Source organism: Acinetobacter sp. YH12039, from assembly GCF_013420015.1.
Taxonomy (GTDB): domain Bacteria; phylum Pseudomonadota; class Gammaproteobacteria; order Pseudomonadales; family Moraxellaceae; genus Acinetobacter; species Acinetobacter amyesii.
Genome location: NZ_VOZA01000011.1, coordinates 1 through 57671 on the forward strand (window position 1 = coordinate 1; position 57671 = coordinate 57671).

At 42.5% G+C, this 57671-nt stretch carries 52 protein-coding genes (1 of these 52 running past the window's edge); 30 read left to right on the plus strand and 22 right to left on the minus strand.

Going from position 1 to position 57671, the window contains the following annotated elements:
* The first annotated feature begins 144 nt into the window (after positions 1-144).
* The 4 genes from FTT98_RS06715 (at position 145) to FTT98_RS06725 (ending at position 4592) form a co-directional block, all read left to right on the plus strand.
* Positions 145-747, plus strand: coding sequence for a M48 family metalloprotease (locus tag FTT98_RS06715; RefSeq protein WP_257220659.1), 603 nt, complete (start codon positions 145-147; stop codon positions 745-747).
* Positions 747-974, plus strand: a complete 228-nt coding sequence (locus tag FTT98_RS18105; RefSeq protein ID WP_257220660.1) for a hypothetical protein — start codon at positions 747-749, stop codon at positions 972-974. The genes FTT98_RS06715 and FTT98_RS18105 overlap by 1 nt, the downstream gene beginning before the upstream one ends.
* 229 nt (positions 975-1203) lie before the next feature.
* Positions 1204-3615 (plus strand): YgiQ family radical SAM protein, encoded by a 2412-nt coding sequence (locus tag FTT98_RS06720; RefSeq protein ID WP_078189552.1) that lies wholly within the window; start codon positions 1204-1206, stop codon positions 3613-3615.
* A 434-nt stretch (positions 3616-4049) separates the two neighbouring features.
* Positions 4050-4592: a DUF2726 domain-containing protein gene (locus FTT98_RS06725; protein ID WP_078189487.1), complete on the plus strand. Its 543-nt coding sequence runs from the start codon at positions 4050-4052 to the stop codon at positions 4590-4592.
* A gap of 77 nt (positions 4593-4669) precedes the next feature.
* Here the strand turns inward: FTT98_RS06725 and FTT98_RS06730 are convergent, their stop codons facing one another.
* The 6 genes from FTT98_RS06730 to mdtD form a co-directional block, all read right to left on the minus strand.
* Positions 4670-5026, minus strand: coding sequence for a RidA family protein (locus FTT98_RS06730; protein WP_180039898.1), 357 nt, complete (start codon positions 5024-5026; stop codon positions 4670-4672).
* Positions 5027-5055: 29 nt separating this feature from the next.
* A complete protein-coding gene (gene shiA / locus FTT98_RS06735) occupies positions 5056-6372 on the minus strand; it encodes a shikimate transporter (protein ID WP_180039980.1) in 1317 nt (438 codons plus the stop codon).
* A 235-nt stretch (positions 6373-6607) separates the two neighbouring features.
* Positions 6608-7663: a DNA polymerase IV gene (gene dinB, locus FTT98_RS06740; protein ID WP_180039900.1), complete on the minus strand. Its 1056-nt coding sequence runs from the start codon at positions 7661-7663 to the stop codon at positions 6608-6610.
* 63 nt (positions 7664-7726) lie between these two features.
* Complete coding sequence (locus FTT98_RS06745) at positions 7727-8740, minus strand: MBL fold metallo-hydrolase (protein ID WP_180039902.1); 1014 nt, start codon at positions 8738-8740, stop codon at positions 7727-7729.
* 59 nt (positions 8741-8799) lie between these two features.
* Entirely contained in the window at positions 8800-9585 is a 786-nt protein-coding gene (locus FTT98_RS06750; protein WP_180039904.1) for a GH25 family lysozyme, read from the minus strand.
* Positions 9586-9662: 77 nt separating this feature from the next.
* Positions 9663-11054, minus strand: coding sequence for a multidrug transporter subunit MdtD (mdtD, locus tag FTT98_RS06755; protein WP_180039906.1), 1392 nt, complete (start codon positions 11052-11054; stop codon positions 9663-9665).
* Between the two features lie 174 nt (positions 11055-11228).
* On the opposite strand from mdtD, the gene FTT98_RS06760 reads away from it, so the two are divergent.
* Complete coding sequence (locus FTT98_RS06760) at positions 11229-13133, plus strand: choice-of-anchor I family protein (protein WP_180039908.1); 1905 nt, start codon at positions 11229-11231, stop codon at positions 13131-13133.
* 157 nt (positions 13134-13290) lie between these two features.
* On the plus strand, positions 13291-14256 hold the full coding sequence (locus tag FTT98_RS06765) for a hypothetical protein (protein ID WP_078189479.1): 966 nt from the start codon (positions 13291-13293) through the stop codon (positions 14254-14256).
* A gap of 86 nt (positions 14257-14342) precedes the next feature.
* Here the strand turns inward: FTT98_RS06765 and FTT98_RS06770 are convergent, their stop codons facing one another.
* Positions 14343-14963, minus strand: coding sequence for a TIGR00730 family Rossman fold protein (locus tag FTT98_RS06770; protein ID WP_078189478.1), 621 nt, complete (start codon positions 14961-14963; stop codon positions 14343-14345).
* A gap of 320 nt (positions 14964-15283) precedes the next feature.
* Here FTT98_RS06770 and FTT98_RS06775 point away from each other — a divergent pair, with 320 nt between their 5' ends.
* From FTT98_RS06775 to FTT98_RS06800, 6 genes are all read left to right on the plus strand, one after another.
* The gene (locus tag FTT98_RS06775) at positions 15284-16855 is read left to right on the plus strand and encodes a TerC family protein (protein ID WP_180005207.1); all 1572 of its coding nucleotides are present in this window, start codon (positions 15284-15286) and stop codon (positions 16853-16855) included.
* Positions 16856-17244: 389 nt separating this feature from the next.
* The gene (locus FTT98_RS06780) at positions 17245-17712 is read left to right on the plus strand and encodes a YchJ family protein (RefSeq protein WP_180022084.1); all 468 of its coding nucleotides are present in this window, start codon (positions 17245-17247) and stop codon (positions 17710-17712) included.
* A 59-nt stretch (positions 17713-17771) separates the two neighbouring features.
* Positions 17772-18416, plus strand: a complete 645-nt coding sequence (locus FTT98_RS06785) for a trimeric intracellular cation channel family protein (RefSeq protein WP_078189475.1) — start codon at positions 17772-17774, stop codon at positions 18414-18416.
* Between the two features lie 144 nt (positions 18417-18560).
* A complete protein-coding gene (locus tag FTT98_RS06790) occupies positions 18561-19880 on the plus strand; it encodes an MFS transporter (protein WP_180116066.1) in 1320 nt (439 codons plus the stop codon).
* 163 nt (positions 19881-20043) lie between these two features.
* Positions 20044-22263, plus strand: coding sequence for a DNA topoisomerase IV subunit A (gene parC / locus FTT98_RS06795; protein ID WP_180005204.1), 2220 nt, complete (start codon positions 20044-20046; stop codon positions 22261-22263).
* Between the two features lie 149 nt (positions 22264-22412).
* Positions 22413-24092 (plus strand): long-chain-fatty-acid--CoA ligase, encoded by a 1680-nt coding sequence (locus FTT98_RS06800; protein WP_168378241.1) that lies wholly within the window; start codon positions 22413-22415, stop codon positions 24090-24092.
* A 57-nt stretch (positions 24093-24149) separates the two neighbouring features.
* Here FTT98_RS06800 and FTT98_RS06805 read toward each other — a convergent pair whose 3' ends face one another.
* Positions 24150-24539, minus strand: coding sequence for a hypothetical protein (locus tag FTT98_RS06805; RefSeq protein WP_078189471.1), 390 nt, complete (start codon positions 24537-24539; stop codon positions 24150-24152).
* Between the two features lie 108 nt (positions 24540-24647).
* Between FTT98_RS06805 and FTT98_RS06810 the strand changes: the two genes are divergently transcribed.
* On the plus strand, positions 24648-25046 hold the full coding sequence (locus tag FTT98_RS06810) for an MAPEG family protein (RefSeq protein ID WP_078189470.1): 399 nt from the start codon (positions 24648-24650) through the stop codon (positions 25044-25046).
* Positions 25047-25161: 115 nt separating this feature from the next.
* Positions 25162-25698 carry an inorganic diphosphatase gene (gene ppa / locus FTT98_RS06815; RefSeq protein ID WP_078189469.1) on the plus strand — a complete coding sequence of 179 codons (537 nt, stop codon included), beginning with the start codon at positions 25162-25164 and terminating at the stop codon, positions 25696-25698.
* 103 nt (positions 25699-25801) lie between these two features.
* On the opposite strand, the gene FTT98_RS06820 is transcribed toward ppa, so the two are convergent.
* On the minus strand, positions 25802-27136 hold the full coding sequence (locus FTT98_RS06820) for an OprD family outer membrane porin (RefSeq protein WP_180039912.1): 1335 nt from the start codon (positions 27134-27136) through the stop codon (positions 25802-25804).
* A 716-nt stretch (positions 27137-27852) separates the two neighbouring features.
* Between FTT98_RS06820 and FTT98_RS06825 the strand changes: the two genes are divergently transcribed.
* A complete protein-coding gene (locus tag FTT98_RS06825) occupies positions 27853-28629 on the plus strand; it encodes a TorF family putative porin (RefSeq protein WP_180039913.1) in 777 nt (258 codons plus the stop codon).
* A gap of 396 nt (positions 28630-29025) precedes the next feature.
* Positions 29026-29763, plus strand: coding sequence for a TorF family putative porin (locus FTT98_RS06830; protein WP_180008086.1), 738 nt, complete (start codon positions 29026-29028; stop codon positions 29761-29763).
* 43 nt (positions 29764-29806) lie between these two features.
* Here the strand turns inward: FTT98_RS06830 and FTT98_RS06835 are convergent, their stop codons facing one another.
* Together FTT98_RS06835 and FTT98_RS06840 are read right to left on the minus strand one after the other, a co-directional pair.
* Positions 29807-31297, minus strand: a complete 1491-nt coding sequence (locus FTT98_RS06835) for a YifB family Mg chelatase-like AAA ATPase (protein ID WP_180039915.1) — start codon at positions 31295-31297, stop codon at positions 29807-29809.
* Between the two features lie 66 nt (positions 31298-31363).
* Positions 31364-31591, minus strand: coding sequence for an accessory factor UbiK family protein (locus tag FTT98_RS06840; RefSeq protein ID WP_078189551.1), 228 nt, complete (start codon positions 31589-31591; stop codon positions 31364-31366).
* Between the two features lie 278 nt (positions 31592-31869).
* On the opposite strand from FTT98_RS06840, the gene glnK reads away from it, so the two are divergent.
* From glnK to FTT98_RS06875, 7 genes are all read left to right on the plus strand, one after another.
* The gene (gene glnK, locus FTT98_RS06845; protein ID WP_067763174.1) at positions 31870-32208 is read left to right on the plus strand and encodes a P-II family nitrogen regulator; all 339 of its coding nucleotides are present in this window, start codon (positions 31870-31872) and stop codon (positions 32206-32208) included.
* A gap of 61 nt (positions 32209-32269) precedes the next feature.
* Positions 32270-33661: an ammonium transporter gene (locus FTT98_RS06850; protein ID WP_180039917.1), complete on the plus strand. Its 1392-nt coding sequence runs from the start codon at positions 32270-32272 to the stop codon at positions 33659-33661.
* Positions 33662-33799: 138 nt separating this feature from the next.
* Entirely contained in the window at positions 33800-34258 is a 459-nt protein-coding gene (nrdR, locus tag FTT98_RS06855) for a transcriptional regulator NrdR (protein ID WP_067763170.1), read from the plus strand.
* A 36-nt stretch (positions 34259-34294) separates the two neighbouring features.
* On the plus strand, positions 34295-35398 hold the full coding sequence (gene ribD / locus FTT98_RS06860; RefSeq protein WP_180039919.1) for a bifunctional diaminohydroxyphosphoribosylaminopyrimidine deaminase/5-amino-6-(5-phosphoribosylamino)uracil reductase RibD: 1104 nt from the start codon (positions 34295-34297) through the stop codon (positions 35396-35398).
* On the plus strand, positions 35395-36687 hold the full coding sequence (locus FTT98_RS06865; protein ID WP_078189462.1) for a DNA adenine methylase: 1293 nt from the start codon (positions 35395-35397) through the stop codon (positions 36685-36687). The genes ribD and FTT98_RS06865 overlap by 4 nt, the downstream gene beginning before the upstream one ends.
* Positions 36688-36720: 33 nt before the next feature.
* Positions 36721-37380: a riboflavin synthase gene (locus FTT98_RS06870; protein ID WP_078192598.1), complete on the plus strand. Its 660-nt coding sequence runs from the start codon at positions 36721-36723 to the stop codon at positions 37378-37380.
* 112 nt (positions 37381-37492) lie between these two features.
* A complete protein-coding gene (locus FTT98_RS06875; RefSeq protein ID WP_078189460.1) occupies positions 37493-38038 on the plus strand; it encodes a VTT domain-containing protein in 546 nt (181 codons plus the stop codon).
* A 62-nt stretch (positions 38039-38100) separates the two neighbouring features.
* Here the strand turns inward: FTT98_RS06875 and FTT98_RS06880 are convergent, their stop codons facing one another.
* The 4 genes from FTT98_RS06880 to FTT98_RS06895 all read right to left on the minus strand — a co-directional run bounded on the left by FTT98_RS06880 (position 38101) and on the right by FTT98_RS06895 (position 40988).
* Complete coding sequence (locus tag FTT98_RS06880) at positions 38101-38319, minus strand: hypothetical protein (protein WP_180039921.1); 219 nt, start codon at positions 38317-38319, stop codon at positions 38101-38103.
* A 142-nt stretch (positions 38320-38461) separates the two neighbouring features.
* Positions 38462-39100, minus strand: coding sequence for a hypothetical protein (locus FTT98_RS06885; protein ID WP_180039923.1), 639 nt, complete (start codon positions 39098-39100; stop codon positions 38462-38464).
* A 39-nt stretch (positions 39101-39139) separates the two neighbouring features.
* Positions 39140-39547: a DNA polymerase III subunit chi gene (locus FTT98_RS06890; RefSeq protein WP_078189457.1), complete on the minus strand. Its 408-nt coding sequence runs from the start codon at positions 39545-39547 to the stop codon at positions 39140-39142.
* Positions 39540-40988, minus strand: coding sequence for a leucyl aminopeptidase (locus tag FTT98_RS06895; protein ID WP_180039925.1), 1449 nt, complete (start codon positions 40986-40988; stop codon positions 39540-39542). The genes FTT98_RS06890 and FTT98_RS06895 overlap by 8 nt, the downstream gene beginning before the upstream one ends.
* Before the next feature lie 159 nt (positions 40989-41147).
* Here FTT98_RS06895 and lptF point away from each other — a divergent pair, with 159 nt between their 5' ends.
* The 4 genes from lptF (at position 41148) to FTT98_RS06915 (ending at position 46183) form a co-directional block, all read left to right on the plus strand.
* Complete coding sequence (gene lptF / locus FTT98_RS06900) at positions 41148-42248, plus strand: LPS export ABC transporter permease LptF (RefSeq protein WP_180039927.1); 1101 nt, start codon at positions 41148-41150, stop codon at positions 42246-42248.
* Position 42249: 1 nt separating this feature from the next.
* Positions 42250-43320 carry an LPS export ABC transporter permease LptG gene (gene lptG / locus FTT98_RS06905; protein ID WP_180039929.1) on the plus strand — a complete coding sequence of 357 codons (1071 nt, stop codon included), beginning with the start codon at positions 42250-42252 and terminating at the stop codon, positions 43318-43320.
* Positions 43321-43442: 122 nt separating this feature from the next.
* The gene (gene gpmI, locus FTT98_RS06910) at positions 43443-44990 is read left to right on the plus strand and encodes a 2,3-bisphosphoglycerate-independent phosphoglycerate mutase (protein ID WP_180039931.1); all 1548 of its coding nucleotides are present in this window, start codon (positions 43443-43445) and stop codon (positions 44988-44990) included.
* 17 nt (positions 44991-45007) lie between these two features.
* On the plus strand, positions 45008-46183 hold the full coding sequence (locus tag FTT98_RS06915) for a S41 family peptidase (RefSeq protein ID WP_180039933.1): 1176 nt from the start codon (positions 45008-45010) through the stop codon (positions 46181-46183).
* A gap of 22 nt (positions 46184-46205) precedes the next feature.
* Here FTT98_RS06915 and FTT98_RS06920 read toward each other — a convergent pair whose 3' ends face one another.
* Genes FTT98_RS06920 through FTT98_RS06930 form a run of 3 tightly spaced genes read right to left on the minus strand, consistent with a single transcriptional unit; the run spans position 46206 to position 49876 of the window.
* Positions 46206-47633 carry a sigma-54 dependent transcriptional regulator gene (locus tag FTT98_RS06920; RefSeq protein ID WP_180039935.1) on the minus strand — a complete coding sequence of 476 codons (1428 nt, stop codon included), beginning with the start codon at positions 47631-47633 and terminating at the stop codon, positions 46206-46208.
* A gap of 19 nt (positions 47634-47652) precedes the next feature.
* Entirely contained in the window at positions 47653-49218 is a 1566-nt protein-coding gene (locus FTT98_RS06925) for a PAS domain-containing sensor histidine kinase (protein WP_180039937.1), read from the minus strand.
* Positions 49219-49240: 22 nt separating this feature from the next.
* Positions 49241-49876, minus strand: a complete 636-nt coding sequence (locus tag FTT98_RS06930; protein ID WP_078189449.1) for a response regulator — start codon at positions 49874-49876, stop codon at positions 49241-49243.
* Between the two features lie 212 nt (positions 49877-50088).
* On the opposite strand from FTT98_RS06930, the gene FTT98_RS06935 reads away from it, so the two are divergent.
* Positions 50089-51138: a serine hydrolase gene (locus FTT98_RS06935; RefSeq protein ID WP_180039982.1), complete on the plus strand. Its 1050-nt coding sequence runs from the start codon at positions 50089-50091 to the stop codon at positions 51136-51138.
* A gap of 126 nt (positions 51139-51264) precedes the next feature.
* Here the strand turns inward: FTT98_RS06935 and thrC are convergent, their stop codons facing one another.
* From thrC to xerD, 4 genes are all read right to left on the minus strand, one after another.
* A complete protein-coding gene (gene thrC / locus FTT98_RS06940) occupies positions 51265-52404 on the minus strand; it encodes a threonine synthase (protein WP_078189447.1) in 1140 nt (379 codons plus the stop codon).
* 62 nt (positions 52405-52466) lie between these two features.
* A complete protein-coding gene (locus FTT98_RS06945; RefSeq protein WP_180008061.1) occupies positions 52467-53771 on the minus strand; it encodes a homoserine dehydrogenase in 1305 nt (434 codons plus the stop codon).
* A gap of 130 nt (positions 53772-53901) precedes the next feature.
* Positions 53902-54714 (minus strand): DsbC family protein, encoded by an 813-nt coding sequence (locus FTT98_RS06950; protein ID WP_180010679.1) that lies wholly within the window; start codon positions 54712-54714, stop codon positions 53902-53904.
* Positions 54715-54810: 96 nt separating this feature from the next.
* Positions 54811-55728: a site-specific tyrosine recombinase XerD gene (gene xerD, locus FTT98_RS06955; RefSeq protein ID WP_180039940.1), complete on the minus strand. Its 918-nt coding sequence runs from the start codon at positions 55726-55728 to the stop codon at positions 54811-54813.
* Between the two features lie 172 nt (positions 55729-55900).
* Between xerD and FTT98_RS06960 the strand changes: the two genes are divergently transcribed.
* Both FTT98_RS06960 and FTT98_RS06965 read left to right on the plus strand, forming a co-directional pair.
* The gene (locus tag FTT98_RS06960) at positions 55901-56164 is read left to right on the plus strand and encodes a FeoA family protein (protein WP_111884859.1); all 264 of its coding nucleotides are present in this window, start codon (positions 55901-55903) and stop codon (positions 56162-56164) included.
* On the plus strand, positions 56161-57671 hold the 5' portion of the coding sequence (locus tag FTT98_RS06965) for a ferrous iron transporter B (RefSeq protein ID WP_180039942.1). It continues 352 nt past the right edge of the window; the window shows 1511 of its 1863 coding nt (coding positions 1-1511); the start codon lies at positions 56161-56163; its stop codon lies off the right edge, out of view. Before FTT98_RS06960 ends, FTT98_RS06965 begins: the two co-directional genes overlap by 4 nt.

The window sequence follows — 57671 nt, forward strand, 5'->3', positions numbered from 1 at the left end:
AATTCATGCACGTGTAGCAGTCCTCAACAGATTTACGGAATTAGGTCGACCACTTACCCAAGTTACGCCTTAAATTTGGCTCAATTAGGGGGCTTTGTATTTCAAATCTTTGTGCAACAAAGCCGTTTTAAACTGAAGGTGTTTATGAAAAATATAACTATTTTAATGATGGCTTTGGTTTTTATCTTAATCTCAGCTTGTGCAAGTACCACGAATTTAGGGACAGCAGGCGCAGAGCGTAAACAGTTTTTTATCGTTCCTCAAAAGTTATTAACTAAACAGGCAGATAGAACCTATCAACAATTTATTCATCAGGCGAAAGACAAGCAACTTTTGATCATAGATCCGAAATTTGATCAAATTTTAAATAAACTTAAGCAAAATGCGGAGTTTTACCGTCAAGGTTCGAGTCAATGGGATTGGCAAGTCAGTGGGAATTTAAATAAAGATTTAAATGCACATGGTTTTCCAAGTGGGAAAATTGTCATTAACACGGGTTTGTATTGGAGTTTAAAGCTGACTGAAGATGAATTGGCATTTGTGATGGCGCATGAAATGGCACATGCATTACGTGATCATCATCGTGAGAAGATTTCCTTGCTGTTTGCTAGTCAGGTGGCGATGATTTCTTCAACTGCGGGTATCGGCGCGCTTGCTACTGCGGCCAGTAGTGTGACTGGGCAAGCTGTTTTTTGCCTAAAGTTTCAAAATTTGAACTGGAAGCAGATGTCCTTGCACTTGATCTGATGTCGAAAGCGGGCTTTGACCCAAATGCAGCATTGAGTTTTTGGCAAAAATATCAGCAGGAAATGACACGCCGTCAAATGCTTGATGTAAAACCATTGATGAATCAAGACAGTATAGATAAGCGTAAGATTTATATTGAAAAATATTTACCTGAAATGCATATTCAATTTCAACAGGCGCAGGCTTTAATGTTGAATAAAAATGCGATAACTCATGGCACATTCTAGATTGATTTAAACTAAAGCAAAGTTACAAATGATTTATTTAAATCTTGTTTTATAGTTGTGCTACAGCACGATTACATCTGATGTCTATATAAAACAATTCAATGATTCTGTAGCTATTGTATAAATTATAATCAAGCATGATGAATGGAATTCATGGTAAAATGATCGGCTTTCATCTTCTTTGATCTTTTTTCAGATCATTCCATCTGCCAGCCGAGAATTGCTAGCCATGTCTACTGCTTATACTATGCAGACTGCGCCAAAAGCGTTGTTTGATTACGACAAATATTGGGCGTCTTGTTTTGACCCTGCGCCATTTTTGCCGATGTCACGCGAAGAAATGGATCAACTCGGTTGGGACAGCTGCGACTTTATTTTGGTTTGTGGTGATGCGTATATCGATCATCCGTCATTCTGTTCAGGCATTATCGGCCGTACCCTTGAAGCACAAGGTTTCCGTGTCGGGATTATTGCTCAGCCAGACTGGACCAATGTAGAAGCCTTCCGTGTATTGGGTAAACCAAATATTGCTTGGGGCGTGACTGCCGGCAACATGGATTCGATGATCAACCGTTATACGGCAGACCGTAAAATCCGTTCGGATGATGCATATTCTCCGGATAATCAACCGAATAAACGTCCAGACCGTGCAGCAACGGTATATTGCCAACGTGTGCGTGAAGCTTATCCAGATGTGCCTGTATTATTGGGCGGTATTGAAGCCTCACTGCGCCGTATTGCACATTATGATTATTGGTCAGACAAAGTCCGCCGTTCAGTATTGATGGACTCGAAAGCCGATCTATTGATGTATGGTAATGGTGAACGTTCAATCACGGAAATCATGCATCGTTTGGCCCGCGGTGAAAAAATCCAAGAGATTACGGATGTCCGCGGTACGGCATTTATTGTGAATAAAAATAACCGGGCTTCAAAAGCGAAGTTTGTTGAAATTGCATCGAATGATGTCGATGCGATTGGCCGTGTCGATCCGATCATTAACCCTTATGTGATGACCGAAGACCTTGAAGGCTGTGAAATCGAAAAAGGCAAAGACAGCGTTACGCAATATCAAGGCTTCCAAAAAGAAGCGGTAGCAAATCCGATTGTTCGTGAAGGTGATAACTTAGACGCCGACACGCAAATCGTGCAGCTGCAGCCTGCATCAAAAGCCATTAAGCATAAATTGCCGCCGCGTGAATTGGCGGTGATTCGTTTGCCTGCCTATGAAGATGTGGCGAATGATCCTGTGCTGTATGCACATGCCAACCGTATTTTGCATTTGGAAACCAATCCGGGCAATGCGCGCGCGATGGTGCAAAAGCATGGTGAACGTGATGTTTGGCTGAATGCGCCGCCGATTCCCTTGACTACAGAAGAAATGGATTATGTGTTTGACTTGCCGTATGCACGTCTGCCACATCCTGCGTATGGTGAAGCGCGTTTTCCTGCCTTTGACATGATTAAGTTCTCTGTGAACATTATGCGTGGCTGTTTTGGCGGCTGTACCTTCTGCTCAATTACAGAGCATGAAGGGCGTATCATTCAAAACCGTTCTGAAGAATCGATTTTGCGTGAAGTTGAAAAAATTCGTGATACCGCACCGGGTTTTACTGGGATCATTTCTGACTTAGGCGGTCCAACGGCCAATATGTACCGTTTGGCATGTAAAGATCCTGAGATTGAAAAGAACTGCCGTAAGCCGTCGTGTGTATTCCCGGGTGTATGTCAAAACTTACATACCGATCATGCGCCTTTAACCCAGTTATACCGTAAAGCGCGTTCATTGCCGGGGATTAAAAAGATTCTGATCGGTTCCGGTTTACGCTATGACCTTGCGGTGTTAAACCCAGAATATGTCAAAGAATTGGTGACACATCACGTTGGCGGTTACCTGAAGATTGCGCCAGAACATACCGAAAAAGGTCCATTATCGAAGATGATGAAACCGGGGATCGGGACCTATGACCGTTTCAAACAAATGTTTGATCGTTTCAGTAAGGAAGCAGGGAAAGAGCAGTATCTCATTCCTTACTTTATTGCAGCGCATCCGGGTACGACTGACTATGACATGATGAACTTGGCAATTTGGCTGAAGAAGAATGGTTTCCGTGCCGATCAGGTGCAAACCTTTTATCCATCACCAATGGCGACTGCAACGACCATGTATTACACCGGTAAAAACCCGCTGGCTAAAGTGGCGCGTTATACTGAAAATGTCGATATCGTGAAAGGTGAAAAACGCCGCCGTTTGCATAAAGCCTTCTTACGTTATCATGATCCAAACAACTGGCCATTGCTGCGTGAAGCGCTCAAAGAAATGGGGCGTCAGGATCTGATTGGTAACTCAAAACAGCATTTGATTCCGACGTATCAGCCTGCGGGTAGTGCTGAGGGCCAATACCAATCTGCACGTAAAAAGAACTCAAGCATTGCGGGTGATTCACAAAAACGTACAGGCGAACAAGGTAATCGGACTAAGGCTGCTCAATCGCGTCCTTCAAATACCAAGAAGCGTCCTGAGCGCGGTCAAATCTTGACGCAGCATACTGGTCTGCCGCCGCGTGAAACGGGTGATGCGAAAAAACCTTTTGGCGGTCCGAAACCCAAAGGAAAATCGAAGCCTAAATCACGCGCTTAAAATGATTAAATAAAAAAAGACACTTCGGTGTCTTTTTTTATGGGTGTTATGCTCGGCAGCATAAGACAGTTTGCATTTTTATATGCTGTTACAAGCTCAATGCCATATGTGTGTCGGTTATCTCAATGAAATACGAGCAAAATTTGACAGCTTATCGGAATTGTCTGACAGTGAGAGGAAATGCACTTGCTGTCGTTTTAGCGAATGATCTAAAGTATCTGTATATAGCAATGGATGCTATTACTCTGAACGAAGTGGCATGTGATGTTTGACGCTTTAAGTTTGCAACTTTTTGTCAGTTTAAATACGTATTGTGTGAAAGTTAGAGTTATTTTTTTTAATAGGAAATTAAAAAAATAATACTGGTTGTATACTTCGTCTTCAAAAGAAGTATGTCAAAAACCAAAAATATAAGAAATATAAAGGATTATGAGATGACTATATACATAGTAATAGGGAGTATTTTACTCTTCTGTGTGCTCATAATGGCTTGGAAAAGTTTAGAAGGTGATTCTAAGCAACAAGATAGCGCATTGAAACAACGTGCTATTTTCAACATTAATGAGCAATTAACCTACACGCGTTTAAAAGAAATTTTGCCTAAGCATACGATCCTTGCGCACGTGTCTTTTGATGCACTGTTGACCACGAAATACTATCGTACGCGGAATAAGTATCGAAATATGGTGGCGGACTTTGTCGTCCTAGATGAACAGCATCAGATCTTGGCGATCGTCGCTTTAGATGATCCAATGGTGCTAAAACGGATGCAGCAGTCGCAATATCAAGATGCTTTGCTCGCTTTGGCAGGCTATCGGGTCATTCGTTATGATGATGTGCCTGAGTACGTTCAATTACGCGAAGATTTCTTGAATGAGCAGCGTGTACAAGCGCCATTTGTGCCGGTTAATGATCTGAAAAAATATCATTTATATTCAGATTTGGAACGTAAAAAGATCAAAATTATTGGATCTTAGGGATTCAAAGAGCAAAATCTTTTACAAAAAAAAGCATGTCTTTAGACATGCTTTTTTTTGTAATTCAGGCTTAATGGTTATTCAGGCTTAATGGCTACGACCGTTAATTCTACCCGTACACGCGGGTCGTATAATTTGGCTTCAACACAAGTTCTGGGTAATGCTTCAATGTCTGACACCCACGCATCCCATACCTCATTGAATGCGGCATAATCCTGTTCAATATCTTTAAGATAAATGGTCACTGACATAATGTGGCTTTTATCTGTACCGGCATCTGCAAGAAATTGATCAATGATCTCAAATGTTTGCTGTGTTTGTCCTTTGATGTCTAAATCAAGGTCTGTTGCCAATTGACCTGCCAAATGAACCAATTGACCAGAAATAGCGATTTCGGAAAAGCGTTTTGAAACATGCAGGCGTTGGATGGTCATGCGGAATATCCTGAAAGCAAAAAGGTCACTTAATCTTGAGTTTTAGGCATCGTAGCTGCAACTAAGGCCGTCAATAAACAGCCGACAGCAAGGTAGATTGCCACATAATGCCATGAACCATCACCCCAAATCACCAAAGCTGCTGCAATCATTGGGGTAAAGCCACCACCGATAATACTAGCCACTTGATAACCGACACCTGCGCCACTGTAGCGATAGGCGGTACCAAACAGGGAGGTAAAAATCGGTTGGTGTACACTCACCACCATATCATGGGCAATATTGGCAAGGAAAATTGCACCGACAATAATCAGCCAAGTATTTTGTGCATCAAGGGCCATAAAGAAAGGAAAGGCCGAAAGCGCACCAATTAAGCCACCCAATACACACATCTTACGATGATCAAATCGATCTGCTAGCCACGCAAAGAGGGGAATGCTGAAGCAGCTAATGGCACCAACCATTAAGGTGATATTGAGGAAGAACTGTTTGTCCATGCCCAATTGAGCGGTGGAATAATTCAGTGCAAAGTTCGTCACCAAATACATGGTGAGTAACTCGGTCAAGCGCAGCGCAATAATGTAGAAAAAGGCTTTGGGGTGTTGGCTAATCGCTTGCAGAATCGGTAATTTTTGCGGCGTTTGCTGAGCTTTGACCACATGGTCGACAAATTCTTGTGATTCGTCTTGATCACGTCGAATCCACATTGCGATAGCCAGCAAGACAATACTGGCAATAAAGGGAATTCGCCACGCCCAATCAGCAAAAGCATCTTCACCCAAAGTGGCAATAATCAAAGACACAGCGCCTGTTGCCAGAACGAGTCCGACGCCATAGCCAATTTGTACACCACTACTGTAAAAGGCTTTTTTGCCTTTCGGGGCATTTTCTACAGCCATCAGGGCAGCGCCGCCCCATTCACCACCGACAGCAAAACCCTGTATTGCCCGAAGTGTTACGAGTAGGATCGGGGCCCACCAACCGATGGCCGCAAAATTGGGTAATAAACCGATACCGACCGTCGAAATCCCCATCAGGATGACGGTGAGCACCAACATTTTTTTCCGACCCAGCTTGTCACCAAAATGTCCAAACACAATGCCGCCTAAGGGGCGGAACAGGAAGCCGACGCCAAAGGTCGCCAAGGCTGCCAAGGTTCCCATATTGTTGCCAATAATGGGGAAAAACTGATCTTTGAAAATGAGTGCGGCAACAATGCCATAAAGTAAAAAATCGTACCAATCGACTACGGCACCAATGAAGCTACTTAATGCGGCTTTACGCGCACGTTGTTCTTGATTTTGTGAAATATTTTGAGGATTTGGAGCAGATTTTGCAGAAGGCATACAGCGGGGTATTCCATGATTGACAACAGAGTTGCCCTGTAATATTCGGATTTGATCGTCACGCCAATCACAGGACAGCATGCTGAAAGTAAAGGTGATTTTCAGCATCTCAGCGCATACACGGATAATGTAGTGCGCTGATAGAGTACTCTAATTTTAGGCTTTGTGAATAGCAAATTGCTTTAATTTTGTTCTTCTGCCTAAATCTTAAGCAAATACGATCTTCTTGAAGTTTTTAGAGCAGCGAAAGTTGTGCTTCTTGGTTTTGCGCACTTAATTGATAGACCCCTATGCCAATCAGGCGAAATTGATCTTCCTCAGAAATATGCATTTCATGCAGTAATTGCTGTAACACCTGCGCAAGGTCTTCACGATTATTCAGCGATGTTTTAAAACTCTTACTGTGCTGTAGCACTTGGAAATTTTTGAGTTTTAATTTGGCCGATACACCGCGCGCGCTTAACTGCTTTTTTTCTAAACTAGACCAGACTTGGTCAATCAGTTTGGGCCAATAGGGCTGACATTGGCTCAATGTGAGATCATCATCAAAAGTGGTTTCTTTGGAAATCTGTTGACGTTCACGGCTAGATTGGACCGGTCGTTCATCAATGCCTTGTGCATACAGATAGAGTTGTCGTCCATATTTACCGAAATGATGAATCAGAACGGCTTCTTCAATTTGTTGTAAATCACCTAATGTATTGAGTTGCATGGCTTTTAATTTTTCTTGAGTCACTTTTCCCACACCAGGAATTTTTTTCAGTGCCAAGTCATGGATGAAATGCAGAACTTGTGATGGTTTGATAATATAAATGCCATTGGGTTTGTTCCAATCAGAAGCGACTTTAGCCAAAAATTTATTGGGCGCGACACCTGCAGAGGCAGTTAAACCAGTGCTTTGTAAAATCTCTGCCTGAATTCGTATAGCGACTTCGGTGGCGCTCGGAATGTGTTGTAAATTTACTGTGACGTCCAAATAAGCTTCGTCTAAGGATAGTGGCTCAATCAGCGACGTATAGCGTTGAAAAATGGTATGAATTTGCGCCGAAACGGCACGATATTTTTCAAAATTCGGTTCAATCACCACGACCTGTGGGCAGAGTTTACGGGCCTGTGCCATCGACATCGCAGAACGTAAACCAAATTCACGTGCAGGATAGGACGCGGCACAGATGACCGCACGAGGGTGATGTGAAGACACAACAACAGGAAGCTGTTTGAGTTCGGGGCGTTCCCGCAGCTCTACTGATGCAAAGAATGCATCCATGTCGATATGTATGATTTTCCTCATGCCTAGATAAATCAGTGCCTAAAAATTGAATTTCAGTATCGCACAGTCAATCCAGCGCTTTCCTCAATTTTTTAACTCGAACGACACAGGTTGACTGAGTAAAACCACCTTGGTGTTTTGAGCTGCTGCCGACTGTATCAATAGATTTAGGCTTTGAGGAGTGTCATCGGCAAAGCGAGGTAAAAATTCGAGCTCTGGATTCAGTGGTTTGAAAAAATTATCCCAGTGAATTGGAATCACGGTGCTGGGTTGAAGAGTCGCTAAGGTTTCTTTGAAATATTGCTGTTGAAATGCTGCCGTTTGCTTGGAAAGCTGAGCGATGCCTAAAAATAAAGTATCGACTTTTAGTTTTTGCAACTGTTTGGGCACAGCACCTGTACTGGCTTTGACTAAACTGTAATGCGGCCCATGTTGGATGAGATAGTCATATGATCCACCTTCTTTAAACTGACTAAAATGTGCAGGGAGTTGCAGTGGCTGCGAAATTTCTTCCCCCAAATCATCATTAACGGCCGTTGGCGGAGTATGTTGCGAGGGGATGGCAGTAATGGTGAATTTACCGATTTGTATCGGTTGCCAAGCTTGAACTTCGTGTAATTGTGATTCAGCGATTGGCATTGCCTGTGCGATATTTAAGGTGCTTTTAGAGCCGACAATCATGGCCTTGGGGAGCTGGTGGGCCAACATTGGAATATCAAGCGCATGATCATAATGTGAATGAGTCACGAAAATAGCACGAGTGCGTTTTAAGTCGTATTGGTCGATATAGCTGTGTAATAAAGGCTGATCACTTTGGATTTGAGTGAATATGGTTCGACTGAGCGATGGCCGACTAAAGAAGCCATCGATTAGGATTTGCTCTTGGCCATCGTCAAAAAGTAAGGTCGAAACACCAAAGAATTTTACGTGATAGGGTGCCGCTGAGTGAGTATCTGTAGTGCTTTGTGTGGGAAGTTGATAATGCCACGTTTTAAACGCTGCCAAGGTCCCTGAAGGTTGGATCAAATATGCCAATATCCCGATGGCGAGGATCATAAAAACTGAAAATATAATAAGAAAAATTTTTAAAATACGCATCCTGCGACTCAGTTTTCACGGATTATTTTGTTCGATGTTGTCCTGAGTCGGTGAATAAATCAACGAGGTTTGATCGGGGAAACGCCATTTTTGTCTAAAAAATCAGTCCAAGCCTTAGCATCACCTGAAAATACATTTAAATCGACGGTGGTCGAGATGCCTTGAATTTTTCCTTGATTAGTATGTTGCCAAATCAGCCATTTCGGATTGTTTTTTAGATCGGGTGGGCCTTTATATTCGCGGACCCACAGCGGCGTCTGTTTAAACTCGCCAGCTAAGACAATATTATAAAAAGACTTCGAGGTATAAAAAATCGGTTGTTTGCCATAATGGCGGTGCAAGCGATCATGCATATAGCTGATTTCTTTGAGTAACTGCTCTTTGCTGTAGGTGTTAATGCAGTTGGTGTCATATTCCAAATCAATCACGGGAGGAAGGGCATCGGCTTTTTTCGGCACGGAAGCAATAAAATTTTCAGCCTGAATCTTGCCATCACGGCACAGACGGTAAAAATGATAGGCCCCAACTAAAAAGCCGTTTTCCCGTGCTTGTAACCAGTTGTCTTGAAATTTTCGATCTTTAAAATCACCACCTTCTGTGGCTTTGAGATAAACGAATTGGTATTTTTTAGGTGAAATTTTTGACCATTGAATATCTTTTTGATGATGAGAAACATCAAAACCTTTGACGGGATATTCTTCTGCAGATGCAGGGCGATGCGGCATCACGGCTAAATAACCTAATCCAGCCACCACTATGACGCCGCTGATAGCGCTGAGTGCAATAATCGGGCTGTATTTTTTGAGTGAGCTTTTAGAGGTACGTGATTTGGCTTTTTTAGGCATGAAAATGTATCCAAGTATCCCTTTTATCATAACCCTTTAAAGGTTGAGCTGTCATAGATTTGCCCGATGACACAGGTTTAGACATCCACATGTTTAGGAATCTGCCAAAAAATCGCTGCGGTAATCAGGTTAATGCAGCCGAGTAAAATCAAGGTGCTATGGAATGCTGTTTCGATTTGTGCAGGACCATAATAGGCCGTAAACACGTTGACTAAAGTCCCTGCCAAAGCCACACCGATACTCATCGAAACCATCATAATCATAGACAAGAAACTGTTGCCACTGCTGGCATCTTGTTGGGGTAAATCTTTGAGGGTTAAGGTATTCATCGAAACGAATTGCAGCGAGTTTAAAATACCAAAAATAAAAAAGTGTAAGGCACGTAACCAAGTGGGGGTTTCAGCCGTAGAGAGTGCAAAACTGCAAATACAGGCACCGACCAAGAAAGTATTTACCAATAACACTTTACGATAGCCAAAGCGTTGAATGATTTGACGAATAATCGGTTTTGATGCCAATGAACCGAGTACCGTCGGTATCATCAATAAACCTGTGATAAAAGGCTCAAAGCCAAAAGCCACTTGTAGCATTAAGGGAATCAAAAATGGCATGGCATTGCCGCCAAGGCGGGCAAAGAAGTTGCCGATAATACCGATGGCATAGATCCGATTTTGAAATAATTTACTGCGAAACAGCGCATTGGCGTGGGTATGTGCATGAAAGGCATAGATCAAACTGGCGATGATGCCTGCTGCGACTAAAAGCAGGCTCCACCATAGCGGCAGATGCGGGCTGGCAAAGTTTTCAATGCCTAACGATAACCCCACCATGGCGACGACCAATAAGACAAAACCCATAAAGTCGAAGCGTTGTACGCTCGGTTCGGTCACATTGGGCATGGCTTTAAAGGTAATAAGTACTCCTAACAGTCCCATTGGAATGTTTATTAAAAAGATCCAATGCCATGTTGCGACTTCCACCAGCCAACCGCCAAGGGTAGGACCAATTAAGGGGCCCATTAAACCAGCAAGGCTCATCAGACTCATAGCCGATAAAAACTGTGTCCGAGGAATCACTTTGAGCATCGCCAAACGCCCAACAGGCAGCAGTAATGCGCCACCTATACCTTGAATTACCCGATAAACCAGCAGCTCATTCAGGCTATTGGCCATGCCGCAGCCTAGCGATGCTAACGTAAAAATAATAATGGCTGTGAAATACGTATTTCGTACACCAAAACGATCGGCCAACCAACCACTTAAAGGAATACACGCCGCAACGGACAAGACATAGGCCACGACCACACTATGCATTTGTAGCGGGTCTTCGCCCAAACTTCTTGCCATCGCTGGGATTGCTGTATTGACGATGGTCGTATCCAGCCCTTGCATAAAAAAGCCAATAGAGACCAATAGCACAAGAAGTCTAAATTCGGGTTGTAAAGCCTGATGCGTTGGCGTGCTATTCATAAGTCAATAAAGCTGAGATTTTTAAACAGTTTAAATGAATATTGCCATTCGGATGTAGTAAAAGCTTTGCATAATTGAGCCAAAAAATTGCAAGAAAAATGCAATGAAAGTTTCATCTCTATGCAACCTAATGTTTATAAATTGGTCATATTTTAATAAAAGACGAATGAAAACATGAAACTACAAATTTCGGCGCTGATGTGTGCCATGTTGTCTGTGGGGCTAGTGGCGTGTAATGACAGCAATGATGATGCGCAAGTGCAAACACCTCCTCCAGTGGTCGAAGAAGTCACGCCAAACACTATCGCGTTGGAACAGATTGGGCGTTATGAATCGGGTATTTTTGGCGCGAGTGCAGCAGAAATTCCTGCTTATGATGCTCAAAGTCAGCGCGTATTTGTGGTCAATGCCAAAGCTGGTGTGGTTGATGTACTGGATTTAAAACAACCAGCACAGCCTACATATTTACAATCTTTAGATGCTAAAAAATATTTGGCCGATTCTGAAGTGAATAGCGTTGCTGTACACAATGGCATCGTGGCACTCGCGGTGCAAGCGGCCGATAAAACGCAGCCGGGCATCGTGGCCTTTTTTAAAGCACAAGATTTAAGTTTTATCAGTCAGGTCGAAGTTGGGGCTTTGCCAGACATGCTGACCTTTAGCCCAGATGGCAAAAAAGTATTGGTCGCTAATGAAGGCGAACCAAATGAAGGTTATGCAGTCGACCCTGAAGGTTCAGTCAGTATTATTGATCTAACTCAGATTGAAAAGCCAACGGCGAAATTGGTGGATTTCCGTGCGTGGAATACACGAAAACAAGAGCTAATTGATGCGGGCGTTCGCATTTTTGGACCCGACACCGCACAATATGCCGATGTGAAGACGCAAGGTGTACAAACCACGAGTGTGGCTCAAGACCTAGAACCTGAGTACATTGCGGTGAGCCAAGATGGTCAAACGGCATGGGTGAGCTTACAAGAGAACAATGCGATTGCCGTGCTCGATCTAGTGAAAGCAGAATTTATCGATATTTTTCCGATGGGTTATAAAGATCACAGCTTGCCTGAAAATGCACTTGATGGCAGTGATCGTGATTGTGTGATTGGTGCGACAGACAGCTTAGGTCGTCAGGTCGAGAGCTGTGCCAAAGATGCTGGGATGATCAATATTCAGGCATGGCCTGGGCTGTATGGTATGTATATGCCTGATGCCATTGCACATTATCAAGCGGATGGAAAAAGTTATTTGGTCACCGCCAATGAAGGCGATGCCCGAGAATGGCTAAAAGACGAAACACAGTATTTTACGGGCGAAGATTTAAGCCAAGGCTATGCCGAAGAAATTCGAGTTAAGCATCTGTTTAAAAAAGCTGGCTTTGATGCAAAAGGGGATTATGCAGCACATTTACGTCATCTGGTGCCTGGTGTCGTTGGTGCAAAACTCGACCCGAGCGTCTTTAAAGCTTGTACCACCACAGCGCCGACAGAAATTTGTGCAGATAACCTGATCAAAGATGCACAGATTGGCCGTTTAACCATCAGTTGGACACAAGGTTTTAAACGTGATGCTGCCGGAAAACCTGTATTGGACGACGGTAAGTTGGTTTATGACAAACTTTATACCTATGGTGGGCGCTCGTTCAGTATCGTCGATCCCATCAGTCGAAAAATTGTTTGGGATTCTGGCAGTGAGTTTGAACGCAAAATTGCTGAATTGTTCCCAGCCCAATTTAATAGTAATCATGAAGCCTTTAAATTTGATGATCGTAGTGACAATAAAGGCCCTGAACCTGAAGGTATCACACTGGGTAAAATTGGTCAAAAAACCTATGCCTTTATCGGGCTAGAGCGGGCTAGCGGGATCATGGTGTATGACATCACACAGCCGCAACAGGCGAAATTTGTTCAGTATTTTAATACACGAGATATAGCGCAAACCGATATAACTAAGCAGGGCGATTTAGGGCCCGAAGGTCTGATTTTTATTGCGGCCAAAGATTCGCCCAATGCTCAACCTTTATTGGTGGTTGGAAATGAAGTGAGCGGTAGCACTGCGGTTTATCAGATTAAATTGAAATAATTAAACTTTAAAGCATTTGTTTTATTTGAGGTTTTTATTTTAGTATCGAGAAATGCACGGCGCGAAATTGTATGAACGCCAGATAAACTGTCATAATGCGCTCAAGTCCTTCATTTATTGGAGGGCTTTTTCTTTATGGCAAAGGTGTTTTGTTTTCATGACAATCGAAATTCTGATGGTCATAGGCTTCTGTCTCGCGGCCTATTCTATTGTCGGTAATGATGTGCCACAGACATTGGGAACCTTTATTTCATCCAATGCGCATCGCCCTTGGTGGCTGTTGTGGATCTATGTCAGCAGTATTTTAGCCATTGTATTGGTTTATGGTTGGTACAGTTCTGGCGTGGGGGATGCATCTTATGGTCGTTTAGAAACGATTCCATTTCCCGCAGAAGGGGTCACGTGGCTCTATATTGTGCCACCGATCTTACTGATCATTTTGACTCGCTACGGAATTCCGGTCAGCACCACATTCTTAGTGTTAACGATTTTCTCTCCGAGTAGTCTTGGGTCGATGTTAACCAAGTCGATGATGGGTTATGCGGTAGCTTTTGTTGTTGCGATTATTGTTTATCGATTTGTGATTAAAGGCATCTCGGTTTATTTCAGTAAAACACGTGATGAAACACCCTCGAATATTTGGGTGGGACTACAGTGGGTTTCGACGGCATTTTTATGGAGTCAGTGGCTGATTCAGGATTTGGCCAATATTTTTGTCTACGTCCCTCGTCAGGTGCCGCTGGAGTTCCTGATTTTTGCAATTGTGGTGTTTATCGTACTGCTTGGGATCATTTTGTACCAACGTGGCGGGGCGATTCAGGGCATTATCGACACCAAAACGGGTGTGGCTGATATCCGCTCGGCAACCATTATCGACTTTATGTATGCTTTGATTTTATTGGTGTTCAAAGAGTGGAGTAATATTCCAATGAGTACCACTTGGGTGTTCTTGGGCTTACTCGCAGGACGTGAATTTGCTATGTCCATGCATTTACATGAAGTGAATAAATATCGAACTTCACGAAATGTCAGCAAAGATGCGATGAAATTGATGCTTGGTTTGTTGATGAGTATTTTCTTAGCGACAACATTGCCATGGTTCTATCGTGTGGTGTCGGGTTAAGTCGGCACGATCTCGATTTGAATTAGGACATCGAGCAATAAAAAAAGGGGAATAATTTATTCCCCTTTTTGACATCTAAAATACAGTTAAACCACGAAATTTTTCGGGCAATCTAAATTTTTCAGTGCACTAAAGATCTGCTTCGAAGAATTACATACGATCAGTTTGGCACGATGCTGCGGCGGCAAGAAACCTTCAGCGACCGCATGGTCTAATTGTGCAATCAGTGCATCATAGAAGCCATTGACGTTATAAAGCATCATCGGCTTTTGGTGTTGATTCAACTGTCCCCAAGTGGCGATTTCTAAAATTTCTTCAAATGTGCCAAGACCACCGGGCAGGGCAACAAAGGCACTTGCACGTTCTGCCATCATGGCTTTACGCTCATGCATACTGCGCACGACATGTAATTCAGTCAAATGATTATGTGCAATTTCATAATCCAACATAAACTCAGGAATCACACCCACGGCTTCGCCGCCATGTTCGACCACAGCGTCAGCAACTTGACCCATCAGGCCAATACTGGCACCACCATAGACCAGACCAAAACCATGTTCAGCCAAGCCTTGCGCTAATGCGATGGCTTTTTCTTGATAAATTGGATTGTTACCAGAGCGGGAGCCGCAATACAGTGCGATTAAAGGTTGTGTTGTAGCAGGAGAAGGATTACCACGTTTTTCTGTCATTTTTAATCCGCTATTCATTACGTTTTAATTTTACCTTAGCATGTTATTTTTTATGACACTACATTGGCAGCTAAATATGACAATTTAATGTCATCACTGGGTTTAAATTCTTCCATACAGAGATTGTACTTTGGTAAAAAAGGGTGAATTTTTACCTTAACTTGCTATACTTAAAACTTCATTTTAAGCTAAAGAACCGTCATGGGTAGTGGTTGTTGTCACTCAGCACACATCAAAATATTAGAAAGAACGCCATTAAAAGCGTTTGCGCATGTCCAATGCATTTCATCTTCAAATCAGCATGATCCACGTGTGAATAACATTCAGGAGATACAATTATGATCTTTGAATGGATGTCCGACCCATCTGCATGGGTGGGTTTATTGACACTGGTGGTGCTTGAGATTGTTTTAGGTATCGATAACCTGGTTTTTATTGCGATTCTTGCGGAAAAATTACCGCCAGAACAGCGTAATACCGCACGGATTGTCGGCTTATTGCTTGCACTGTGTATGCGATTGGTCTTACTGGCCTCGATTGCATGGGTGGTGACTCTAACCAACCCACTGTTCCATATTTTCGACCATCCATTTTCCGGTCGAGATCTAATTTTACTGTTTGGTGGGGTGTTCTTACTGTTTAAAGGCACCATGGAACTGCGTGAACGTCTTGAAAACAAGCCGATGCTAAAGGAAGAAAATCCTGTGCATGCGACGTTTTGGATGGTGATTGTGCAGATTGTGGTGCTTGATGCCGTGTTCTCGCTCGACAGCGTGATTACCGCTGTCGGGATGGTGAAACACCTTTCTGTCATGATGATTGCGGTCATTATTGCTGTCGGCATTATGCTGTGGGCATCTAAACCACTGATGAACTTCGTGAACCGTCACCCAACGGTGGTGATTCTGTGTCTGTGTTTCTTGATGATGATCGGTTTCTCGCTCTTAGTCGAAGGCTTTGGTTTCCATATTCCAAAAGGTTACTTATACGCGGCCATTGGTTTCTCTGTCATGATTGAGTTCTTGAACCAAACCATGCGTCATAATCAAGAAAAAATGGTGACAACCACAGACTTACGTTATCGCACAGCCTCAGCTGTGATGCGTATGCTCGGTGGGAAAAATGTTGCAGACAATCAAAATGAAAATGAAGATGTGCTTGCAACACGTGCTTTTGCTGATGAAGTCTTTGATGAAGACAACGGGGTTTACCACAGTGTCATGGTACAAGGGGTACTGGGTTTATCTGAGCGTCCAGTAAAGTCCGTGATGACACCTCGTCCTGAACTGGAATGGATTGATTTAGATGAAGAACCTGAGGCGATTCGTGCTCAATTACTCAGTACCACGCATTCACGTTTAATTGTGGCACATGGTGAGCTTGACAATATTGCGGGTGCGGTACTGACTCATAAAGTCATGAATGACTATATTGAAACGGGCGTACTCGATTTCGAAAAACATCTCCGTGAGCCAGTGGTGGTGCATGAAAATGCACAAGTCTTGATGGTGATGGAACAATTGCGTCAAGCGCCGTTGCAAATGGCTTTGGTGTTGAACGAATACGGTTCAATTGAAGGGATTGCAACACCGATTGATGTCTTAGAAGCGATTGCAGGTGAGTTCCCCGATGAAGATGAACCAGAGACGGCAGCAGAAAGTCTCGATGATGGTTCATTGTTACTCGATGGCTCAACCGATATTCGCCACGTGTCTTTATTGTTGGGTCGTGACTTGGTGGATGATGCTGAACAGTATTCGACATTGTCCGGATATATCTTATTTCATTTGGGCCGTTTACCAGCCAATGGTGAAAAATTCAAAGCGGATGAACACATCTTTGAAGTGGTCACAATGGATGGTCATAAGATCGAAAAAGTGCATGTCATTCCCATGCCAACTGAAGATTAAGTTGCGTATCGGGGGGTAATCTATATAGATCACTGATGTTACGCACGTAAAAGTAATTACGCATTTTTAAAATGATTTTTAAGTCTATTCGACGGAGTCTTACATCTAGGGTTTAAATAAAGGGATTAGCCTTCGGCTGGAGGTACTTTTGTTTCGGCAAAAGTACCCAAAACCATTGTCATCCGCAAAACTCGTTCACTACCGTCAAATTATTCAAAGCATTGCAAAAACATTTTTGATTAGAAGTAGTCCTGTCTCAAACACTTGCGGATGACCTTACCGTGTATCATTCTTTTATTTGAATCGATACGGATCTACTGATGAAAATTGTGTGGAAAGATCCGTTAAAATAGCCTGCATTGTCAGGCTATTTTTTTATGGAAACAAACATGTCACAAGTCCAGTGTCCGTGTGGCAAAGGTGAATATGGTAGCTGTTGTCAGCCCTTACATACGGGGCGTGAAAATGCACAGACTGCAGAGCAGTTGATGCGTTCACGTTATAGTGCTTTTGCACTGCATAAGATTGATTATATTGTACAAACAACTGCGTTTGGACAGCAGCAAGCCTTGGATGTCAGTGCCATTGCAGCGTGGAGTCAGGCCAATCAGTGGTTAAAACTTGAGGTGGTACAGGCTCAAGAAAAACTCGATAAAAACCATGCTCAAGTTGAATTTAAAGCCCATTATCACGATGGGCAGCAAGCGCAGGTACATCATGAAATTTCACACTTTGTGAAGTTCGAGCAGCGCTGGTATTTCCTTGATCCGACCACAGAGATGCAAATCACCATGAAGCAGCCCTGTATTTGTGGTTCTGGACGAAAATTTAAACAATGTTGTGCGCAATTTTTATAACATTTGAGCAGATTTAGCTTAGAATAGCGCGCATCTCAACCCTCAGTGGAAGAAGGGCGATGTTACTTACCGTTATTTATATTATCGCAATCACGGCAGAAGCAATGACAGGTGCATTGTCTGCGGGTCGGCGGAGTATGGACTGGTTTGGGGTAACATTGATTGCCTGTGTCACGGCACTGGGGGGCGGTTCGGTTCGTGATGTGCTACTTGGGCACTATCCACTGACATGGGTTAAGCATCCCGAATACCTCATGCTGACCTGCTTTGCTGCATTTGTCACCATCCTGATTGCAAAGTGGATGCGTCATCTTCGTAATATCTTCTTAGTTCTCGATGCCCTTGGTCTCATTGGCTTTACCATTATTGGCTGTCAAATCGCTTTAGAAATGGGACATGGTTTTGTGGTTTCTGCGGTAGCAGGGGTACTAACGGGCGTCTCTGGCGGTATTTTACGAGACATCCTTTGTAACGATGTCCCGCTGGTGTTCCGTCGTGAACTTTATGCCAGTATTTCTTTTGTGTCCGTGATTTGTTATTGGCTCTGCATTGAGATTGGCTTATCGCTAGAATTGACCGTCATTGCGACGCTCATTTTCGGTTTCACCTTACGTCTGATCGCCATTTACTTTGGCTTAGAAATGCCTAAATTTATTTATAAAGATGATGATGATCAGTCGGTATCTTCAAAAGATTTGTCATAGCCGCGTTGCTATAACATCACATTAAAATGCTGAAAAGACGGATCAATGGTCGGTCTTTTGCATGGATCTATACTAAAAAACGCAAAATCATACATCCTGTTGGGAAAGCAGTGTTCATCCTTCCACCAGTTCAGAGATCTTGTTATGGACTTAGTCTCACGTATACAACGCTTACCCATCGGTAAGTTTCACTACACTTTACTTTGGGTTATTGGCCTTGGCTGGATGTTTGATGCCATGGATACGGGGCTCATTTCTTTTATCTTAGCGAAAATGGCTGAAGATTGGGCCATGACGCCAAATGATAAAAGTTGGGTGGTCTCGATTGGTTTTGTTGGGATGGCGATTGGCGCGGTGTTTTCTGGAGGACTGGCAGATCGCTTTGGCCGAAAAACAGTCTTTGCATGGACATTGGTGATTTATAGCTTAGCCACCGCTGCATGTGCGTTTGCACCTAATCTAACTTGGTTGTTGGTGTTTCGTTTTATTGTCGGCTTAGGTTTAGGGGGGCAACTCCCAGTCGCGGTGACTTTGGTCAGTGAATATATTCCGGCGCATGTGCGTGGTCGTTTTATTGTCTTACTAGAAAGTTTTTGGGGACTGGGCTGGTTGGTTGCAGCGTTGGTCTCACGCTTTATTATTCCTGATTTTGGTTGGCATGCAGCGTTCCTGATTGGCGGTATTCCTGCGTTATATGCGATCGTGATTTGGAAAATGGTGCCCGAATCGGTGCCTTATTTAATCAACCGTGGACGTTTTGATGAAGCGCATGCATTGGTGAAAAAGATTGAAGCCAAATGTGGTGTAGAAGTTGTTGAAATTTTTGAGGTCAAACCGGTTGCTGAAAAACATGACATCAGTTTTTCACAGTTGTGGTCAGGCATTTTTGCACGTCGTACTTTAATGCTGTGGCTCATTTGGTTCGGTATCGTCTTTTCTTATTACGGTATTTTTACATGGTTACCAAGCTTATTGGTCAAAGAAGGCTACACCATTGTTCAATCCTTTGAATATGTTTTGGTCATGATTTTGGCACAATTACCGGGTTATATTGCAGCTGCATGGTTGGTCGAAAAATTAGGTCGTAAAGCTACGTTGGCGGGCTTCATTGGGATGTGTGCCATTTCGGCATATTTCTTCGGTCAGTCTGGCAGTGTGACAGAGATTGTGATTTGGGGCTGTTTAATGTCCTTCTTTAATCTCGGTGCTTGGGGCGTACTTTATACCTATACACCAGAACAATATCCGGCCAATATTCGTGCCTTTGGTTCGGGCTGGGCGGGTGCCATTGGTCGGATTGGGGGCATTGCAGCACCTTTTGCCGTGACACATATGATGGATATGGATCATGGTTTTAGCTATGTCTTTATGATGTTTACAGCAGTCTTAATTGCAGTTGCCGTGGTGATTCTGGTTTTAGGTGAAGAAACTAAGGGCAAAACTTTAGAATCCATCGGTCTATAAAGACTGTTGAATTTTTAGTTGATCATGGTGAATAAAATGGATATTTTTACGCCATAAGACACAATTTGTCGCAGAGTGTTAGATCATCCCCTTGTATAGGGGACACCTGCGACATAGCATAAGAACCCAATAAAGAACGAACAATTTAGGATTACAGGTTGTTATGACAAGCCTTGCGCATCATGCGACAGAAAACCGTTCCGTAGCAGAATTTACCGAACAAGCATATCTCAACTACGCCATGTACGTGATTATGGATCGTGCATTGCCACATATCAGTGATGGTTTAAAACCCGTTCAGCGTCGTATCGTTTATGCGATGAGCGAGCTCGGGTTAAAGCCAACGGGTAAGCCAAAAAAATCTGCACGTACGGTTGGTGATGTACTGGGTAAATACCATCCTCACGGTGACTTAGCTTGTTATGAAGCCATGGTCCTCATGGCGCAGCCGTTTAGTTATCGCTATCCATTTATTGAAGGTCAGGGAAACTGGGGCTCACCAGATGATCCGAAATCCTTCGCAGCGATGCGTTATACCGAAGCAAAACTGTCTGCGTATAGTGATTTATTATTGTCTGAGTTAGGACAAGGAACCTGTGATTGGCAGGATAACTTTGATGGTTCGATGAAAGAGCCAGTGAATTTACCGGCACGTGTTCCGAATATTTTACTCAACGGCACAACGGGTATTGCTGTGGGTATGGCAACGGATATTCCACCGCATAACTTACGTGAAGTGGTGAAGGGCACCATCGCCTTAATTCGCAATCCAAACTTAACCGATGAGAAAGTCGCAGAATATATTCCTGCACCTGATTTGCCGACACGTGCGGAAATTATTACTTCTCCAGAAGAATTACTCAAAATTCAAACCACGGGTCGCGGTAGTTATCGAACTCGTGCAGTGTACAGCATTGAGAAAAATGAAATCGTGATTACGGAGCTGCCGTATCAGGTTTCAGGCTCAAAAGTGATCACGCAGATTGCAGATCAAATGCAGGCGAAGAAGTTGCCATTGGTCACGGACTTACGTGATGAGTCAGATCATAAAAACCCAACACGTTTAGTGATTGTCCTGCGCTCAAACCGTATTGATGCTGAATCGGTGATGAGTCATCTATTTGCAACCACTGACTTAGAGTCGAGCTATCGTGTCAATATGAACATGATTGGCGCTGACGGTCGTCCGCAAGTGAAATCGATCCGCCGTATTTTGTTGGAATGGATCGAAATCCGTAAAAATACCGTAACACGTCGTTTGACTTATCATCTGAATAAAATTGAAAAACGATTACATATACTTGCAGGCTTGATCATTGCCTATCTGAATATTGATGAAGTGATTCGAATTATTCGTGAAGAAGATCAGCCTAAACCGGTGTTGATGACGCATTTTAATATCGATGAAATTCAAGCCGAAGCGATTTTAGAACTTAAGTTACGTCATTTGGCAAAACTTGAAGAAATGGAAATGCGCCGTGAACAAGAAGAATTGGAAGCCAAAGCAGCCATTATTCGTGAACAATTGGCGAACCCTGAATCATTAAAAGCATTGATCATTAATGAACTGAAAGAAGATGCGAAGAAATTTGGTGATGACCGCCGTTCTCCAATTGTGAAACGTGCAGAAGCCCATGCGATTAATGAACAGGATATGCTTCCTGCAGATCCTGTAACTGTCGTTTTGTCTGAAGCGGGTTGGATTCGCTCGGCGAAAGGTCATGAAGTCGATGCTGAGAACTTAAATTTCCGTGCAGGTGACCAATATCTCAGCCATGCGCAAGGTAAATCGAATCAACGCGTTTATGTATTGGATGATGCCGGTCGAAGCTATGCTTTGGGCATCAATACCTTGCCATCTGCGCGTGGTTTAGGTGAGCCTCTGAGTTCTAAACTTGCACCTGCAAGTGGTGTCGGCTTTAAACAAGTGTTTATTGCTGAAGATGAAACAGAAGTCTTGGCGATGAGTAGTAAAGGCTATGGCTTTAAAACCCAAGCCAAAAACCTCGATACCAATGCAAAAGCGGGTAAAGCCTTCCTTAGTTTATCTGAAGGCGCGGCGGTCATGAATTTAACGGCAATTGAGAATGCAACACACCTTGCACTCCTCAGTTCTGCGGGTCGTTTGCTGTTGGTTGAACTTGATGAATTACCAGTATTGAATAAGGGTAAAGGTAATAAATTGATACAACTTGAGGCAAAAGATCAAATTGTATCCATGACAACTTTGAATTTAGATGAAATAATTCAAGTGCTTGCAGGAAATCAACAATTAAAGCTTAAAGGCGACGATCTGCAAAAATATGTGGGCAAACGTGCATCGAAAGGTGTGTTGTTACCACGTGGATATCAAAAAGCAAATAAACTGTTCATTCAAAGATAATACTAGCATCCATGGAACGAAATACGTTATATATGCTGTTATTCGTGAAATGGATGCAATATTAAGCACAAACAAGTTAAATAATGACCGCTTAATATTGAAAAAAAACAGTTGGATTATTAAGGATTACGACAGGAGAATTGGGCGTTATGGAAAAGATTTGGTTCGCTGAATACCAAAAGACAGGGATTCCAGAAACTGTAGAATTACCCGCAGAAAATACCTCATTGGTCGATATTTTTGAGCGTAATTTCCAGAAGTTTGGCTCAAGAGATGCCTTTATCTTTATGGATAAAGTCTTAACTTTTAAAGAACTTGATGAAGCTAGCCGTAAATTTGCAACTTATTTGCAAAGTTTAGGTTTGGCCAAAGGTTCACGCGTTGCAGTCATGATGCCGAACGTTCTTCAATATCCTGTTGTCGCATTGGGTGTATTCCGTGCTGGCCTGGTATTGGTCAACGTGAATCCACTGTATACCTCTCGTGAACTTGAGCATCAATTGAATGACTCTGGAACAGAAGCTCTTGTTATTATTGAAAACTTTGCATCTGTTTACCAAGCGATTATTGGTAAAACCCCAGTAAAACACGTGATCGTGGCATCTGTGGGTGACATGCTTGGTACGCTGAAAGGTACATTGGTTAACTTTGTATTACGTTCAGTACGTAAACAAATTCCAGCTTGGAACATTCCAGGTCATATTCGCTTTAATGCAGCAATGTCTAAAGTGAGTGCAAACAATTACAAACGTCCAAACTTAACTTTAAGTGATACTGCTGTACTTCAGTATACCGGTGGTACAACTGGCGTATCTAAAGGCGCAGAATTGACCCATCGTAACCTTGTGTCAAACATGTTGCAGTGTGATGGTATTTTCCAAAGTAAATTTGGTCAGAAAGATGGTCAGCCAGATGATCGTATCTTCTGTGCATTACCGCTGTATCACATCTTTGCATTTATGGTGTGTGCACTTTACGGTATGTACAAAGGTCAGGCAAACGTATTGATTCCTAACCCGCGTGACCTACCTGCGGTAATGAAAGAATTACGTAAATACCAACCTTCATTCTTCCCAGCAGTGAACACATTGTTCAATGCTTTGGTGAACAATGAAGAGTTCAAGCAACTTGACCACAGTAAGCTAAAAATGGCGATGGGTGGTGGTATGGCAGTGCTTCCTTCGACTGCAGAAGCGTGGAAGAAAGTTACAGGTACCAATATTATCGAAGGTTATGGTTTATCAGAAACTTCACCTGTTGCAACCGCAAACCCTCCAGCATCAATGGAATTCAGCGGTACGATTGGTATTCCATTGCCACTGACTGAAGTTGCTATTTTAGATGATGATGGCAATGAAGTTGCTCAAGGTGAGCAAGGTGAAATTTCGATTCGTGGTCCTCAAGTCATGAAAGGCTATTGGAACCGTCCAGATGAAACTGCCAAAGTAATGACGGCGGACGGCTTCTTCCGTACAGGTGACATTGGTGTCATGGATCCACGCGGTTATGTGAAGATTGTAGACCGTAAAAAAGACATGATTTTGGTGTCTGGCTTCAACGTTTATCCTTCTGAAATTGAAGAAGTTGTTGCAAAACATCCAAAAGTACTAGAAGTTGCTGCGATTGGTGTTCCTGATGAAAAATCAGGTGAAGTACCTAAATTATTCGTTGTGAAAAAAGATCCATCTTTAACAACTGAAGAAGTTTTGGCATTCGCAAAAGAAAACTTAACTGGCTATAAACGCCCACGTTATGTTGAATTTATGGATGAATTACCAAAATCGAACGTCGGTAAAATTCTACGTAAAGATTTGCGTAAAACAGCATAATACGATGCATAAAAAAGCGCCTTCGGGCGCTTTTTTTATCGCTTTAAATTTAGTTCATTAAAGCTTGCCTTTATTCATCGACCAGCGATCAAAGTAGCGACGTCCTACACCAAAAACACCTAAGAAAATAAACATCGCGCCGAACTGACGACTAAAGCCAGATTGGTTATAGCTGCCATAGGTTAAAATATTGTCGACTAAACAATATAGTGCAATGACAATGACCCAATGCCAAAGGGGAAGTTGCTTGATGGAAACTGCATAGAATGCAATCCACATGATGACAAAGCTGAAAACAGTCGACCAGACATTTAAGTTGGCGCAGATCACAGCAAGTAAAAATGCAGTCACTGGAATGACAATTTTTAAGACACGATCGACGCGAAGCTGATGGCGTTTTTGCTCTTCAAGAACTTCAAATAATTGATCTTGATCAGAAGTACTCATAGAGGATCCTTTCATCTGCCGATTATAAAAACACTATATTTAACAAAAATTATTCACGAAATGCCATGGTATTATAGCAGCCATAAAAATCTTCCTGAGAAAAAACACATGCACAGCATCAGTGGGATCATCTATCTCATTTTGGCCGCTTGTTTATTGCCATATGTATTTACATTTATTGCGAAGCGAGCTGCAGGTTTTAAGTCGAGTGATAATCAAAATCCACGTGAAGTTTTAGCGCGCTCTACAGGATTGGCGAGCCGCGCACATGCAGTGCAGCAAAATAGTTTTGAAAGTTTACCTTTATTTATTGCGGCTATTCTAATGGCCGAATACATGGTGATTCATCAGCAATACATCATGACCTTTGGGATTGCCTATCTCGTTTTACGCGTCATTTATGGGTTATGTTATTTAGCCAATTGGGCAACTTTACGTTCAATTATTTGGACCTTGTCGATGTTATGCCCAATTTGTCTGATGTTATTGGTCATTAAATTAAGCTAAATGTTCTGCTTGATGATTAAATTATCAGCATGATCGCTAAAATCACAAAAAAAGCGATAAAACCGTTATAATTGTGCCGGATTAAAAGATTTAACTTTGTTTAAAGAGTGATGCTATGAGCTACAGCAATATCCCAGCGGGTAAAGATGCACCAAACGACATCTATGTCATTATTGAAATTCCTGCAAATGCAGCACCAATCAAATACGAAATCGATAAAGATTCTGATGCGTTATTTGTAGACCGTTTCATGGGTACTGCAATGTTCTACCCAGCGAACTATGGTTATGTTCCAAATACATTATCTTTGGATGGTGACCCACTAGACGTACTTGTGGTAACTCCACATCCAGTAGAACCAGGTTCTGTAATTCGTTGCCGTCCTGTTGGTAAATTGAACATGGAAGATGACGGTGGTGTTGATGCAAAACTCGTTGCTGTTCCACACGACAAATTGACTCCGCTTTATAAAGATGTTCAAGAATATACAGATCTTCCTGCATTATTGATCAATCAAATTGAACATTTCTTCCAACACTACAAAGACTTAGAACCTGGTAAATGGGTTAAGTTAAGTGGTTGGGAAGGTGCTGATGTTGCGAAACAAGAAGTACTTAGCTCAATTGAAGCTTACAAAGCTGCGAACAAATAATATTGTTTTAAGCTGAGCATCGTTGTTATATGAAAACGATGCTCATAAAAAAAACCTGCACAGTGTGCAGGTTTTTTTTCGCTATCTTAGAGTAGTTGCGAAATTAAAATAATTTCACAGGGATGTCTAAGAATAAACGCCATTCGTTTGTATCACCGATATAGTTACCAGCTTGGTAGTTATCACTTGCGCGGTAGTAAGAATGACGTACACGTAAGCTTGCGTCCTTAGCAAAACCAGATTGAACAGTATATTTCACTTGGTTAAAGAATTCGCGCTCTTGACCTTCTTTTGCTGAATTGTTGACTTTAATATCCCAGCCATAAACGAATGCAGAAGTCCAGTTCAAGCCTGGCACACCATAATCAGTAAAGTTTAAGTTATATTGAACTTGTGCCGATTTTTCATGGTTCCCCACAAAGTCAGATAAGTATGAGTTAGCTACATAGATTGACTGTGCGCCATCAGCATTTTCGCCATAGTCATAACCAGTGTTGCCTGTATTTTGTTGGTAAGCTAGCATGACTGAGTGAGCGCCTTGGTTTAATGTACCTGCAAGAGACCAGATGCTATTGCTGCGGCCGTCAACATTTTTATTACCAATTGTTGAAGAATAAGTTCCAGCTTGCTCGTCCCATTCAGTATGGTAGCCATTGAAGTCTACATTTAATGAGCGTTTTTCAGCTAAAGGCAATGTGTAGTTTGCATTGATGTAGTGACGTTCAAGCGCATCTTCACTGTCTAAGCCATAGTAAGATGCATTAAGCTGATCGTTAAATTTGTACTTTGCACCCCAAACGATTGCATTATCTAGATGACGGCCATCAGTATTGATTTGATCTGAATATTGATTCTCTGTGAATTTACCAGCAACCAATTCTAGATTTTCAATTTCACGGCTTTTCGCAAGAACACCAGTGAAATATTCTGGAACCATACGTGCTGTATTAGACGCAAGTACAGGAAGATCTAGAACTTGGGTACCGTATTCAACAGTTGTATTTGATACTCGTGCTTTAACGCTAGCTCCGCCACGCGCCCAATGGTCATAGGCGTCTACATCACCATTTGCATCTTTAGCTCCGCCGTTATGAAGCGGAATCATGCCATTGCCAGCATTATCATTGCTGCCTAATTTGAATGAAGCGTCGCCAGTAACATTTACACCAAAGCCGATAATACCTTTTGTAAAACCAGATTCAAGTTTTACAATCGCAGACTGAGCAGCTGAGCTGGTATCTGTTACTCGTTTTACTGCACTAGTATCATTGTCAATGTAATTGGTTTTGTCACGGTTGATGTAACCTGTACGGAACAATACAGAGCCTTCAGCATCTTCCACAAAGCCTTTAGATTCACTTTGTTCGCTAGCAAAAGCAGTAGAAATAAGAGCAGCGTTTACTAATACTGCAAGTGTTAGTTGTTGAGCTTTAAGCATTGGGAGAGAGCCTCATGCAAATTTGGTTAATATGTAGTGCGATTGTATATTTTTTCTTAAAAAAATCACTATTTTTAATGCGCTTATTACACTAAAGTTAGAAAACATTCAGATCATCGGTCAATCTGTAATAAGCAAATGTTTCGTATGTTATTGTTGTTTAACAAATAGTTTATTTAAATTGAATATATATTAAGCTAAAGAGAAGTTTCTTCATTGCTTATCATAAAAAAATATAAAAAACGGTAAAAACTTTCATTTAACTTGCTGATTTATCATTACTCTTCGCGACAATTTGTGCTGAATTTAAATTGGTATTTTGATCAAAAAGTATAAAAACTGCTGAGGTGCATGGCATCAATGTTCAGGCTAAGTAAGCACTGTTGGCGTGTTTTTTTTGTAAATAGAGAATGACTTTTAGCGAAGTCGTCAGAAATGTTTTCCTTAAAATCTAGCTCAATAAAAGATGATAATAATCGTGATATATACATATAAATTAAAACATTAAATCATTGTTAAAGACTGGAACACGATAAAAGATATTTTATGAATCAATAGCTTATTTTTTACTATTTTATATAATCTTACCTTTGTTTTTAAATGATTTAATTGATCAAAATAAGAAAAAGGGGCTATACAGTGCGGTAAAATCGATTAAAATCGGCGCTAAATTTTACTCAACCCAATCCACGATCGATCCGATGTGGGGACTAAACATGATTCAATTTTATAAAAAAGCCATTTTAAGTATTTTAGTGACCCTAGGTACAGTCCCTGCATTTGCAGAACAAACTGAACAAGCCACAACTGCACAAGGGAATTGGTCTGGAAGTTTGGGCGTGGTAAACAAATATGTGTACCGTGCGAGTGAAGAAAATGATCAAGCGGCATTACAAGCCGGACTTGAATATGCACACAACAGTGGGCTGTTCGCGGGCTATTGGGGTTCTACACTCAACTATGACCCTACGGACGACAGTCAGTCACATGGTTTTGAACATGATTTCTATGTCGGATATGGACGTGAACTGAATGAAGATTGGAGTTATAAGTCACAAGTGATGGCCTATGTCTATCAAGGTGGCGGTTCAGTGTATAACGACGACCGATCTGAAAAGCGTCGCACAACGGGCGTCGAATTTATTCAGGACATAAGTTATAAAGATTTAACTGCAAGCATGGCTGTATTGTTGTCTGATGTTAATTATGGCAACGCAGGTGATGTATATCTGAATGCTACTTATAGCTATGCATTACCTTATGATGTTTCATTAAATTCATCGCTTGGTGTTTCTGTTTTTAATGACAGTCGTGATGATAGCCTATTAACAACCACAGAAGATGTGGTGTTCACTGAAGCACGTTTAGGCTTGAGTAAACCGATTGTAGATACTGGGTTTGAAATTGCTGCTGATTATGTATGGGGCGGTAAAGATCGTGAAGGCGAGCAATTAGACGATAACGTTGTGGTTGGATTGACCTATTCTTTCTAACATTAACGAGTTGACCGTATTCGGTCATATTCTTGAAAGTGCATAATGGTGATTGTGCACTTTTTTTATGCATTTTTGAGATCGGTGTAGAAAAAATATACTCAAAAAAGCGCATTTTTAAAATCCTGTTACATCTATCAACCCGAAGATTTAAATAATCTAAATAGATGAAAATCTGCATTCTAAAATAAATTAAAGAGAAAAAAGGCCAAATAGGATAATTAAAAAATAATAAATAAAAACAGTAATATATTGGTTTTTGATAAACCAAAATGGTGACTTTTATAAAAAAAATATGCGCTTATTTTTAAACATGGCACAGCGCTTGCTAATACCTCATTGAGTTCAACGAAATAACCAAAAAATACGTCGTCGCACGATGTGGGGGAACAAACCATGAAATTTGCACTTAAAGCTTTATCAATCGCTGTACTTGGAGCAGCATCGACGTTTACATTTGCTGAAGCACCTGCTTCAGAGCATTCTGTATCTGGAAATATCGGCGTACTATCTAGCTATAATTTACGTGGTATTACCAATGTGCCTGAAAATAAAGATGCGACAATCCAAGGTGGTTTGGATTATAGCCATGCATCAGGCTTCTATGCGGGTTGGTGGGGTTCAACATTAAACTATGGTGATGACCTACCGAATGGTTTTGAAAATGATTTTTATGCGGGCTATAACGGTTCAATTAATGATGATCTTGGTTACACAGCAGGTCTAACTTACTACTATTACTATGATATTGATACAAGTGATGCAAACGGTTTAGAAACAATGCTTGGGCTAAGCTATAAAGATTTTGGCTTAACAGCGCAAACTTTGCTTGAAGATGTTTCATGGGGTAATGCAGGTGATACTTATATCAAAGCATCATATAGCTATGCACTTCCTAAAGACTTCAGTCTAGATACCGCGCTTGGTTTATATGCATATCAAGATTCAGGTGATTTTGAAGATAATTTAGGAACAACAGAAAGCTTTGGTTTCCGTCACTTTGATATTGGTCTAAGCAAGCCTTTAGCAGATACAGGTGTTACCGCAAGCATGAATTACACAGTTGGTGGTTATGACCGTGCGGATGAAAAACAAAAGAATAAAGTCGTATTTGGTTTGAAATACGAATTCTAATGTTAAAAAGCATTAAAAATGGCGACCTAGGGTCGCCATTTTTTTAAGTATTGAGCTGGCTTCGATAGGACAGTGCTTCAGAAACGTGCTGAGCTTGAATGTGTTCACTTTGAGCTAAGTCGGCAATGGTTCTGGCAACACGTAATACGCGATGATAAGCACGCGCAGATAAATTCATTCGTTGCTGTGCTAACTGTAAAATATTCTGCGCAGTAGCATCCAAAACCGCTTGTTGCTCCAATTGCGTCGGCGTGAGCGCCATATTGGATTTTTGCTGACGCTCTATTTGTAACTCATAAGCTTGAATGACACGATGCCTAACTGTACTTGAACTTTCAACCTCTTGCGAACTTTGTAATTCATGCGCTGCCAGTGGCGGGACATCTATATGTAAATCAATACGATCTAATAATGGACCTGAAATACGGTTTTGATAGCGTTTAATACTTTCAGCACTACATTGACAACGGCTGTCTTGGTTAAAGGCATAGCCACATGGGCAAGGATTCATTGCTGCGATCAATTGAAAATTCGCAGGGAAGGTGATTTGACGAGAAGCCCGTGAAATCACAATTTCTTTGGATTCGAGTGGTTGCCGTAATACCTCCAACACCTTTCGATCAAATTCAGGCAGCTCATCTAAAAATAAAACCCCTAAATGTGCCAAGGTGATTTCACCCGGTTTAGGATTTGATCCTCCACCGACGAGGGCAATCGCAGATGCCGTATGGTGTGGCGCACGAAATGGACGTTGCCCAAAATGATGATTTGCACCTGCAATGGAATAAATACTCGCGACTTGCAAATTTTCTTGCATATCTAAGGGCGGAAGAATGCTGGCTAAACGCGAGGCGAGTAGAGTTTTACCTGTGCCTGGAGGGCCACGAAATAGCAGGGAATGACCGCCAGCCGCCGCAATTTCTAAAGCACGACGTGGTCTCAGTTGACCTTTCACATCAGATAAATCAAAAGGGTAACTGTGTTGATTAGCTGACGATGTTGAAGGGTGGCTGCTGATTAAGGCTGAACGACTCAAATGTTCACATACATCCTTAAGATGCTGAGCAGGAAAGACTTGGAACTCCGGCAGTTGCGCCGCTTCATCGGCATTGAGTGCCGGTAGAATCAGATGATGCCCGATATGCTGACAGGCAATGGCTATACTTAAGATGCCACTGACAGGTCGTAAATAACCATCAAGTGCCAATTCTCCAATAAATTCAAAACCATCTGCTGCATTTTCAGGAAGTTGTCCCGACGCGATCAGAATCCCTAAAGCAATGGCGAGATCTAAACGTGAACCATCTTTGGGTAAATCTGCGGGTGCAAGATTGATGGTCAGACGTTTGGTCGGAAACTGAAAGCCGCTATTAATAATCGCAGAGCGGACACGGTCTTTACTTTCACGGACGGCGGCCTCAGGTAGGCCCACAATGGTCAATGAAGGCAGGCCTTGGCTGACATGAACTTCAACTTCAATTTGGGGTGCATTTAAGCCGAGCAAACCCCGAGTATAGATTTTGGCAAAAGACATATTATTGTTCCGTTATGGTGCATTATTTTTAATCGTTATGCGTCTTTTGTTGCACTAAAAAGGTGCTTATTTTTTGTTCTGAATTTTTTGTTCGAGTTCTTCGACGTGTTTCAACAATTCATTTAAACGTAAATTGGCATTATTCAGTGCAGTACGTTGGCGTTCGATTTCTTCTTTAGATACGAGATCCATTTTGCTCACAGCTTCATTGAGTAAGCTGCGAAGATTATGTTCGACGTCTTTTTTCGGCTGATCGATTTGTTCTAATATCGCTTGTAATAAGGTTTCAATCATTGTTTTGACCATCCTCAGTGAATTGGTGGCAGCAGTTTAACATCGCCACATTCATGACCATAGTGCTTTTATTTAAATATGCGTTTAATCGATCAGTAAAATCGTAATTCTTCTAGTAAAAACGTCTATTTTTATAAGCATACGCAAGATTATCCGTATAAAATAGGTTATAAAGAAATCTCATGCTGGGCTGACTATTTTCCCCCGACTGTAGTCATATTGGCATGAAAATTGAACATAAAACCTTACAGGTGAAATAAGCCGAAGGAAAACAAAACATGAAGCTCGTAACTGCAATTGTAAAACCTTTTAAATTAGATGACGTGCGTGAAGCACTCTCTGAAAATGGTGTTCAAGGGATCACTGTCACTGAAGTTAAAGGCTTCGGTCGCCAGAAAGGTCACACTGAACTTTATCGTGGTGCTGAATATGTGGTTGATTTCTTACCAAAAGTAAAAATCGAAATCGCAATCAGTGATGAAATGGTCGATACCGTAATTGAATCAATTACTCGTGTTGCAAGCACAGGAAAAATTGGCGACGGTAAAATTTTTGTAAGCAATCTGGAACAAGTCATCCGTATCCGTACTGGTGAAACAGGTGCAGATGCCGTTTAAAAAATTGGCATGAAGTTTGCTGAGTAGCTAATAACTCAGAAAATCAGGTCGGGGGATACGAATGAAAAAAATGCTAATTGCACTCGGCTTGTCCAGTGCACTTTTAGGTGGTTCTGTTGCGTGGGCTGAAGAAAGCGCAACAGCACCTACAGAAGAAGTCACAGTAGTTGATACTGCAAATACAACAGAAGCTGCAGTTCCAGTTGAAGCAGCGCCAGCACCTGCGGAACCAGCACCTACAGAAGAAGAACCTAAGCTCGATACAGGTGATACAGCATGGATTTTAGTATCCACTGCACTTGTTCTACTTATGACAATTCCCGGTTTAGCATTGTTTTACGGCGGTATGGTCCGTAAGAAAAATGTACTCAGCACCATGGCACACAGTTTTGTTGCTGCGGGTGTCGTGAGTTTAACGTGGGTGATTGTGGGTTATACCTTAGCATTTGGTGAAGGCAATGCCTTTATCGGTAGCTTAGACAAATTTATGTTGTCGGGTATCACTACAGAAGCGTTGACGGGTACGATTCCAGAGATTCTTTTTGTTATTTTCCAAATGACATTTGCCATCATTACCGTTGCCATTATTAGTGGTTCGATTGCAGAACGTATGAAATTCGGTGCTTTTGTTGCTTTTATCGCAATTTGGAGTGTCGTGGTTTATGCACCAATTACTCACTGGGTATGGGGTGGTGGTTGGTTAGGTAACGACGGTGCGCTTGATTTTGCGGGTGGTACAGTAGTTCACATCAACTCAGGTGTTGCGGGTCTCGTTGCAGCGTACATGCTTGGCAAACGTATGGGGCTTGGCCGTGAATCTATGGCACCACATAACCTAACTTTAACCGTCATCGGTGCAAGCCTTGTGTGGGTAGGTTGGTTCGGTTTCAACGGTGGTTCTGCACTGGGTGCAAATGGTTCGGCTGGTTATGCATTGGTGGTAACACAAGTTGCAGCAGCGGCAGCAGCAGTGGCATGGTTAATTACTGAAAAAGTAGTTCGTGGTAAAGCGTCTGTCTTGGGTGGTGCTTCTGGTGCGGTAGCAGGTCTTGTGGTGATTACACCTGCGGCTGGTTTTGTAACAGTTGGCGGCGCTCTAGCGATGGGTCTGATTGGTGGTGTGGTTTGCTTCTGGGGTATTACTGCACTGAAACGTGCGTTGAAAGCGGATGACTCTTTGGATGCGTTTGGTCTACATGGTGTCGGTGGTATCGTGGGTGCGATCCTTACAGCATTCTTTGCCAGCGAATTCATCATGGGTGACAATGCACCGAGTAACTTAATGCATCAATTATGGGTTCAAGTCGAAGGTGTAATAGCGACAATTGCTTACTCAGCTGTGATGACATTCATTATCTTGAAAGTGATTGATCTGGTGATTGGCATCCGTGTTGAAGCTGATGACGAACGTATGGGTCTAGACTTAAGTCAACATGGCGAACGTGTAGAATAATAAGATCACAGTAAATCAATATATTGTGTAAAACAGCCCGAAAGGGCTGTTTTTTTTCCATATCTAGCGTAAAGCTCTACAAATTTCAAAATTTTTGCTACACTCTAAATCCATTCGGATTTGTTCAATTTAACCGCTATGCATTGTCCATTTTGCAACGCTGAAGACAGTAAAGTGATTGACTCACGTCTTGCTGCTGAAGGCTGTCAGATACGCCGCCGCCGTGAATGTATTAGTTGCGGTGAACGTTTTACAACTTTTGAAAGCTATGAAGTGGTGATGCCGCGTGTCATCAAGTCTGATTCAAAGAGCGAACCTTTTGATGAAGCCAAGTTACGCCGCTCGCTCATGCATGCCTTGCAAAAGCGTCCAGTAACGCAAGAGCAAATTGAAACGGTACTCAGTGATATTCAATTGCAAATTCGCCGTTTGGGTGAACGTGATGTGAAATCACGCACCATTGGTGAAATTGTCATGCAGTCATTGTTTGCTTTAGATCATGTGGCTTATGTACGTTTTGCTTCTGTGTACCAAGACTTCCAAGATGTAGAAGCTTTTCGTCGTCAAATTGAACAAATGCAGCAGCGTGAGCACTAATGCACATCTGCTTCCATTTTTATCATGAGTGATTACATGTCTGAGTTAGATCAAGTGACTTTGCAGCAGCATCAACAGTGGATGCGGCGTGCAATTGCATTGGCACAGCAGGGGCAATACAGCACTCGTCCCAATCCCAATGTGGGCTGTGTGATTGTCAAAGACGGTCAATTGGTTGGTGAAGGCTTTCATCCCAAAGCGGGTCAACCACATGCTGAAGTCTTTGCAATGCGTGATGCAGGTGAGGCCGCACGTGGCGCAACCGCTTATGTGACTTTAGAGCCTTGCGCACACTATGGACGTACGCCACCTTGTGCCAAAGGTTTGGTAGAAGCAGGTGTTGCTCAAGTCGTTGTAGCATGTCCCGATCCGAATCCATTGGTTGCGGGTAAAGGTGTACAAATCCTACGTGATGCTGGCATTGAAGTGATCACAGGTATTTGTGAAGCAGAAGCGCATCAATTGAACTTGGGCTTTTTAAAAGCCATGGCGACGGGCATGCCTTATGTCCGGCTCAAAGTCGCATCGAGCCTGGATGGGCGTACTGCCATGGCCTCGGGTGAGTCTAAATGGATTACCGGTGCAATGGCGCGACAAGATGTACAGCATTGGCGTGCGATATCAGGTGCTGTGATTACTGGGATGGAAACAGTATTAGCAGATGATTGCTTACTCAACGTACGTCAACTCGATGATGCTGTTGATATGCGAAGCGTGGTTCAGCCGAAACGTATCGTGCTAGATCGCCAAGGCCGCTTGCCATTAAGCGCAAAAATATTGCAGCAACCTGAAACCGTGATGGTCATGGGGCCATATCGTCAGGAACTTGCTGACTTGGGCGTGGTACAATTTGAAATTCAGCCTTTGGCCGATCTGTTAGCAGCATGCGTTCAACAGTTCCAAATTTATGATGTCCTTGTGGAAGCCGGTGCGACACTTTCGACCGCTTTCTTACAAGAACATTTGATCGATGAAATGATCAGTTATGTTGCACCGACCTTGTTGGGTCAGTCAGCACGTGCGATGTTTAATGCGGAATTTGACCGCATGGCAGAGCAGCTTCGATTTAAGCTGAAAGATGTCACTCAATTGGGTGATGACATTCGCTTAAGGTTAATCCCTTCTCAAGAGACGCTATGAATTCAGAGTCTACGGTTTATCACAAACGTCGTCATGCGGCTCGTACCACAGACGAATATCTTTTCCATCAGTTGGTTCCTTATTTGGGAAACAAACGCCGCCTATTACATCTGATTTTAGAAGCACTTGAGCAAACGGGAACCTTAAAACGCGAAGATGGTCGTGCGCCGATATTTGCAGACTTTTTTGCAGGTTCGGGTGTGGTATCACGGTTGGCTCGTCAAAACGGCTATCGTGTTATTGCCAATGACTGGGAACCCTACAGCCATGCCTTGAACAGCGCGATTCTCTCTTGCGTTGAAGCACCTGCTTTTAAAGAGTTGGGTGGCTATCAGAAAGCGATTGATTATCTGAACCGTTTGCCAGAAGTTAAAGGTTGGGTGACCCATAACTTGTGTCCACGTAATGATGAAATCTACGATCCGGCACGTGACCGTTTATTCTTTAAACGTCGTAATGGTATGCGTATCGATGCGATTCGTCAGCAAATTGCAACTTGGCAGGCTCAAGGCGCGATTGATGATGTGGAAATGAGTGCTTTGTTGGCACCGTTATTGTATTCAGCAAGTTTTGTCAGCAATACCAGCGGTGTATTTAAAAGCTTTCATCATGGTTGGGGTGGTAAAACCCAAGCAGCCTTAGATCGTATCGGTTCATTGTTATGGCTGACCCCAAGTCGTTTTTGTGAAATTGGTGATCCGAAAAAACCCGCCGCGGAAATGTGGTGTGTCGACGCACAGCATTTGGCTAATCAAATGAGTGGCTTTGAAGTAGATGTGGCTTATCTCGATCCACCATATAACCAGCACGCTTACAGCAGTAACTACCATGTGTTGAATGCCTTAACGTTATGGGATCAGGTGGATTTACCAACACCAGACACCAAAGGCTTTAAGAGCGGAATCGATCGTGCATGGCGTAAAGAACGTCCAAGTCCATATAATTCTTCGAAGCATGCGAAAGAAGCTTATGAAAAATTATTAGAAACCATCAATGCACGTTACATCCTGACGAGCTATTCAACCGATGGTAATATCAGCGCCACAGATTTGTTACAAGCCAATTTAAAACGTGGCCGAGTAAGCTTATTGACGCAAGATGTACCACGTTACCGCGTGAGTAAGCAGCGTCAGTCTGAACGTGCACGCGTACTAGAGTTTATTGTCATCACGGATACGCATGCCAAATCAGGTCCACCGATCCGTCAGTTGTTGAGTCAATTGCACCATTTTGCAGAATTGGGTGGTGTCGATACCTCTGGTGTGAGTACGCAACTTGATTTGTGGTAAAAATCATCGCCCCATATTTTTCAGGGATTGAACATGTTTACAGGCATTATTGAAAGTCTAGGTAAAGTTGAAAGCATTCAAAACGTGGGTGGCGATGTCCGCTTACGTATCCAGACAGATTTAGACATGTCGGATGTGCATTTGGGGGATTCTATTGCCACCAATGGCATTTGCTTAACCGTGATTGACTTTGGCAGTAATTGGTATGCAGCCGATGTTTCACGTGAAAGTTTAAATCGGACCACCTTGGAGCACTGGAAAGCAGGGCAGGCGGTGAATGTGGAAAAAGCCATGTTGCCGACTACGCGTTTTGGTGGACATATTGTCAGTGGTCATGTCGATGCCGTGGGTGAAATCACTCAAGTTCGTTCAGATGCGCGTTCTATTTATTTTGAAGTGACCGCACCGAAAGAAATTGCACGCTATTTAGCGGAAAAAGGCTCTGTGACCGTGGATGGTATTAGCCTGACAATTAACCATTTACGTGGCAATGTGCTGAGCTTAAATTTAATTCCGCACACGGCTGAACGAACCAATATCGGTACGTGGAAGGCTGGGGCTAAAGTGAACTTAGAAGTGGATGTTTTAGCACGTTATATTGAGCGTTTATTGCTTGGTGATAAAGCCGCTGAGACCACAGCGCAATCTAAAATTAGCTTAGATTTTCTCGCTGAAAATGGCTTCTTGAAATAAGTTGATACCGAAGAAAACCAAACAGTCTGATTGAAAAATTAGACTGTTTTTTTATTTTTGGTGATAATGCGTCGCGGAATGACATATATGATGAATAATCAGACAGGTGATAATGATTGATTTCTTACTGAATCTGGAACAGTGGTTACCCATGTTATTGGAAAATTATGGTGTGTGGATTTATGCCATTTTATTTCTGGTGATATTTTCAGAAACGGGTTCAGTATTTATGTTCTTCCTGCCGGGAGACAGCCTGTTGCTTGCCATTGGCGCATTATGCTCAACGACGGAAGTGGTGCATTTACACACCATGGGGCTGATGTTATTTGTCGCATCGGTCTTGGGCTACTGCGTCAATTACTATACGGGCAGCGTGTTAGGCATTAAGTACTTTAATAAGCACACACGTTACTTTAAGCCCGAATATATGGTCAAAACCAATAAATATTTTATGAAGCATGGCGGTAAAACGATTTTAGTCGCACGCTTTGTACCTTTTGTACGTTCTTTTGCGCCTTTTGCCGCTGGATCTGCACGCATGAGTCTTGGCACATTTATGTTTTATAATGTGCTAGGTGGTTTTATCTGGATTGGATTATTACTCGGTATCGGTTATTTCCTAGGACATACCGTTTCTGCAGTTGCAGATTTGGTCTAAGCCAAACTTAAACATAAAAAAAGCCCACAGTTGTGGGCTTTTTTTATGGAGTAGATGACAATTTAGTGCTTTGTAACGGTCACCACATCAAGAGTTTGAAAAATCGAGCTTTGGGGCGGTTGCTGAATGCTAAAACCCCCTTTTTCTGATTCTCGGCTGAGATACACCGAAATACTGTGAAAGTCTGAATGACTCAGCCAAAGATCTTTGGCACGAATGTCCCATTGTTCTCCAGCAGATAGAGAGGATATTTTCTGGGTAATCTGGTGAATGATGTCCATATTGAATTCCCATCTGGATGCATGATTATATTTTTAGGATGGCTGAAGCATTGTGTTTTGAGGGACAATGCTTCAGCCATATGAACATCATGTTGCAAATACATGTCAGTTTAATGACAGTGACCAGACTTCGATCGACAGCTTACGATGCTTGGGATGATGTAGATTCTGTCGAAAAATTAGAATTTTCTAAGATATAGTCAATTTCTTCTTGTGCGGCAGCTTTCAATTTTGCACGGAAATCACTGACGGCTATTTCGATTTGCGTTTCTGCCTCAAGTTCCAAACGCACGCGTACACTTTCAAGTTCTGACAACATTTGTCCTTCGCTGACCGATAAGCTTTGACTTAATCCCGCTAAACCCGTTTCAGGGTTTTTATGATAGCGAGCGGCATAGTGTTGTACTTCACGATCAAGATTATGCTGCATCATGGTGAGCGCTTGTGTTTGTGCAGCAAAGCGTAACTCTTCGTCACGTTTCAGTTGTTCTGCATAGGCTTGTTCAGCTTCACGTTTTTCTTCTAAGGCTTTTTCTAAAGCCAATTGTTTACGAATACGAGCATCTTCTATCAACTGTGCTTTTAAATCTGCATAGGCAGACTCAATTTTGTCAAAAGACACTTGCTGTTGCTGTTGGTCATTGACCAGCCAGTGTTGAATGTCTGTACTGGGATTGAGGACATCGCAAACGCGACCAAGGTCATCAATAAAGGTCTGACGAATAGCTTCAGGTACTTTTAACCAGCGCTGTTTAAAGTCTGGACCGACATTCAATGCCATGGTGCATCTCCTTGCAAATAGGGTAAAACCAATATCACGTTAAAGTTTGTGGGTCTGTGGTTGAACGCCCAAACGTCGATATTGTTTATATTTTTCACGCCCGATAATTTTAGCGGGTTCGTTATTTTCAATAATTTCGATAATGTGACTAAAACTTGCGAACTGTTCAAGTGCTTGATCGTTAAAATTAAACACAATCCAGTCGGCTTGCTCAGGCAATTGGGCAGAAATACAGACCGTTGCCTCGGCTTGATCGATACCATGGGGAATGAAACCTGTGTGATCGAAACTCCACAGGCGTTCATCAAGTTGTTGCTGTAAGTCTGGGTCAGCACAATGTAGCCAAATACGTACAGGCTGACGCAGAATCTTACGGCATAAACGACAAGTGCTTTCGACTTGTCGTTCAGGACTTTTTTCAAATAAATAAAAGCTAACTTTAGCCATTCGCTTGAGCACGATTCGCTAAGAATTGCATTAATAATGGCACAGGACGACCTGTTGCGCCTTTATTTGCACCTGAGTTCCATGCAGTACCAGCAATGTCTAAATGCGCCCAACGATATTCACGCGTAAAGCGTTGAAGGAAACATGCAGCTGTTACAGAACCTGCTTTTGGACCACCAATGTTGGCAATATCTGCAAATGGAGAATCAAGTTGTTCTTGATAATCTTCAATTACGGGCATGCGCCATACGCGGTCAAAGCTATGTTGACCTGCAGCAGTCAATTCAGCCGCAAGTTCATCATCCGGAGTGAACATACCAGTAAGGACTGAACCCAATGCCACAACACATGCACCAGTGAGGGTTGCAATATCAATCACCAGTGCAGGGTTAAAGCGTTTTACATAGGTCAAGGTATCGCACAGAACCAAACGACCTTCGGCATCGGTATTTAAAATTTCAACGGTTTGACCGCTCATGGTTGTCACGATGTCACCCGGGCGAGTGGCATGACCAGACGGCATGTTTTCTGCAGCAGCAATTGCGCCGACAACATGAATTGGTAATTTCGCTTCACACAGCGCACGGATGGTACCCAAAACTGATGCAGAACCGCACATGTCGAATTTCATTTCGTCCATGCCAGCACCCGGTTTAAGTGAGATACCACCCGTATCAAAAGTCACGCCTTTACCAACAAGCACCACAGGTGCTTCTTCACGGTTTGAAAGGTATTCGATGGTAATAATACGGCCTGGACGGTCAGAACCTTTGCTCACAGCAAGGAAAGCACCCATACCGAGATCAGCCATTTGCTGTTCATCGAGTACAGTCACTTTGAGTTGATCCGGAAATTCAGCTGCAAGCGCTTGAGCTTGTTCGGCTAAATATTCAGGGAAACAGATATTGCCCGGACGGTTACCTAGGTCACGGGTAAAACTTTGACCTGATTGTACTGCAGAAATTAAGTCAAGCTGTGCAGTGGTTAATGGACTTTCAGCAGCGATTAAATGGATCTGCTCCAAAACAAATTCATTTTTCTTAGACTTGTATTCATCAAATGCATAAGCCGCTTGCGTCAGGCTAAGTGCAAATAAATAATGTTGTTCTTGTGGTAGGGCAGAGATATCGACACTGATCTGTTTGAATTTTTTTTGTGACGCTTTAATAATGGTTTGTGCAATTTTTGCAAATTTATTGACCTGTAATTCAGCAACTTTGCCGAGGCCTAAAAGAGCGCTATTGCGACAAGCGGCAATGTTCGCCACCAAAGGCAGGCTTTCATTGAGTGCTGCTTTAAATTGAGTCGCTTCAATTAAATTATCTAAATCATTGATTTGATATGAAGTAGCTGCATTTGTAACGTACTCAGAATCTACTAATATCAACAAATATTGGCTGGACGCATTCGCTTGGAATGACGTATTAATAGAAAGTTTCATGTGCGGTATTTATGCCTTTTTAAATTTATAAACCATTAAACCATTGAAACATTTATATGAATAGAGTTTCAATGAGCAACAAGGGTATAGGTTTTATATTTTCTACATTCGGGTAAACTAACGCTAGTTTTTATTGGCCCTATTTTTGGAAGAATTAATTTGATTATTCGGCGTTATCTGGTCAAGCAAGTGGTGTCGACATCACTGGTTGTGATTGCCTTATTGACCTTGATCATGATGGGTGGTCGTTTGATCAAGTACTTTGGTGTGGCGGCGCAAGGTCGTTTAGATGCAAGTATTTTATTTAGCATTATTGGCTACCGTTTGCCTGAATTTTTAACCTTAATTCTTCCGCTCGGTTTCTTTATTGGTCTGATGTTGGTCTTTGGTCGTCTGTATGTCGATCATGAAATGGCTGTGCTTAATGGTAGTGGTGTCAGTCGAAATCAATTGTCACGTTTATTGGTGCCGATGACTGTGGTCTTTATGGCTGTTCAAGCATTTTTGATGCTGTGGGCGTCGCCTTGGGGCATCCGTCAGTTTGAAGCATTAACGACTTCGCAAGCGGTACGAACAGGCTTTGACTTGGTTCGACCAAAAGAGTTTATTTCCTCTGGGCCCTATACCATTTATGCAGGGGACTTGTCAGAAGACCGTAAAAACTTAAAAGATATTTTCTTTTATCAGCGTGCAGAAAAAGAGGGTAAGCCTGATGTCATTATTTTGGCAAAAGAAGCGACCCGCGTCGAAGTGCCCAATGATAATGCCAATGTTGTTGATTTAGTTGAAGGTCGCCGTTACGAAATCTATCCGGGACAACCACGCTATTCTCAAGCTGAATTCCAAAACTATCGTTTACGTTTAGAAAATGATAAAGAAGCAAAATTTGAAAGTACCGAAGTAGAAGCTTTGCCAACCTCGAAGTTATGGGATAACCGTCATGATCCTGTGGTTGCCAGTGAACTTGGTTGGCGAATTTTTGTGCCGTTCGCTATTTTGGTGGCGTTATTGCTTGCCACCGCTTTGTCTGAGGTAAGTCCTCGTCAAGGGCGTTACCTAAAACTGTTCCCAGCCTTACTTATTTTTGCCAGTTTAATCGTAGCTTTAATGGCGATCAAAACGCGAATCAGTAAAGATGAAATGGGGATTTGGGCTTATCCACTGGTCTTAGTGATTTACGGTATTGCAGCAGCATTGTTCTCGCGTAAACAAAAATTAGCGCCCAAAATTAAGAAACAAATTCAGCGAGTGAGGTCTTAAAATGTTGGCACGTCGTATAGTTGCAAAACATGTGACCAAAACTACTGCTTTAGCCATGCTTGGTGCGACCGCGGTATTGGCTGGCTTACAAGTGCTTTTTACTTATTTAGGTGAATTGGGCTCGCTGAAAGAAGGCTATAACGCATGGAATGCTTTGCAGTATGTGTTATGGAGTTCACCGAATTATTTATATGAAATTTTACCAATTTCAGCCTTGATTGGAGCGGTACTGGGTTTAGGGACTCTAGCTTCAAACAGTGAATTGATTGTGATGCGTTCGGTCGGCATCAGCCTTTGGCGGATTGTGGGCTGGGTGATTCGTTCGGCACTCATTTTGGTGGTTTTATCCTTTGCATTAAGCGAATGGGTCATTCCCTATACCAATGAACAAGCCAAAAGCGTCAAAAGTCACCGCACTGCGGCTGAACTGGGCGAAGTCAAAGGCTATTGGTCACGTGAAGGCCAGCGCTTTATTTATATTGACTATGCCAATTCACAAGGTCAAATTAAAGATGTTCAGGTTGTTGATTTTGATGAAAAATATCGTTTGCGAGGCACTTTGGATGCGGAGCAAGGGAATTTTGTCAAAAATGGCTCTTGGTCGCTGCAAAATTCAACCCAAGTGGATCTATTAGCGACGGGTGATGCCGTGGCGAAGCAAAATGCTGAACAGCCGCTTTCATTGGCCTTGCAACCTAAATATGTGCATATGGTTACCATTGACCCTGAAGATTTATCACCGAGTCAATTGGTGAGCTTTATGAGCTATATGCATGAATATAGCCAAGTCCCGAAAACTTACCAATTGGCGTTTTGGCAAAAGTTTGGTTCGCCCTTTGCTTTAATTGCCTTGGTGGTAATTGCGTGTTCATTTATTTTTGGACCTTTACGTCAACAGTCGATGGGTTTTCGCTTGGTGATTGCCTTATTTGCTGGACTGGGTTTTTACTACTTACAAGATTTCTTAGGTTATGCAAGTTTGGTGTACGCGCCATCGCCTGCATGGTTCGTCTTTATACCAATTATTTTGATGTTTGTAGCGGGTGGCTACCTGCTGCACCGCGCACGTTAAGTGCATGCAAGATTGAGTAAAACAATGTTGATGACCTAGATAAACCATGGTTGTCACATAGAGTCTTCACCGAAAATTCGGTAAGATAGTATGATTAATTTATAAACGAAAGAGTGTTCATTATGACGGATGCAACTGCTGGCAAAATCCCACACGTATTAGTAATTATGGATGGTGTGGGTCATCGCGAAGCGGTCGAGGACAATGCCTTTTTAGCAGCAAAACGACCAAACTTGACTGCAATGCAGGAAAAGCATCCGCATGGATTGATTTCAGGCTCTGGCGAAGACGTTGGTTTACCTGATGGTCAAATGGGTAACTCTGAAGTGGGCCACATGAACCTTGGTGCAGGACGTGTGCTGTATCAAGACTTTACTCGTATTACCAAAGATATTCGTACCGGTGCCTTCTTTGAACATGATGTATTAGTCGATGCGGTTGAAAAAGCCAAAGCTGCAAACCGTGCTGTACATATTATGGGCTTGTTGTCTGAAGGTGGTGTGCATTCACATGAAGATCACATTGTGGCGATGGCTGAATTGGCATTAAAACGTGGTGCAAAAGTGTATCTTCATGCATTCCTTGATGGTCGTGATACACCGCCAAAAAGCGCACAACCTTCGCTTGAAAAATTAGATGCGCTGTTTGCTCAGTATCCGGGTCAAGGTCGTATTGCAACCATGATTGGTCGCTACTTTGCAATGGATCGTGACAACCGTTGGGATCGTGTTGAGCAAGCCTATCGTCTTTTAACTGAAGGTGAAGCTGTGCGTACAGCAGCGACTGCTGTTGAAGGTCTAGAGCAGGCTTACGCTGCTGAAGAATCAGATGAGTTTGTGAAAGCGACGCGTATTGGTGATTTAGCACCGATTCAAGATGGTGATAGCGTTGTCTTCATGAACTTCCGTGCTGACCGTGCGCGTGAAATTACCAAAGCTTTTGTGGAAAAAGATTTTGCAGGTTTTGAACGTAAAGTGGTTCCTGCTTTATCAAAATTTGTCATGTTGACACGTTACCAAGCAACAATTGATGCACCTGTGGCTTATATGCCAGAAGCGTTGCATAACTCGATTGGTGAATACCTGTCTCATTTGGGTAAAACACAACTGCGTATTGCCGAAACTGAAAAATATGCACACGTGACTTTCTTCTTCAGTGGTGGTCGTGAAGATGAATATCCGGGTGAAAAACGTATTTTGATTCCATCACCAAACGTTGCGACTTATGACTTAAAACCAGAAATGAGTGCTTATGAAGTCACTGATGAGTTGGTTGCCGCAATTAATTCAGGTGAGTACGACTTACTCGTGGTGAACTATGCCAATGGTGATATGGTTGGTCATACTGGTGTATTTGATGCAGCAGTCAAAGCGGTTGAAGCTGTAGACACGTGCTTAGGCCGTGTATATGAAGCTGTGATGGCAAATAAAGGTCACATGCTAGTGACTGCCGATCATGGTAACGTAGAGCAAATGCAGGATTACCAAAGTGGTCAGGTGCATACTCAACATACCACTGAACTTGTGCCATTTATCTATGTTGGTCCGACCCATGCAACAATTGCAGAAGGTGGTGTTTTGGCTGACGTAGCGCCGACAATGTTAACGCTTATGCACATTCCTGTACCAACAGAAATGCAAGGTCGTAACTTGATTACTCTTGAAGCTTAAAATGTAAGGAAGCATGAATGACTAAAGCACACTGGACGTCAGTTGTAAGCCTTACAGCCTTGCTGCTGTGTTCTAGTCATTCGACATGGGGAGCCGACAAAGCAAAGTCGGCTTTCGATGAGTTTGATGGCAGCTATGAACAAAGTTATGCCGAAGTACCTGTCGAATCGATTCAACAATTTGTTCAAATCTACGGCATTGTCAAAGATAATTATGTAGTTGAAAAAAATGACGATGCATTATTCCAACAAGCCATCAAAGGCATGGTCAGTGGTTTAGACCGTTATTCACGATATCTTTCACCTGAAGACTATAAGCAGCTTTTGCAATACACCGAAGGGGATATTGCGAGTGTCGATTTCAATTTGCGCTTTGATGCAGGTTTGCAGCAATGGGTCATCACCAATTTAAAGCCTGATGCCGATTCAGCAAAGCTAGGTCTGAAAAATGGCGCGGCGGTGTTTAAAATTGATGATCAAGAACTCAAAAAACTCAATCAAGATCAAGTGCGACACCTACTCACCGGCAGTATAGGCTCAACGCTGAATCTACAGCTGATAACTGCAAGTCAACCGATCAATTTGGTCAGAAACACTAAAGTTGAAACAGATATAGAATCTAAATTATTAAATAATCAGGTTTTAGTTTTACACGTAAAAGTTTTTCAACAAGATACTGCCAATGAAATTAAGCGTTTAATTGAAAGTCATGGTTCGCGTGTCAAAGCCGTATTGTTTGATTTAAGAAATAATCCTGGGGGGTTACTGTCCGCAGCAGTGGAGTCCGCCGATTTATTTTTGAATCAGGGCATTATTGTGTCGACTCGAAGTCGATCTGAGGGTGACCAACAGTTTCAGGCTTTACCGAGTTTTGAATTTCAAAATATGAAAGTTGGTATTTTAATCAACAATCGTTCTGCTTCTGCCGCAGAGGTCTTTACCGCAGCATTAAAAGAGCATAAACGTGCATGGGTAGCGGGTGAGAAAAGTTATGGTAAAGGTGTGGTTCAAAAACTATTTCCATTGAGTAATGGTGCGGCTTTACAAATGACTGTGTCGCAATATCTGACACCGAATGGCAAAATGATTGAAGGAATTGGGGTGCAGCCAGACTATAACTATCCGCTGCAACATGATGCACGTGAAGATCACTATGTCGATCATGTTGCAGAGTTATTGCTGAATCAAAAATAAACAGCAATACGCTGGAAAGCTTTTACTCTTCGTCTTCGGTATCTAAACCGAATTTTTTCAAACGATAGCGCAATGAACGGAATGACATGCCTAATTTTTTTGCGGCAAGGGTTCGGTTCCAGTGGGTGATGTTCAACGCATTCATGAGCACTTCTTTTTCGATATTTTCTAAAAAGAGCTCTAAGCCTTCTTCAGGTAGTTTGCGAGGGACCACACTCTGTTCGTTGCTGTTTGCACCTAGCTGAGCGGATTCATTCGTTGTTGGAGCGGAATTGAACTGAGCACTTGGTTGTCTTAATGGCGCACTTTGCAGATGTTGAAGATCAATCTGATCATCATCGCAGAGGGTCATAGCGCGTTCGATAATATTGCGGAGTTCACGCACATTACCTGGATAATATTGGCTGAGCAGGAAACTCTTCGCACGTTCAGTTAGAGGCCTAGTGGCAATTTCCCATTCATGGCTAATTTTTTGAATAAAATGTTGAGCCAATAAGAGGATATCGTCGCCACGTTCACGTAAGGCAGGCAACACTAAATCCATCACATGGATGCGGAAGAATAAATCTTGGCGGAAGCGACCTTGTTGGACGAGTGCTTCTAAGTCCTGATGGCTGGCGCTGATCACACGGAAATCAACGTCAATTTCACAGTCTGAACCTACAGGACGAATACGTTTTTCCTGTACTGCGCGTAGCAATTTAACTTGCATGGCTAAAGGTAGTTCGGCAATTTCGTCCAAAAATAAGCTACCGCCATGTGCAGATTGAATCAGACCTTGTTTGTCTTGGGTGGCACCACTAAAGCTGCCTTTTTTATGGCCAAAAAGTTCACTTTCCATTAACTCTGTGGGAATTGCCCCGCAGTTAATGGCAATAAAGGGTCCTTCATTACGGTTGCTTAAACGGTGAACCAAATTGGCCACGACCTCTTTACCCGTACCAGATTCACCCGTAATAAAAACAGGTGCTTGTGAACGTGCAATTTTCTTTAGAGTTCGACGCAATTGCTGGATTGGAAGCGATTCACCAATCAACATTTTATGTTCTAAAGCATCTTGCGAAGTAATGTCTTCGGCCAATGGCTTATTCAGGGCTTTTTGTAGCAGTTGTTCAAGATGTTTGGGATTGATCGGTTTGCTGACAAAATCGAATGCTCCCGCCTTTAATGCGGCAATGGCAATGTCCATGTTGCCATAGGCTGTAAGCACAGCAACGGGTAGGGCAGGACAGTGTTCATTCATCCAATCTAAGAGCTGTAGACCATTACCATCGGGTAAGTTGAGATCGGTTAGGCAGGCATCGTAGCTATAGGTAGACAAGGCTTTTTTAGCTTCGTCGAGGCGATGTGCAACATGCGTTTTAACCCCCATCCTTGATAAAGACATCTGCATCAGCATACATAAGTCTTCTTCGTCATCAACTAACAATACCAGTGGTTGTGAATCCACAGTTTTCCCCTAAAAACAATTAAATAACAGCTTGTAAGCACTCAATCCTAAAGCAAGCTCCCTGTTTTTGTTCTACATAGGAAAGCTGTGCTTGATTCGCTTCACAGAAGCTATGAGCAAGATATAATCCTAAACCAGTTCCAGTAATTTCGGTACTAAAAAATGGTTGAAATAACTGTGCGCGGTTTTGTAAAGCAACCCCATGACCGAAATCTCGGACATCGATCTGGACTTTTTTCTGATCCGTACGCGCCACCACTTCGATATACGACATGTCCGGATTGTTATGGCGAATCGCATTACGAATTAGGTTGATTAAAATTTGTCTGAACTGTGCCTCATCAAAATCGATTAAAGTCTTGGCTTGTACATTGAGCCGAATGTTCTGTTGAATGTCTGCCAGATCTTCTTGCAGGAACAACGGTAAAAATTGCTCTAGATTCAGACGAGTCGGATGGGTTTCCTTATTGCGCACCATATTTAGGGTGTCTTGAATAATTCGGTCAATCCGCACCGCTTGACGTGAAATCATATGATTCAACATGTGCTGTTGTTCGGTATCACTTTGCGGATATAAATCATTGGCATGCACAATCGCCGCTAAAGGATTACGAATTTCATGTGCAATACTGGCGGAGAGTTGCCCTAAAGCGGCTAATTTTAGTTGTTGCACTTGCTGATTGAGTTTTTGTGCATCTTGTAAAATCAGCAAGGTCAGCATTTGATGCGGCACAACGAGTTTTTGTACGAGTACCTGAATGTGGTATTGGCTTTGTTGGGATTCAAATTGGAATTTTTCACCGCTTTTTAAATCTTCAAATTTGAGTAATTCAAATAAATCGGGCTGCGTGGTATACAGTGGATATTGATCATGATGATAAAAATTTGGCATGCCGAGTAAATGGCAAGCAGCAGGATTACTCAGCACCACATGACAGTTTTCATCCAACACCAAATAGCCCGTATCAATCTGCTCCAAGATATAGCGGTTAATGTTTTGTAGTCGATGTAGCTCTAAGGATTGCGAAAAATTCAGATTTTCTAGTAACTGGAAACGTTTCACGGCAATTTGCGCACTGCCATACACCACACAAAATAAAAAAGCCAAAATCGCACTGTTGGTTAAATTTTTGAGTGAGGTAAATTCAAGAATTGAACCTAAAAACAGTTGATACACCACGCAAATCACAGCGATGAGGGTGATGACCAAAGCTTTTTGGGCATCTAATAACAGGGATGCTGCAAAAATCGTAATCACAAACAGCAAACTCAAATGTAAATTAGGTCCATCGATGGCTAAGGTCAGTAAGCTCAGCGAAATGACATCTACAATGAATAACAGTAGTAACTGGTTTGGGATCCGGACTTTGAAACGTCCAAGTGACATGAATTGAATGCTGGTAAACAGCAAATAAATCGTCAATACATATAGGTATAAACGTGGGTATTCATAATCTGAACTGAATTGAGTGTAGGTCAGTAAAAAGACCAGTAACAGACAGGCACTGATGATAAAGCGATAAGCACTGTACCAAAGGCCCAAATGATACTGGTTCAATTCACTATGGATTGAACGCTGTGTCATAAGTAACAGGATGTACGTTGTGTTAAGGTTTGATTAACCCGTAGCGAATCGCCAAGTGAGTTAGTTTGACATCACTATCAATATTCAGTTTTTCAAAAATGCGGTAACGGTAGGTGTTCACTGTTTTAACGCTAACGAATAATTTATCGGAAATTTCTTGTGCGCTAATACAATTGACCACCATCATGGCAACTTGCATTTCACGCTCAGACAGGGCGTCAAAAGGTGATTGTTGGGTATCAGACAAATATGAACTGGCCAGTTGTTCCGCAATGTCTGCACTGAAATATTTGCCACCTTGCATCACTTTATTAATCGCACGGACCATTTCAGTGACTGGTGCACCTTTGGTGATATAGCCTTTGGCACCTGCTTTTAACAATAAAGACGGATAGGGTTCTTCAGCAAGTCCACTGACTGCGAGGACTTTTGTATCTGGCGCTGTTTGAAGTAGGCGACGTGTGGTTTCTACACCCCCGATACCTGGCATATTGACATCTAATAAAACAACATTTGGATGGTGTTGGCGAACAAGTGTAATCGCATCTTCACCAGATTCGGCTTGTCCAATGACTTGGACATCTGCATGGTCTTCGAGCATACGGCAAATACCAGTACGGACTAATTCATGGTCATCTACCACCAAAACTGTGATCACCTACACTCTCCCTCAAATCAAAATCTGTTTTTTTTGTTACATAAAGCAAAATAAGCTTGCAATGAAACGACAAAATTAGCAATCCTATTCTTATATGAAATGAAAAACTTCATACACAATGTGTGAGCAAAAAATGTTCGTAGTTGTGACCAATGTACGGCATATTGCTGGTCTTGCGCAAATGTTTAGTATCCTGAGTTGAGTGAGCAATGGTGAAAAAATTAAATAAATCCTTCATGCACGTTTTGGGCATGTCAATTTTATTCAGTATGAGCAGTTTCAGTTCTGCTGAAATTGTGATGAATAGTGCTGCAAATCAGCAGTCAAATATTAGCTGGTCATCTGAAGATGCAAACCAGTTACTCAACGGTGACGTGTCTTATAGCGCTGAAGAGCCATCTCCTCAAGGGTCAACGAAAGTGACTACTTCTGTACGTAGTACAGGCGGTGTGGTACAGACAGCACCATCGAAAACGGTCCGTATTATTGATACCAATCAATACGCAGGACAGCCCTCTGTAAATGCGCGTGCAGCACTGGTTATGGATGGTCAAACTGGTGAAGTGCTATATAGCAAAAATAGCAATACCGCTTTACCGATTGCATCAATTACCAAACTCATGACAGCAGTAGTGATTTCAGATGCCCGATTAAACATGTCTGAAAAGATTACCTTACAACAGGCTGATTTTTCATGTTCAGGCTGTAAAAGTTCAAGTTCAACGCTGCGTGCTGGCGACAGTATGAACCGTGCAGAAGCTTTGCTATTTGCTTTGATGAAATCTGAAAACCCAGCGGCTTCGGCATTAGCACGTACTTATCCAGGTGGTCGTTCTGCATTTATTTCAGCGATGAATGCGAAAGCACGCTCATTAGGGATGAATTCGACACATTATATGGAATCGACAGGTTTGCACCCTGGTAATGTCGCTTCGGCACGTGACTTGGGGATTTTGGTGAATACCGCTTCGCAGTATGGTTTGATTCGTCAATTTTCAACCACACCAAGTTATGACTTTAATTTGGGTTACCGCGTATTGAAATCAAACAATACCAATGCGTTAGTGCGTAATGGTGGTTGGAATATTAATATTTCAAAAACAGGATTTATTAATGAAGCAGGGCGCTGTGTTGTGATGCATACCACACTGAATAACCGTCCAGCGGTGGTGGTGTTATTGGGTGCGGATTCTTCAGTGGCACGAACCAATGATGCGACTCGTTTAATGAACTGGGCGAGCCAGTTACCAAAACGTATTTAACAAGATTTCAGATTTTTCATTCTTTCAGTATTTAGATTTACTCAACGTTTAAATGCTGAAGTGAATGCAAGATATAAAAAAAGCCCTGCAAGAGCAGGGCTTTTTTTTATTCAGTCAGCATATAAATTACATATTTGACAGAATTGAATCACGAACTTGATCCATAGTTGCATCAATCGACAACATTACGGCATCTTGGCATTGCTTGATGGCAGTGTCAGGATCTTTTAAACCGTTACCTGTTACAGTACATACGATCACAGAACCTTCAGCAATTTTACCTGCTTTGATGTCACGAATCGCGCCACCGATAGAAGCTGCAGAAGCAGGTTCTACGAATACACCTTCGTACATAGATAGTAGACGCTGTGCTTCTAAGATTTCAGCATCTTGCAGTTCGTCAAACCAACCTTCTGAGTCGCGGACTACGGCTTTAGCATGGTTCCAGCTTTGTGGATTACCAATACGGATCGCAGTTGCTACAGTTTCAGGGTTTTCTACAGGTGCGCCGCGTAGGAATGGTGCCGCGCCAGCAGCTTGGTAACCCACCATTGTTGGTAGACCCGCAGGTTTTGGACCTGTGAATTGATCAGTTTCAGGATCATAAACTACTTGTACAAATTCTTCTTTAGGCTGATTCGCCACAGCTTCGGTATAACCCATCCAATGTGCTGTGATGTTACCCGCATTACCTACAGGTAGGCAGTGGTAGTCTGGTGCACGACCTAATTCGTCAACGATTTCGTAAGCAATGGTTTTTTGACCTTGCAGACGGTATGGGTTGATTGAGTTTACAATCGTAACTGGTGCTTGATCCGCAACTTCTTTTACAAGACGCATACCGTCATCGAAGTTACCGTGGATTTGCATCGTTACTGCGCCATACATCATCGCTTGTGCCATTTTACCCATGGCAATTTTGCCTTCTGGGATTAACACGAATGCTTTAATACCCGCACGTGCAGCATACGCCGCTGCGGCAGCAGATGTATTACCTGTAGAGGCACAAATAATCGCTTTTGAGCCTGCTTCCACTGCTTTTGTTACGGCCATGGTCATACCACGGTCTTTAAATGAACCAGTCGGGTTTAAGCCCTCGTACTTCACATAAATTTCAACATTTTTGCCAATAATGCGTGGAATGTTCTCAAGCTTAATCAGTGGCGTATTACCTTCGCCCAAAGAAATTGCGCGAGTAGTTGCAGATACGGGTAAACGGTCGCGATAGCGGTCAACTAAACCAGTATAACGATTGGCATTAGACATGATGATGTTCCAATTGTGTGTAGAGCTTGGCGAGAGGAACTGAAATATTCCCCTCGACCCGATTAATTATCAAGCGATTCTAAACGAATTCGTACAATTTCGCCATGAATGACAGGCAATGCTTGAATTTGTTGAAGGGCTTCATCCATTTTAGATTCTTTGACTGGATCAGTCAGAATCACGATAGGAATAAGGTCTTTTAAGCGCGGCTGTTGCATGATCGCATCGATGCTGATTCCTGCACGGCTTAAAATCGTAGTGACATCAGCAAGAACGCCAGTTTGATCTTCGGCATTAATACGGATGTAGTATCCTGTGGTCATTTCTTCACGTGGAAGAATTGGTAAATCGGTCAGTGCTTCAAAAGCAAGCTGTGGAATTGTACCTGCGCCATCTTCGGTATATGAGATGTCACGGACAATATCGACAACGTCAGCAACCACCGCTGATGCTGTCGGGCCTGCACCTGCGCCTGCGCCATAGTAAAGCGTTGGACCAACAGCATTGGCTTGAACCAATACAGCATTTTTAACGCCATTTACATTGGCAATCAGTTGGTCTTCAGGGATCAGCGTTGGATGAACACGAAGCTCAATACCCGTTGCAGCACGACGTGCAATACCTAAATGTTTAATACGGAAACCAAGGTCTTCTGCATATTTGACATCTTGCGCAGTGACTTTGCTGATGCCTTCAGTGAAGACTTTGTTAAACTGGAGTGGGATACCAAAAGCAATAGAAGCCAGCAATGTTAACTTGTGCGCTGCATCGATTCCTTCGACGTCGAAAGTTGGATCTGCTTCGGCATAACCGAGTTCTTGCGCTTCTTTGAGAACGTCTGCAAAGGCACGACCTTTTTCACGCATTTCAGTCAGGATAAAGTTACCTGTACCGTTAATAATACCTGCAAGCCAGTCAATTTTATTGGCTGCCAAACCTTCACGGAGGACTTTAATAATTGGGATACCGCCTGCGACAGCTGCTTCATAAGCAATCTGAACGTGATGATCATCGGCCAATTTAAATAATTCATTGCCGTGTTCAGCTAATAAAGCTTTGTTGGCTGTAACCACTTGTTTGCCATGAACGATTGCTTCACGAATTACTTCATACGCAGGGTGAATGCCGCCCATAACTTCAACCACAACGTCTACATCGGGTTGACGGACGATATCTAATAAATCAGCACTTTGCTTCACTGAAGCAGGTAGTTCTAAATCAGGACGAGGGCGACGCGTACCCACATGGGTAATTTCAATTTCACGACCGGTGCGACGTTTAATCTCAGCAGCATTTTCTTTTAGTAGTTTAAGGGCACCACCACCCACAGTACCAAGACCGAGGATTGCCAGACGAACTGGTTTCACGTCACACTCCATTTATTTCATCATTGCTTTAAGTGAGTTTAGATCATAGCTAAAAAAACGTTCGGACTCTAGGGTAGAAATCACTTTATTCCCACCCATAAAAAACATTCATTTAGCCTATAAAAATTAGTTATTTAAGCGCACTTTCAAGTTCGGAAGCCGACATGTAAGCACCGATGTGTTTGCCTTCTGCGTTATAGATCGCTGGCGTACCATTCACACCAATATTTAGACCCATTTCATACATGCTGCGCACTGGGTTTTTACATGATGCTGGCTCGATTTGCTCACCGGCAATGGCTTTATCAAATGCGGCACGACGGTCTTTGCTACACCAGATAGTTTCCATCATTGGCATGTGTTGTTCACCACGTGGCCAAGCGATGTAACGGACTTCAATGCCACGGGCATTAATATCATCCATTTGTTCATGTAACTTATGGCAATAAGGACAGCTGACATCGGTAAACACATAAACCACGTGTTTGGTTTTACCTTTGGCTTTATAGATTAGTAAGTCTTCGGTTTTTAATTGATCAAATAGTTTTTTGTTGGCGTCTGCTTGTAGCGTATCGCCTACATTAAAGAGTTGTTTTTCACCCAAACGAACCACGTCGCCTTGGAAAATGTATTTACCATCAGCTGTAGCATAGACTGCAGGCATGCCTTCAAAACTCACCCAAAACAAATTAGGAACTTCAGTCGCTTTCACCCCAGTGACTTTGGCATTGATATTGGCTTTTTGCAAATTGGATTGCAAAGTATCAATTAAACGCTGCTGAGCATTACGTTCAGATAAATTCGAAGCTTCACCAGTTGCAGGTGTACTTGCCGTTAATGTCGCGTCTTTCTTTTCGTCATTATTTGAATTAGAACAAGCCACTAACGCCATACTGGCAACAAGTGTCGATGCGAGAAAAATTTTTGAACGGGTAAATAACATAAACAACCCTTTTCTTTTAGCTTTATCAAACAGGTGAGTAAGCATAGCAAAAAATATCGGCCACGATAGAACTTCTTGGTCTGATATTTCCTGCCGTTAAGCTCTCGGATGATAGTCTGCATGTAATTTTTGCATACGAATCTGCGCGACATGGGTATAAATTTGCGTGGTAGACAAGTCACTGTGGCCGAGCAGCATCTGCACTACACGTAAGTCGGCACCGTGGTTGAGCAAATGCGTGGCAAAGGCGTGGCGTAAGGTATGTGGTGATAATTCGGCTTGAATGCCTGCAATGAGCGCATAGCGTTTAATCGCGTACCAAAAGTTTTGGCGACTCATCATTCCACCGAGTTGAGTGAGAAATAAAGCATCGGTTGCGCTTTTGTATAAGACGGGGCGCGCTTCGGCTAAATATTTCTCGATCCATTCCACCGCCATTTGACCTAAAGGGACTAAGCGTTCTTTATTGCCTTTACCGGTAATTCGTAAATAGCCTTGTTTCAGATTGATCAGTTCTAATCTTAAATTTAATAACTCAGAGACACGTAAACCACAGGCATACAGCACTTCGAGCATGGCACGATCACGTAGACCCAATGCGGTGTTGAGGTCTGGGGCATTAATCAGGGCTTCAACATCTGCTTCAGATAAATCCTTTGGTAGGGCACGACCCAATTTGGGTGTTTTATGGATTGCAACAGGATTGTCACTGCGTATTTTTTGTTCACGCAAGAACTTGAAAAATGAACGCAGTGCAGAAAGTGAGCGGGCGATCGAGCGAGGGCTTTTTCCTTGTTTAGTCAGGCTAAGCAAGACATCTGAAATGTCGTCACTGCTCCAATCAGTCATGACATGCGTATGACACCCACTGCATTGAATTAAATCAGATAAATATGCATTTCGAGTGTGTGGACTGACGGTTTGAGCTATTAAATCATCACGATATCCGTGTAAAAAACTGAGTGATTCTGGAATTTGGACAGGGGTTGGAATACGTGGTTTTTTATTTAACATGTGCTGCTCATTTTCGAAATTAAACCAAGAAATCACAATGGTTTAATGCAATGTAATTTAAAAAAATAGTCGTGTCGATGCTAGATTGTTAAATGAGAATTGAAATCGAATCCGATTTGTTAATTATTCTCATTTGTTTGTATAATATTCAAAATTTTTTAGGGTTAGTTGCGTGCGATTATCTGATTTGAAAGTGAAACAAAGCGCAGTCATTCATAAGGTACATCGTAACCAGAATGGCAACAATGCTCCGGCTGATTTAGTCGCTAGCCGTTTAGAGACTTTGGGTTTTGTTCCCGGAACAAAAGTACAGGTGATTACCAAAGGTATTTTTGGTGGTGACCCGATTTTAATTCAAGTTGGGTTTACTCGTTTCGCACTGCGAAAAATAGAAGCTGAAAAAGTGGAAATAGCAATGGAAGGGGCATCAGCATGAGTGATGCGTTACGTATTGCCCTCGTTGGTAATCCAAACTGTGGTAAAACTTCATTATTCAATCATTTAACGGGTACACGTCAGAAAGTTGCGAACTATGCTGGGGTAACGGTTGAGCGCAAGGTTGGTCAATTTACGTTGCCATCGGGTAAATCTGTTCGAGTTTTGGATTTGCCGGGGACGTATAGCTTAGAAGCGACGAGTCCTGATGAAGCCATTACGCGTGATGTCGTGCAAGGTAAAATTGCAGAAGAAGGGCATCAAGATGTCTTTTTATGTGTAGTTGATGCGACAAACTTAAAATTGCACCTCGGTTTGGTCATGGAAATGATCGATTTGGGTCGTCCAATTTTACTTGTCCTCAATATGATGGATGAAGCACGCCGTCGTGGCATGCAAATCAATACCCAAAAGCTGTCTCAGCGTTTGGGCGTTCCTGTTGTAGAAACCGTTGCTGTACGTAATGCGGGTATTGAAAACTTAATGGGTGCTTTGGATGCTGAAGGTTTCAGAAAACCAGATGCGTCATTAAGTGATACCAATCTTTCTGGAACTAACCACGAAAAAATTGAACAAATTTTAAAAGACGTGGTGATGTTTGTTGATCATGAAGATAAACGCTCAGACTTCCTTGATAAAATTTTTCTACATCCAGTCTTTGGTTTAATTACCTTAGCGGTGATGATGTTTATTATCTTCCAAGCGGTGTTTGCGTGGGCTGCGCCGTTTATGGAAGGTATTGAATGGGTGCAGGATTGGGTTGGTGAAGCCGCAGGTGGCATGATTTCCAATCCATTACTACAGAGCTTGGTTGTTAAAGGGATTATTGAAGGTGCGGGTGGCGTAATTGTCTTCCTCCCACAAATTATTATCTTATTCTTCTTTATTTTGGTTTTAGAAGAATCAGGCTATTTACCACGTGCAGCATTCTTGCTAGATAAGCTGATGTTTAAAGCGGGTTTGAGTGGACGTGCTTTTATTCCTTTGCTGTCGAGCTTTGCCTGTGCTGTACCGGGCATCATGGCAACCCGGAGTATTCAAGACCCTCGAGATCGTCTGGTAACGATTTTAGTTGCTCCATTGATGACCTGTTCGGCACGTTTACCGGTTTATGCTTTGTTGATCTCGGCATTTATTCCACAGCAAATGGTCTGGGGCGTCTTTAACTTACAAGGCTTGGTGTTATTTGCATTATATGCAGCCGGGATTGTGAGTGCCTTAATTGTGGCAACAGTACTGAAATTCTTCCAAAAAGATAAATCGCAGCATGCCTTATTGATGGAACTTCCAAGCTACCGTTTCCCAGATATTAAGAGTGTTTGGATTGGTTTACTGGACCGTGCCAAGATCTTCTTGAAACGTGTTGGTGGCATCATCTTCGCTTTATCGATTTTGTTATGGTTCTTGTGTACCTTCCCGCAACCGCCAGAAGGCGCAACCTTGCCGGATATTGATTATTCATTGGCAGGTATGCTTGGGCATGTGCTACAACCGATCTTTGCACCATT

What these genes read in the sequence shown, in the direction of transcription:
- FTT98_RS06885 (WP_180039923.1), bottom strand. Translation starts at nt 39,100, where the DNA reads ATGGCATTGAATGTCGGTCCAGACTTTAAACAGCGCTGGTTAAAAGTA.
- FTT98_RS06895 (WP_180039925.1), bottom strand. Translation starts at nt 40,988, where the DNA reads ATGAAACTTTCTATTAATACGTCATTCCAAGCGAATGCGTCCAGCCAA.
- parC (WP_180005204.1), top strand. Translation starts at nt 20,044, where the DNA reads ATGACAAGCCTTGCGCATCATGCGACAGAAAACCGTTCCGTAGCAGAA.
- FTT98_RS06865 (WP_078189462.1), top strand. Translation starts at nt 35,395, where the DNA reads ATGAATTCAGAGTCTACGGTTTATCACAAACGTCGTCATGCGGCTCGT.
- gpmI (WP_180039931.1), top strand. Translation starts at nt 43,443, where the DNA reads ATGACGGATGCAACTGCTGGCAAAATCCCACACGTATTAGTAATTATG.
- FTT98_RS06820 (WP_180039912.1), bottom strand. Translation starts at nt 27,136, where the DNA reads ATGCTTAAAGCTCAACAACTAACACTTGCAGTATTAGTAAACGCTGCT.
- dinB (WP_180039900.1), bottom strand. Translation starts at nt 7,663, where the DNA reads ATGAGGAAAATCATACATATCGACATGGATGCATTCTTTGCATCAGTA.
- FTT98_RS06780 (WP_180022084.1), top strand. Translation starts at nt 17,245, where the DNA reads ATGTCACAAGTCCAGTGTCCGTGTGGCAAAGGTGAATATGGTAGCTGT.
- FTT98_RS06805 (WP_078189471.1), bottom strand. Translation starts at nt 24,539, where the DNA reads ATGAGTACTTCTGATCAAGATCAATTATTTGAAGTTCTTGAAGAGCAA.
- FTT98_RS06870 (WP_078192598.1), top strand. Translation starts at nt 36,721, where the DNA reads ATGTTTACAGGCATTATTGAAAGTCTAGGTAAAGTTGAAAGCATTCAA.
- FTT98_RS06880 (WP_180039921.1), bottom strand. Translation starts at nt 38,319, where the DNA reads ATGGACATCATTCACCAGATTACCCAGAAAATATCCTCTCTATCTGCT.
- FTT98_RS18105 (WP_257220660.1), top strand. Translation starts at nt 747, where the DNA reads ATGTCGAAAGCGGGCTTTGACCCAAATGCAGCATTGAGTTTTTGGCAA.
- ppa (WP_078189469.1), top strand. Translation starts at nt 25,162, where the DNA reads ATGAGCTACAGCAATATCCCAGCGGGTAAAGATGCACCAAACGACATC.
- glnK (WP_067763174.1), top strand. Translation starts at nt 31,870, where the DNA reads ATGAAGCTCGTAACTGCAATTGTAAAACCTTTTAAATTAGATGACGTG.
- mdtD (WP_180039906.1), bottom strand. Translation starts at nt 11,054, where the DNA reads ATGAATAGCACGCCAACGCATCAGGCTTTACAACCCGAATTTAGACTT.
- FTT98_RS06925 (WP_180039937.1), bottom strand. Translation starts at nt 49,218, where the DNA reads ATGACACAGCGTTCAATCCATAGTGAATTGAACCAGTATCATTTGGGC.
- nrdR (WP_067763170.1), top strand. Translation starts at nt 33,800, where the DNA reads ATGCATTGTCCATTTTGCAACGCTGAAGACAGTAAAGTGATTGACTCA.
- FTT98_RS06790 (WP_180116066.1), top strand. Translation starts at nt 18,561, where the DNA reads ATGGACTTAGTCTCACGTATACAACGCTTACCCATCGGTAAGTTTCAC.
- FTT98_RS06750 (WP_180039904.1), bottom strand. Translation starts at nt 9,585, where the DNA reads ATGCCTAAAAAAGCCAAATCACGTACCTCTAAAAGCTCACTCAAAAAA.
- FTT98_RS06840 (WP_078189551.1), bottom strand. Translation starts at nt 31,591, where the DNA reads ATGATTGAAACCTTATTACAAGCGATATTAGAACAAATCGATCAGCCG.
- FTT98_RS06775 (WP_180005207.1), top strand. Translation starts at nt 15,284, where the DNA reads ATGATCTTTGAATGGATGTCCGACCCATCTGCATGGGTGGGTTTATTG.
- FTT98_RS06830 (WP_180008086.1), top strand. Translation starts at nt 29,026, where the DNA reads ATGAAATTTGCACTTAAAGCTTTATCAATCGCTGTACTTGGAGCAGCA.
- FTT98_RS06715 (WP_257220659.1), top strand. Translation starts at nt 145, where the DNA reads ATGAAAAATATAACTATTTTAATGATGGCTTTGGTTTTTATCTTAATC.
- FTT98_RS06825 (WP_180039913.1), top strand. Translation starts at nt 27,853, where the DNA reads ATGATTCAATTTTATAAAAAAGCCATTTTAAGTATTTTAGTGACCCTA.
- FTT98_RS06765 (WP_078189479.1), top strand. Translation starts at nt 13,291, where the DNA reads ATGACAATCGAAATTCTGATGGTCATAGGCTTCTGTCTCGCGGCCTAT.
- xerD (WP_180039940.1), bottom strand. Translation starts at nt 55,728, where the DNA reads ATGTTAAATAAAAAACCACGTATTCCAACCCCTGTCCAAATTCCAGAA.
- FTT98_RS06785 (WP_078189475.1), top strand. Translation starts at nt 17,772, where the DNA reads ATGTTACTTACCGTTATTTATATTATCGCAATCACGGCAGAAGCAATG.
- FTT98_RS06760 (WP_180039908.1), top strand. Translation starts at nt 11,229, where the DNA reads ATGAAACTACAAATTTCGGCGCTGATGTGTGCCATGTTGTCTGTGGGG.
- FTT98_RS06810 (WP_078189470.1), top strand. Translation starts at nt 24,648, where the DNA reads ATGCACAGCATCAGTGGGATCATCTATCTCATTTTGGCCGCTTGTTTA.
- thrC (WP_078189447.1), bottom strand. Translation starts at nt 52,404, where the DNA reads ATGTCTAATGCCAATCGTTATACTGGTTTAGTTGACCGCTATCGCGAC.
- lptG (WP_180039929.1), top strand. Translation starts at nt 42,250, where the DNA reads ATGTTGGCACGTCGTATAGTTGCAAAACATGTGACCAAAACTACTGCT.
- FTT98_RS06890 (WP_078189457.1), bottom strand. Translation starts at nt 39,547, where the DNA reads ATGGCTAAAGTTAGCTTTTATTTATTTGAAAAAAGTCCTGAACGACAA.
- FTT98_RS06720 (WP_078189552.1), top strand. Translation starts at nt 1,204, where the DNA reads ATGTCTACTGCTTATACTATGCAGACTGCGCCAAAAGCGTTGTTTGAT.
- FTT98_RS06950 (WP_180010679.1), bottom strand. Translation starts at nt 54,714, where the DNA reads ATGTTATTTACCCGTTCAAAAATTTTTCTCGCATCGACACTTGTTGCC.
- FTT98_RS06745 (WP_180039902.1), bottom strand. Translation starts at nt 8,740, where the DNA reads ATGCGTATTTTAAAAATTTTTCTTATTATATTTTCAGTTTTTATGATC.
- FTT98_RS06770 (WP_078189478.1), bottom strand. Translation starts at nt 14,963, where the DNA reads ATGAATAGCGGATTAAAAATGACAGAAAAACGTGGTAATCCTTCTCCT.
- shiA (WP_180039980.1), bottom strand. Translation starts at nt 6,372, where the DNA reads ATGCCTTCTGCAAAATCTGCTCCAAATCCTCAAAATATTTCACAAAAT.
- FTT98_RS06915 (WP_180039933.1), top strand. Translation starts at nt 45,008, where the DNA reads ATGACTAAAGCACACTGGACGTCAGTTGTAAGCCTTACAGCCTTGCTG.
- FTT98_RS06835 (WP_180039915.1), bottom strand. Translation starts at nt 31,297, where the DNA reads ATGTCTTTTGCCAAAATCTATACTCGGGGTTTGCTCGGCTTAAATGCA.
- FTT98_RS06800 (WP_168378241.1), top strand. Translation starts at nt 22,413, where the DNA reads ATGGAAAAGATTTGGTTCGCTGAATACCAAAAGACAGGGATTCCAGAA.
- FTT98_RS06730 (WP_180039898.1), bottom strand. Translation starts at nt 5,026, where the DNA reads ATGACCATCCAACGCCTGCATGTTTCAAAACGCTTTTCCGAAATCGCT.
- ribD (WP_180039919.1), top strand. Translation starts at nt 34,295, where the DNA reads ATGTCTGAGTTAGATCAAGTGACTTTGCAGCAGCATCAACAGTGGATG.
- FTT98_RS06850 (WP_180039917.1), top strand. Translation starts at nt 32,270, where the DNA reads ATGAAAAAAATGCTAATTGCACTCGGCTTGTCCAGTGCACTTTTAGGT.
- FTT98_RS06875 (WP_078189460.1), top strand. Translation starts at nt 37,493, where the DNA reads ATGATTGATTTCTTACTGAATCTGGAACAGTGGTTACCCATGTTATTG.
- FTT98_RS06725 (WP_078189487.1), top strand. Translation starts at nt 4,050, where the DNA reads ATGACTATATACATAGTAATAGGGAGTATTTTACTCTTCTGTGTGCTC.